Source organism: Halorubrum vacuolatum (assembly GCF_900188065.1).
Classification (GTDB): Archaea; Halobacteriota; Halobacteria; order Halobacteriales; family Haloferacaceae; genus Halorubrum; species Halorubrum vacuolatum.
Window position 1 is genome coordinate 111,828 of the sequence record NZ_FZNQ01000007.1, and the last position, 41,249, is coordinate 153,076.

Consider the following 41,249-nt stretch of genomic DNA (forward strand, 5'->3'; position numbering starts at 1 on the left):
ACTCCCGGCCCATCGCCACGATCGGCGTTCTGCTCGGATTGGCGACGAGCGTCGCGGCGATCGATCCCGGCGAGCCGATCCTGCTCGTCGGGTTCTACGGGGCGGCCGCATACGTCGCGGGAGCGGTCACCTCCCTGTCGTGGGGATCCGTCGACGATTCGACGCGTCCGTCCGTCCGGTTCGGGAGCGTTCTTCGATGGGTCGGCGCGACGCTCGCCGTCGTCGCGCTCGCCGCTCCGACGGCCTCGGGCGAGCCGCCTCGGCTTGACCCCGGGACCGGAACCGCACTGTTCGGCGTCGTCGCGGTCGCTGCGGCGTTCGTCGCTTTGGGGCTCGGCCGTCGTACCCGGCGTGTCCGCTACGGCGTGCTTCCGGGGCTCGTCGCCCCAGTCGGGCTTGCCGCGCTGTGGACCGTTGCTGCCTCACCGGTCGGACGTGTACCGACCGCGTTGTTCGGGCTCGCCTGTCTATTCGGCGTGGTCGTCGTCCTCGTCGCCGCCGCCGTCGAACTCCAGGAAACGGGACTGGTCAACGTCGCGACGCTCGGGTTCGTCTTGGGAGTGCTCGCGTTTCTGGCCGGTCCGGTCACCGATGTCGTCTCCGGGCCCCTTGCACTCGTCTTCGCCGGAGTCGTGTTGCTCGCGACGGCGCTCGCCGCCGAGCGTGGACGACGGGCGGTGCTGGCGCGGATCCGCGCCCGATGAACGTGGAAGGCGACCGTCGTCGTTGGTTTATAAGACCGCCCGATACGCCTCAAGCGTCCGTTCGACGTCCTCCTCGGTGTGTGCGTAGGAGGTGAACTGGCACTCGAACTGGTTCGCCGTGAGCAACACCCCTTCGTCTTTCATCCCCTGCCAGAAGACGCGCTCCCAGCGGTCCGTCTCGGCAGCTGCGACGTCGGCACCCGTCTTCGGACAGGCGCCGTACCGTCCACACTCCGGATCCTGTAGACAACCCGCCGGACAGCAGTCAGCGGCGCTCGTCGGCCCCTCACGAGTGAAGACCGTCTTGAACATCGAGTCGGTTCCGACCACCGTGTACTCCGGGGCCCGTTCGGCGCAGATCTCCGTGATCCCCTCACGAAGCATGCGACCGAGTCGGTTGACGTGGTCGTAGACGTCGTTTTCGGCGGCGTACTCCAAGGAGGCCTTGCCCGCGGCCATCGTGACCGGGTGACCCGAGAACGTCCCCGACTGAAAGACGTCGCCCGCAGGGGTGAACCCCTCGATGATCTCCGCCGTCCCGCCGATGGCCCCGACGGGGAAGCCGCCGCCGATGATCTTTCCGAAGGTGGTGACGTCCGGGGTGACGCCGAGCGCCGACTGGGCACAGCCGAGCCCGCCGACGCGGAACCCCGTGATCACCTCATCGAAAATGAGCAGCGAGCCGTGATCCGTACAGAGGTCACGGAGAGTCTCGTGGTAGCCGTCAACCGGCATCACGATCCCGTTGTTCGCGAGGATCGGCTCGACGAGGACGGCCGCGATGTCGTCGCCGTACTCCGCGAACACCTCCGTTGCCGCCTCCACGTCGTTGAACGGGATCGGGAGGGTGTGTTCGGCGAACGCCTCGGGAACTCCCGCGGTCGAGGGATGGGCGCTGTCGGACGTGCCCTCGACCAGCGTCGACTCCTGTGCGCCGTGGTAGCCGCCCTGCATGATGACGACCTTCTCGCGGCCGGTGTAGCCGCGGGCCAGCCGGACGGCCGAGACCGTCGCCTCGGTGCCGGAGTTGACGAACCGGATCGACTCCACGCTCGGGACGTGACGGGCGACGAACTCCGCGTGTTCGACCTCGATCTCCGTCGGCATCCCGTACATCGGACCGCCGGCGGTGTGTGATTGGATCGCCGCCTCGACCGGCTCAGGGAGGTCGTGGCCGTACAGGAGCGGCCCGTAGCCCATCACCCAGTCGATGTAGCGGTTACCGTCCGCGTCGATCACATGCCCGCCGTCGCCGCGCTCGGCGAAGATCGGGTGTGGCATCGTCGCGCGGACCGAGGAGTTGACGCCGCCGGGTGCGACCGACAACGCGCGGTCGTACAGCTGGCGTGAGCGCTCGTGGTTCATACTCGTGGTTTCGACCGGGGGATAGAAATGCGTTGCCGAGCGGGCGCGCCGGGGTCGTGCATTCGCTGGTGACATCTCCCGGGGCCGCCGTCGGTCGCTTATGTTATACCGCTTCCGGCCCGGTCGTCCCCGTCCGAACCTGTAGCGCGTCCTCCACGGGCAGGATGAACACCTTCCCGTCGCCGGGCTCGCCGGTTTCGGCGGCGCTTCGGATCGCCTCGGCGACCTCGTCGGCCGGGATGTCCGCGACGACGACGTCGACTTTTATCTTCTGGTGGAGGTCGACGACGAACTCCTCGCCGCGCCACTGGCCCTTCTTTGCGGGCTGGGAGCCGCGCCCGGAGACGTTCGTCACCGTGAGCGAGGGAGCGCCGATCTCAGCGAGGGCGGTCTTGATCGCCGACAACCTGTCGGGCCGAACGACCGCGGTGACCAGCTTGATATCGGTCCCGGCTTCCGCGCCGCCGTCGGCACGCGGTGACTCGACGCTCGTTCCCACCGCACCCCCGTCGGTCACGACGTTGGGCTTGCCGAACTCGGGGTAGGTATCGATGCCGTGTTCGGTGACATCGAGCCCGTCACGCTCGTGCTCGGGCGTGACGCGGGCCTGTCCGATCGCCTTGAACGCGCCCCAGACCGCAGCGGTCGCGAGCACCGTCCAGATCGTGATGACCGCGACGCCGACGATCTGCGGGACGAACATTCCCGCCTCGATCGAGACGATCCCGCCCGCGATCAGTCCGCCGCCGACGGCGGTGCCCTCGATGGACCACAGCGGAAAGAGGATCAGTCCGAGCATCCCCGCGCTCCCGTGGACCGGGAAGACCGCACAGACGTCGTCGATCTTCAGTCGCTTCTCGACGAACCGGAAGACGAGCGGGAGCTGTGCGCCAGCGAGGAAGCCGATGGCGATGGCGCCCATCGGCGTGATCAGGTTCGTCGGGCCGGTGACGCCGACGAGGCCGGCGAGCATGCCGTTCGCGACGTAGAGCGTGTCGACCTTGTCGTTGAGATACAGCGAGACGGCACCCGCGCCGATCGCCCCCATCCCCATGCCGAGGGCGGTGACCATGGCGACGCTGCCGACGTACGCGAAGTCGGCGAGGACGAGTCCCTCCTCGCCGTAGCCGAGTGGGTTCGCGGCCGTGCCGACGTTGAAGCCGAACCAGCCGAAACAGAGAACGAGCGTGCCGAGCACGGCGAACGTCATCGAATGGCCGGGAATGACGTTGACCGAGCCGTCGTCGGCGTACTTGTCCATCCGCGCGCCGAGGACCCACGCCGCGGTCAGTCCGGCGACGCCGCCGACGCCGTGAACGACCATCCCGCCCGCGAAGTCCTCGAAGCCGAGGCTTGCAAGAATCGGCGCGTCAGCGCCCGGGGCGTACCAGACCATGCCGGCGACGACCGGGTAGATGACCGCCGCGAGCAGGAAGGTGTAACCGACGTACGCACGGAGCTTCGCCCGTCCGGCCACCGCCCCGCTCACGATGGTCGCGGCCGTCATCGCGAAGACGGCGCTGAACAGCCAGAGCGTCCAGCCGGTGTCCGCGGTCTCGCCGAACATGGTCAACGCCGAGGCCTCCCCGCCCGCGAGCAGCGAGCCGACGTTGTTCGAGATGCCCATCCCGATCACGAAGAAGACGAAAATGCCGACGGCCCACGTCAGCATGTTCTTCGTGAGCTGGTTCGCGACGTTCTTCGAGCGTACCTGGCCCGCCTCCAACATCGCGAAGCCGGCGTGCATGAAGAAGATGAGGAAGGTGACCGTGAGCCACCAGGTCATGTTGACGCCGTCGACGAGCGTCTGGATCTCCGCGGCCGACAGCTCAAGCAGCAGCGTGCCCGTCACGCGGACTCACCTCCGCTGGACGAAATCCGTGAACGATCGTGTACCGATACTTGTGTTGTGTGTGCGATTGCGTTGTGATTCACGTCTATCCGTCCTGAAACGGGAGTATATAAACATATGAGTTGAATTTCACAAAAAGACCGATTAATGATACCCTGTGCGTCCAATTTACGGGTGAATCTATGCTATATAAGGTCGTTCTTTGGACAGTTGAGACGCAACATTTGCGTCCCCTATGCACGAATGTAGTGTAAATAAACTGTCCAATCGCCGCTCATTCGGCCATTGGTGCCTGTGAACGGGGCGCGCGCGGCCAAAACTTGTTTTAATCTGACAGGTACGGGCATCTGCTCATATCGGGATACATCACGAAGTGCAGAATTCGAACGTTTTGGGCCTTCTAATGGCTTTATTACGACAATTGGACGTTCGTCAACCGAAACTACTCCGGCTTCAGACCCTCCTCCTGGACGCGCATGACGGCCTCGCCGTCGGCGAGGTTGGGCGCGTCGACGAGGCGAACGATCCGTTTGTTCCCCTTCGATTTTCGGAGATACATCCGGAACGTCGAGGCGTGACCGAGGATGTTGCCGCCGATCGCCTGGGTCGGGTCGCCGAAGTACGAGTCGGGATTGGAGGCGACCTGATTGGTGACGAGGATGGCGGTGTTGTACAGGTCGCCGATCCGCATCAGGTCGTGGAGGTGTTTGTTCAGCTTCTGCTGGCGCTCGGCGAGCTCGCCACGGCCGACGTACTCGGCACGGAAGTGCGCGGTCAGCGAGTCCACACAGACGATCCGGATGGGCCACTCGCCCTCCTCCTGTTCGCCCGCGAGCTCCTTGGCCTTCTCGGCCAGCAGGATCTGGTGGTTGGAGTTGAACGCCTTCGCGACGTGGATCTGATCGAGGAACGCCTGGATTAACTCCTCCATCGCCTCCTCGTCGCTCGGGGTGCCCTCGATCTCACGGCGTTCCATCTCGTGGGCGAGGATCTCCTCGTCAAGTCCGCGGATCATGTCGTCGATCCGCTCGGGACGGAAGGTGTCCTCGGAGTCGACGAAGATACAGCCGCCCTCCAACCCGCCGTGCTCCTTTGCGAGCTGGACGTTGACCGCCATCTGATGGGTGACCTGTGATTTCCCGGAGCCGAACTCACCGTACACCTCGGTGATCGACTGCGTCTCGATGCCGCCACCCAGCAGGTCGTCGACCTCGTCGATCTGCCAGGAGAGCTTCCCGATCTCCTGGCGTCGTTCGAGCACGGTCGCGCCCGTCTCGAAGCCGCCGACGTCGGCCGCGTCGCGTGCGGCGTTGATGATGTCGGCCGCCGACGACTCGCCGATATCGGCCGTGTTCGACATCTCGCCGGGGCTCGCGACGGCGATCGACTGGTAGCTGTCGAATCCGTTTTCCATGAGTTTGTCCGCGGTCGCGGGGCCGACACCTGGGAGGTCCTCGAGTTCGTCTTCGGGCATGTATCACGGGGTTGTGCGGCTTGGGATATAAAGTGTCGTTAACTACAGGGTGAAAGTGAAAGCCAGCGGATCGCCGTCGCCCGTGTCCCTGATTCCTCATGGTTCATGAATCCTTACGTCGGGGCGGAAGGTATGTCGGTGAAACTCATGCATGCCGCCGGCCTCGATCGGTCGACCGTGGCCGCCGGGTGTCCGTCGCCGGCGTGGAACACCCGTTAAAATCCGACCCGCCGAACGTAGCTGAGTTCGCGTATCGCCACGAGCAGATCGCCGGGGAGATCGACGTCGGTGATCACGTAGAGTTTGGGGTCATCGGTGAACTCCGGATCGTCGCTCAACACCTGTCGGATCGGGACGTCGTGGGATGCGAGGATCCCCGTGACCTCCGCGATGATCCCCGCCTCGTCGGCGGCATCGACCTCGATGGTGAGCACCGTGAGTCCGAGGACGGGCGCGAGGTCCATCAGACTCGGTACCGAGGAGATGTTCGCGAAGATCCGACGCAGCTCCGGGTCCGCTAAGATCGCGTCCGTCGTCGAATCGACCACCCGTCGGTCCACGTCGAGTTCGCGCGCGATGCCCGTGTACGGGATCTCGATGCCGCCGGAGACGACCCGACCCTCGTCGTTGACCGAGAAGCCACGCTCCAAACAGAGCCGGATCACCGCCTGCTGGCTGGGGGACCCCTCGAACTTCTCGAGGATCTCATCGAACATGCGTTGTCCGCGTTTCACCCCCGGCGTATAAAAAGGCGGACGGCATCGGTTGTCGGCGTTGCTGTGTGGACGGCATCGACAGCCGGTGTCGTCGCGCTCAGCGTTCCTCGTCAGCGTCGAGCCGCTTCTGCCATCTCTGCACCCGACCCACGAGGTCGATCGGCGTCGTCTCTGCGAGGTCGACGTCGGCCAGTTCCGTCAAGACGGCCGCGGTCTCCTCATCGATGGCGTTCCCACCGTCGTCCGTGGTTTCGTTGTCGGCGCCCTGCCCACTATCGTCGGCGCCCTGCCCACTATCGTCGGCGCCCCGCGTAGTGCCCTCACCTGCGCGGGCGAACGATCCGCTGGACAGATCGAAGACGACCTGTTGGGTTTCGCCGCTCCCGCCGTTCCCGTCTGCGCTTCGTCCGCTCCCGCCGCGGGCCTCGATCGCCTTTTCGGCGCGAAGCCGATCGAGCACCTCGTCCGCGCGGTCGACGACCGGCTCGGGGACGCCCGCGAGGTCGGCGACGTGGACGCCGTAGGAGCGGTTCGTCGGCCCCTCACGGACGGTTCGGAGGAACGTCACGTCGCCGCCGCGCTCGTCGACGGCGACGTGGACGTTCTCGACGCGGGGGAGGTGGTCCGCGAGCGTCGTCAGCTCGTGATAGTGGGTCGCAAAGAGGGTCCGTGCCTGCACCTCGTTGTGGAGATACTCCGTCGCGGCCCACGCGATGGAGATGCCGTCGTAGGTGGCGGTCCCGCGGCCGACCTCATCGAGGATCACGAGCGAATCTTCTGTCGCCGAGTGGAGGATGTTCGACAGCTCCTGCATCTCGACCATGAACGTCGACCGGCCCTGTGCCAACTCGTCGAGCGCGCCGACGCGGGTGTAGATCCCGTCGACGAGCCCGACCCGGGCGGCGCGCGCGGGCACGAACGAGCCGACCTGTGCGAGCAGCTGGATCAACGCCGCCTGCCGCATATAGGTCGATTTCCCGCTCATGTTCGGCCCGGTGACGATCAGGAAGCCGCGCTCCGCGTCGAGCGCGAGGTCGTTGGGGACGAAATCGGTCGTCCGCTCGACGACCGGATGCCTCCCGGCGTCGATCGACAGCGAGCGTTCCTCGACAAGTTCGGGTCGCGTCCAGTCGTTGCCGGCGGCGTGGGTCGCGAGCGACGCCAACGCGTCGAGTTCGGCGATCGCCCGGCCGACGTCCTGCAGCAGGTCGCTTTCGTCGGCGACCCGGTCGCGAAGCTCGGCGAACAGCTCGGCTTCGAGCGCCCCGCGCGCCTCCTCGATCCGGAGGATCTCCCGCTCCCGCTCGGCGAGCTCGTCGGTGACGAACCGCTTCGAGTTCTTGAGCGTCTTGATCTCGCGATAGTGATCGGGCACCTCGTCGGCGACCGACTTGCCCACCTGGATGTAGTAGCCGTCGGTCCGGTTGCGGTCGACGGTGACGTGAGTCAACCCGTACTGGCGTTTCTCGCGCTCCGCGAGGGTGTCCAACCAGCGCTGCACCTCCTCGTGGCGATCGATGAGCCCGTCGAGCTCGTCGTCGTAGCCGCGGCACAACAGGCCGCCCTGCGTGGTCGTGCTCGGTGGGTCCTCCGCGAGCGCGTCGGACAGCTCCGCACACAGCTCCCGCGCCCGCCCGTGGTCCGGCCGTCCGAGTACGTCGGCGACGGGTGACTCCGCGAGCGGCGTCCCCTCGACCGCGGAGACGAGTTCGGGCCAGAGCGCGAGGGTGTCACGGACCGAGAGCAACTCGTTCGCGCCCGCGCCCCCGCTCGTCGCGCGTGCGGCGAGCCGTTCGAGGTCGTAGGCGTCCCCGAGCGTCTCGCGGAGGCGATCCCGCGCGAGCGCGCCCGCCGCGAGCGCCTCGACCGCGTCGAGCCGCGATTCGAGCGCCTCCCGATCCCGCTTCGGTCGGGTCAGCCACTCGCGAAGCAGCCGCCCGCCCGGCGCCGTGACGGTGTGATCGAGCACGCAGAAAAGCGATCCGTCGCCGTCGCCGGCCATCGTCTCCGTCAACTCCAGGTTGCGCTGGGTGGTCGCGTCGAGTTCGACGTGGTCGCCCGCGCCGTACGTCTGCAGCCGTGTGATCGATGCGAGCACTCCCGCACCCGTCTCCGCGACGTACGCGAGGACCGCGCCGGCCGCCCGGACCGCGAGTTCCGAGTCGAGCCCGACCGTCTCCGCGGTCTCCCATCCGAACTGCTCACGAACCGCGTGTCGAGCCCGGCCGGGGGCGAACGCCTCCGCATCGAACAGCGAAACCGATCCGGACAGCTCCTCGCGGACCGCCGCCAACACGGCGTCGTCGTTCCGGACGAGCGGCCCCGGCAGCACCTCCGCGGGGTCGACGCGGTACAGTTCCGCACGGAGGTCGCTTTCGTCGTCGACTTCCGTGACGATGAACCGCCCCGTGGTCACGTCCGCGAGCGCGAGGCCGTAGGGGCCGCCGGAACCGTCGGCAGGCTCCGTGTGGTCCGTACGGTCCGTCCGCGCCGTTGCGGCCCCGTTTCCGCCCGCGTGCTGCACCTCGCCGTACTCGTCGACGGCGACGTCGCCCTCGCGGACGATCGCGGCGAGGTAGCGGGCGTCCGCATCGGTCGTCTCAAGCAGCGTCCCGGGCGTGATCACGCGGGTGATCTCGCGGGCGTGGCCGTCGTCGGTCTCGTACTGGTCCGCGACGGCGACGCGGTAGCCCCGCTCGACGAGCGCCTTCGCGTAGGGCGTCAGCTCCGAGAGCGGCACGCCCGCCATCGGATACGAGGAGCCGTGTGAGGACTTCTGTGAGACCTTCAAATCGAGCTCGTCGGCGACGAACTCCGCGTCGTCCGCGAAGAACTCGTAGAAGTCCCCACATTGCATCGCGAGGACGTCGGCGTCCGTCTCCGCTTTTAACTCCAGAAACTCCCCGACGATGCCCGTTGCCATGTCCGTATTCGACACCGTCGGCGGCTAAAACCCTACGGGTCGTCGCCCCGACACACCGTGGGCGTCCGTGCCAACCGTTATCGGCTCGGCTGTTGAACGATCGGTATCGAATGGCACCACCTGGTGACGACAGCGGCTCCGCTCGCGCTGACAGTAACTCCCCGCGCGCCGATGGCGAGTCCCCACTCGCCGACCGCTCGATGCGTACGATCATCCTCACCGGCCTCGCGATCGTCGTCCCGATCCTGATCACCGCCTACGTGATCTGGTTCGCGGTCGGGATCGTGCAGGATATGCTCCAGCCGATCGTCGAGGTCCTCGAACTCGCCGGCATCGAGACGCTCGTCACGCTCTTTGCGATGTTGGTCGTGTTCGGGGTCGTCGCGCCGTCGGGTCGCTCGCACAGTATCGATACGGCGAGCGGCTCGTCGAGACGGTCGATTACCTGATCGCCTCGGTCCCGGGCGTCGGCACCATTTATAAAGGATTTCGACAGGTCGGATCGTTGGCGTTGAACGACAGCGATGAGCGGTTTAAAGGCGTGAAGCTCGTGGAAATGTTCTCCGACGGGATGTACCTGCTCGCGTTCGAGACGACCGAGGCGCCCGGTTCCGTCGCCGACGCGCTTGAGGTAGATGATGGCGTCTCGCTGTTCATCCCGTTGGCCCCGAATCCGGTCACCGGCGGCTATCTCACCTACGTCTCCGAGGACCGGGTGATCGACGTCGATATGACCGTCGAGGAGGGGATTCGAGCCATCCTCACGAGCGGGATCGCCACCGATGAGGGGGACCGATCGCCGAAGCGATTCACGATGGACGAGATACAACGGGTGGTCGACTCCGAGACGCTCGATGACCTGCTCCGATCGCGTCACCGCTGATCCATCCGTCGGGGCCTCACCGCTGATCCACCCGTCGGGGCCTCACCCGATCAACTGAAACTCGACGCCGACCGGCGGCCCATCGAGTAGCCCCCAGTAGACGAACCGGTGGGGGCCGGGGCCGAGCGCGGGACAGACGGTCAACTCGAGCCCCGAAACGGCCTCGGCGATGGCGTCCTCACGGAGCGTCAGGTTCCAGTTGTATGCCGAATTCGGCGACAACGACTCCTCTTCGGCCGGCAGCTCGACCGTCTCGCCCGACGTGGAGCCACGGATCTCCCTCCACCCCTCCTCGGTCTCACGCTGGATGGTGTAGGCGTCCTCGCCGTAGGTTCGCACGTCATCCTCGCCGGCGTTTCTGAAGGCGAGCCGCATCGAGTTGCCGTAGGTCTCGGAGGTCCCCTCCGCTGAGAGTTCGACGCTCACGCCGTCGGCCACCGCCGAGCGATCGGCGACGGCCTCCTCGATCGGCGGTTCCAGCCGGACGAACTCGTCGTCCGCACACGAGAGCGTGTCCGGGACGCCCTCGGGACCCGCTGCGCCCTCGCCCGCGGTAAAATCGAGGCAGCCGGCGAACGCCCCGGTGCAGACGATCCCCCCGGCCCCGGCGAGGAGATCCCGTCGCGACGTGTCCATGGAACCGATAGCGGGTCGACGGGTTTGAATCCCGCGAGTCGATTCGGGGGTCACCGGTCCGGCGGACGGGCCCATCCGTGGCCGTCACAAACCCCGCGTCCGGAACCGCTTTCCCGTCGGCCGGCACACAGCCGCGTATGGAACTGTTCGGATCCAGCGGCATCCGGGGGGTCGCGCTGCGCTATCTCACGCCGGAGCTGGTCCTCGACATCGCGAAGGCGGCGGGCACGGTCTGGGCGGCCGACCGCGTCGCCGTCGCGCGCGACACCCGAACGACGGGTGAGCTGTTCGTCAACGCGGCCGCGAGCGGGCTCGCGGCGGTCGGCAGCGACGTCGACCGCCTCGGCGTCGTTCCGACCCCAACGGTCGGCCACTACTGTGAGTCCAACGGGGTTCCGTGTGTCCTCATCACCGCCTCGCACAACCCGCCGGAGTTCAACGGCGTGAAGCTCGTGGGCGCCGACGGCGTGGAGCTCTCAGTCGACGTGCTCGAACGGATCGAACGGCGCGTGCTCGATGACGAGTACGACCTCGCGAATTGGCAAACGGCGGGAACCGAGACGACCGTCGAGGGGGTCGTCGACGACTACCTCACACAGCTCCTCGCTAGCGTCGATCGCGAGGCGATCGCCGACGCGGACCTCACCGTCGCGGTCGACCCCGCCCACGGGGCGGCCTCGCTTCCCTCCCCGCGGTTCTTCCGCGAACTCGGCTGTGAGGTGCACACGATCAACGCGACCCCCGACGGCTACTTCCCCGGACGCGAACCGGAACCGGTTCCGGAGAACCTAACCGACCTCTCCCGGCTCGTCGCGACGACCGACGCCGACGTCGGGATCGCCCACGACGGCGACGCCGACCGGGCGGTCTTCGTCGACGAAACCGGGCGCGTCATCGACGGCGACACCTCCTTCGCGGCGCTCGCAGATGCCGAGTTGCGGTCGGGGGATGCCGTCGTCAGCGCGGTCAACGTCTCCCAGCGGCTCGTCGACGTTTGTGAGAAAAACGACGCCGCCCTCGAACTGACGCCGATCGGCGCGACCGAGATCATCACCCGGACGCGTGAGCTTGCCGCGGAGGGCATCCGCGTCCCGATCGCCGGCGAGGGCAACGGCGGCGTCTTCTTCCCGCCGTACCGGCTCTCACGCGATGGGCCGTACATCGGCGCGAAGTTTCTCGAACTGCTCGCGAACGCCGACGGCGCGCCGGCAAGCGAGGTCGTCGCCCCGTACACCGACTACCACTTCGTCCGGGTCAACGTCGAGTACGGCGACCCCGAAGAGCGGGAGAACATGCTCGCGGCGGCCCGTGCGTACGCCGAGACGGCCGACGCCGAGCCCAACACGACCGACGGCTATCGGCTCGATTACGGCGACGCGTGGGTGTTGGTCCGACCTTCCGGGACGGAGCCGAAGATCCGCATCTACGCGGAGTCAGCCGACGCCGACCGCGCGGAGCGGCTCGCGGAGGGGATGCGCGAGGCCGTCGAGGCGGGTCGCTGATCGGCGGGAGGCGGGCCGCTGATCGGCGGGAGGCGGGCCGCTGATCGGCGGGAGGCGGGCCGCTGATCGGCGGGTGTTGAACGCCGACTAGCTCGTCTCCGTCTCCGCCAACACGTCCTCGACGATCGCGAGCGTCCGCTCCGCCTCCGCGACCCGCTCGTCTATCGCCCCGCTTTCGAGCAGCGCGAGCTCGTCGTCGTCGACGGCCGCCCGCACCTCGGCGGCGCGGCGGAGGGTCGCGTACTCCTCCTCGCGGGCGAGGTCGCGGACCGATCGGAGGGTCGCGACCAGTTTATCATCGGCGAATCGGGCGACGAGCGGCACGAGTTCGCCGATCTCGTAGGCCAACTCGTCGCCGGGGGCGGGCGGCCAGCCGAGCGTGAACGGTTCGCCGTCGAGCCGTTCGAGATAGGTTCGATGCACCGCGACCGCCGTCCGGAGCGCGCCGGGATCGTCGACGTAGTGTTGGAGCTTCGAGTTGGAGTAGTCCGCATATTCGAGGAGGTCCGTGAGCGACTCCTCGCCCGCCTCGTGCTCCTCGACGTACTCCTGCAGGTCGGCGGGCGGGACGTCGACCTCGACGAACGGCGTCGCGTCCGCGCGATCGAGGAGCGCGAAGACGCGCCGGGCGGACGCCTCCCGCTTGAACTCACGGAACGCCGACCGCACCCCCTCGTTATACGATTCGATCGGCTCTCGAATCCGGTCCACGTCGACCGTGAGGTCGGCGTCGGCCATTTCCGCGACGGTTCGGAGCCGTTCCAGCCGGTCCGCGAGCGCGTCCCGTGCGTCCATCGCCTCCTTGCGGGCCGCCCGTCGGGCCTCGTCGGCCGCGTCGCGCTCCTCGAGCAGATCGACGTACTCACGGGCGGGTTCGAGCGCCTCCCGCGCGGCCGCGAAGTCGCGCTCGGAGAGCCGCCGCTTGTTCACGGTCTCGTCGGCGGCGGCGAACGCGTCCGCGGCGAGCGCGTCGTCGCCGACGCTCGTCGCGCTCGAGAACGCCCCCTCAAACCGGACGTACGAGCCGAAATCGCCGGTTCCGACCGCGTCCTCCTCGTACTGATCGAGCACGCGGTGTGCCGTCCGAAAGGCGTCCGCGGCCGTCTCGACGCGTGACTCGCCGAGCGTGTCGATCTCCGCTTCGATCCGTTTCAGGTCGTCGTAGCGCTCGCGAAGCTCCGCGGCGGCCTCGCCGGCCGTCCGCACGACGTCCCCGTCGGTTTCATCCTCACGGCCCATCGATCAATACACCTCGTCGGGGTCGAAGACGCGTTCGGCTCCGTCGACGGTCCCGCCGTCGATGGTCCGGTAGAAACACGAGCGGTGGCCGGTGTGACAGGCTCCGACGGCCTGATCGACGAGGTACAACAGCGTGTCGGCGTCACAGTCGATGCGGATCTCCGCTACCGCCTGTGTATGTCCCGAAGAGCCGCCCTTCCGCCAGAGTTCTCCGCGCGAGCGCGAGTAGTAGTGTGCGTACCCGGTCTCGCGGGTCCGATCCAGCGCCTCCGGCGAGACGTACGCGAGCATGAGCACCTCGCCCGTCTCCACGTCCTGTGCGATGGCCGGCACGAGACCGTCCTCGCCGAAGTCGACGTCGACCTGGCTGTCCGCGGTGTCGACCGTGTCGTCCGTGGTGTCGACCGTATCGTCCGTGGTGTCGACCGTGTCGTCCGCGGTGTCGACCTGGCTGTCCGCGGTGTCGACCGGATCGTCCTCGACGGAAACGTTGGCTTCCGTGGCCGGGTCGGCATCGGTCATGGATCTACGGACGGACGATGACCGAATAGGCCTTTTGTCTGCTCAAAGGCTCCCGGCACCGATGCCGACACCGACGCCGATCGCGAACGCGACGGCGACGAGGCCCCCGGCGAGCGTGGCGAGGAAGTTCACGCCTTGATTTCCGACGCGTTCCCCCTCGATCAGCGCGCCCAGCAGGCTGTCGACGGTCATCCCGACGAATCCCGCGGCGCCCACGACACCGCCGGCGAGGGCCGGGTCGCCGAGCGGCATCGTCGTCGCGGCGAGGACGGCGACCACGGCCGTTCCGGCGATCCCAGCGAGTTCCCCCTGCCACGTGATCGCCCCGTCCGTGCCGGGTTCGACCGGGCGAAGCGTCGTGATCAGCCGCGGGCGGTCGAAGAGCCCGCCGATCTCCGAGGAGAGCGTGTCGGCGAGCGCGGTCGCGATCGCGCCGGCGAACGCGAACCCGAAAAGCACCGCGGGGATCCCGAGGTGGTCGGTCGCGGCGTAGCCGATAAGCGCGGCGAGCGCCACCGCCGAGTTCGCGAGCACGTTCCCGGTGCCACGGGCGCCCTGATTCTCCTGTGCGACGCCGCGGTCGGCCTTCTCGTCGAACCGGTACTTCGAGGCGAGCCCGCCGATCGCATAGAAGCTGATGAGCGTGAGGAACCAGCCGACGCCGCCGAGCACGACGGTCAACAGCGCGAGCAACACCCCCGTCAACATCCCGGGGACGCTCGCGGTGCCGAGCGCGTAGGCGGCGTACCCGAGCCCGACCGTCACCGCCAGCGCGATCGCGATCTCCGGCACGGTCACCGTCGGGACCAGCGCGGTGAACGCCCACGCGATCAGCGCGGCGATGATGACGGTGATGTGGGCGTCGCGGTCGTAGACGAGCGAGCGGATGAGCGCCGCCGAGAGCGACGCGGTCGCCGCGATGAAGACGGCGACGGGGACCCCCGCGAGGAGCGTCCCGGGCGCGGTCTGTGCGGCCACGACGAGCTGTCCGATCAGCGCGGCGAACCCCCCGACGAGGAGGTAGCCGACCACGTGTACGAACTCGCCGTCGCTGTGGCGGGCGAACAGGGCCCGTCCGAGCCGACCGAACCCGACGGCGAGCGCGGCCGCCGCGAACGCGACGTACGGGAGCGGCTCGCCGGGGATGGAGGCGAAGATGGCGAGCCCGGCGGTCGCCATGGCGAAGGCGACGACGCCGTAGAGTCGGCGATCCTTGCGGTCGCCGGGGAGCGCGAGCGTCTCGAAGATGGGGCCCTCACGGACGCCAAAAAAGAGGCCGCCGGCGACGAGCAGGAACGGCGCGGCCGCGGCGGGGCCGAGCGCCGGGGCGAACACGGAAAGCGCGGCGATGGCCGCGAACACGCCTGCCCGTCGAAGCCTCCGAGTCACACCACCAGATACCCCCGAGGACCACTTAACGGTCCCGACACCGCCCCGAAGCGGACCACACCGCGTCGTCCGCGGCTGTCGTCGATGCCCGGTCGGCCGCGTCGCGTTTTTATACACGAGCGCCGTCGTCCCGGGTGTGGGCCCGTACGACGCCTCCCTCGTCCTCCGCCATCGGCTTCACGACGGGGAACCGCCGGCACACGTCGCGCTCGTCATCACCGAGCGCGACCTCCTCACGGACGGCGCCTATGACACCCTCTCGGACGTCCTCTCGTGGACCTTCCGTTACGGTGCCGAGCGGCTGACGGTCTCCGTCTCCGTGCTCGATGAGTCGGTGATCGACACGCTCGTCGGGGAGTTTCGGTCGCTCGATGCACCCCGGCGGATGGTGATCCGGACGCCCGCGGACGCCGGCTCCGATGACGATTCCGCCGACTCGGCACGGACCGACGCCCCGATCCGGGTGAACGTCGGTCTCGGCGGGAAAGCCGAGTTCGCCGCGGCGGTCCGTGACCTCGCGAGCGACGTCGCCGCCGGGCGGCTGGAGCCCGAGGATATCGACGAAGATCACGTCGCCGACCGGCTCGTCTTCCCCGAGGAGCCCGACCTCGTGATCAAAACCGGCGCGGAACGGCTCTCGGATTTCGCCATCTGGCAGTCGGTCTACGCGGAGCTCTACTTCACCGACGTCAACTGGCGGGACTTCCGCCGGCGCGACTACCTCCGGGCGGTTCTCGACTTCCAGGACCGCCAGCGGCGGTTCGGCCGGTGAGCGGCTCACCACGCCCAAATGGGGACGAACCGGAACGTCAGATACGCGCCGATGGTCGCCAGGACGGGCACGAAGTTCTGAATGAGGATCACCCGGCCGGCCGTCGAGGGGTCGAACAGGTCCGATGCCCGCGGGATATCCTCGGCCTCCTCCTCGCCGATCGCCGGCGCGGTCTCGCCCTCCTTCTCGGCGGTCAGCGCCCCCACGGAGACGGCCGTCTCCTTCTCGCCGCGGACCGCGTCGGAGACCGTCGTGGTCCGGGTCGCCCGACCCCAGCCGAGCCCGATGATGCTCATCGTGGAGATGATCACGAGCTGGACGGGGATGCCGATCGCCGAGAGCAGCGTGGTGATCGTCGCGGAGATGGTCATCACCACGACCGCCGCCGTCAGCGGGAGGTTCGTGATCTCGTTGCCCATCGTTTCGAGGGTTCGCCGGGCGATGGTGAACGCGCCGATGGTGACGGCGACGCCGGCGATGATGACGCCCCACTCCATGTTCGAGAAGGTGGCGAGGACGCCGTCTTCGAACTCGAGGGCGCGGCTGCCGACCAGTGGCGCGACGGCGTTTGCCACGTTGCTCGCGCCCGAACTGAACGCCATGTAACAGCCGATCGCGACGACGATCAGCGAGCCCGTGATCTCGCGCCGGCCGGTGCCCTCGGCGGCATGGATCCGGGGGATCCGCGAGCTTCGGTCCACGACCCAGAGGTCGGTTTTCCGCCTGCTGATGGCGACCCACGCGTTGATCCGTGTATAGAAGTACCGGCCGATGACGCCGCTGAACCAGAAGGCGACCACCGGGGCGACGATCCACCACGAGACGACCTCGCCCATCGTCGCCCAGTTGAGCGTCCCCGTCGCCAAGCCGAGCCCCGCGATCGCCCCGACAGCCGTCATCGACGTCGAGGCGGGCACGCCGAAGACGTTCCCGATGAACAGCGCCAACCCGATGAAAAAGAGGATGGCGATCCCGGTTTCAAGCGTCAGGATCCCCTCCTCCTGGATGATCCCTTCGCCCAACGTCTCGACGACGGCCGGGCCGATGAGCCAGCCGCCGATAAAGAAGAAGATCGACATCAATGCGGCCGCCCCGAGTTTGGAGACGACCTTCGCGCCGACGGCCGGGCCGAACGCCACCCCGGTGGTCGCCCCGCCGATGTTGTAGCCGACGAACATCGCGACGAGCACGCCGGCCACTAAGAGGAGTTCGACTATCTACCCGTAAGACGACCACCGCACGGATTAAACTGTGTGATATCGCCGTCGGCCGAGCCGACCCCGGTTGCGTCACTCCTCTGCGTTCTCGTAGGCCTCGCCGGTCGTCTCCACGAGCCGGCCGATCGGGAGGTTGATTCCGAGGTGCTGCCGAACGAACACCGCCACCGGGAACAACGAGATCCCGACGGCGACGGCCGCCTGATGGAGCCCGAACAGGGCCGCCGTACGGATACGGTCGAACATTGGTCTTCACTCGGGGCAGGGCCAAGCACGTATATAAACTTTCTGTGCTCGGATTTTCGATGACCTCGCCGCGGTCATGCGATCTTCGGTCGTTGTTTATTGATCATGAAATGAATTCCCGGCGTGCCGGTGCGAGGCGTATTACCGCCTCGGTGGATCGGACACTTGCTCATAAGTTATGGAGATACTCGTGAGCCCGTGCGCATACGATCGGCCGGGTGGCGGGGACGGATGGCGGCGGCGCTTTCGAGCCCCCATGTCGGCCGGTTCAGTCGTGTCGGAAACAGCGGGTGCCGGTGAACACCATCGCCATGTCGTGTTCGTCGGCGGCGGCGATCACGTCCTCGTCGTTGACCGAACCGCCGGGCTGGATCACCGCCGCGACCCCCGCCTCGGCAGCCTCCTCGATCGCGTCCGGGAACGGGAAGAACGCGTCGGAGGCCATCACGGCCCCCGCGGCGGATTTGCCCTCCGCGTCCCGCTCCGCTTTCATCGTCGCGAGCGTGACGGCGTCGACCCGCGAGACCTGTCCCATGCCGATGCCGACCGTCTCCGTGCCGGCCGCCAGGCAGATCCCGTTCGATTTCACGTGCTTGAGCGTCCGCCAGGCGAAAAGCGCCGTCTCGACCTCCTCGTCGGTCGGCGTGCGCTCGGAGACCACCTCGAGGTCGTCGGCGGTCAGCACGGACCGGTCACGCTCCTGGATGAGCCGTCCCCCGACGATCGGCTTTTCCATGTACCGCTCGCGGAGCCGGGGGTTCCCGTCGTCACCGTCCGTTTCGATGTCGTCATCCTCCACGGCGCCGGCCCCGTTGCCCGCGAGCGGCCCGACGTCGAGCACGCGGGGGGTCGACCGTCCACGGAGCACATCGAGCGCGCTCTCGGTGTAGCCCGGCGCGATCACGACCTCTTTAAACGAGTCGACGATCGCCTCGGCGGTGTCGGCATCACAGGGCCGGTTGAGCGCGACGATCCCGCCGAACGCCGACTTCGCGTCCGTCCGCAGGGCGGCGTCGTAGGCGTCCGCGAGTTCGCCTGCGGTCGCACACCCGGCCGGGTTCGCGTGCTTGATCACCGCCGCGGCCGGCTCGTCGAACTCCTTGATGAGGTCGAGGGCGGCGGCCGCGTCGTTGTAGTTGTTGTACCCCATCCCTTTCGCCCCGGGGTTTCGCTGCTCCGCGGCGACGACGTTCGCCTCCTCACAGCTCTCGTTGGCATAGAGCGCGGCCGCCTGATGGGGGTTCTCGCCGTACCGCAGCGACGCCTCGAGGTCCTGCGACTGGAAACGCCGCTCGGGGAACGCCCCGCCCGTGTCGCCGTCGACCGTGATGGTTTCGGCGGCCATGTCGACGGTCACCCGGTCCTCGGCGAACCAGCGGACGGCCCGGGGATACGCCGTGAACTCCGCCGTCTGAAGCACCCGTCGTTTGAGCGACTCGGCGTCGTCGTCCCCGTAGACGGGGACTGGTTCCTGGGTAACGATCGGGCCCGAATCGACCGCCTCGGTGACGACGTGGACCGTACAGCCCGTGGTCCGGACGCCGGCGTCGAGGACCTGCTCGTGCGCGTCCGCCCCCGGAAACGACGGCAACAGCGAGGGATGGACGTTGAGCGTCGTCGGTGCGGCATCGAGGAACGTCTCCGTGAGCACCCGCATGTAGCCGTCGAGACAGACGATGTCGAAATCGTATCCGGCGAGCCGGTCGAGGATCCGGCGCTCGTGGGCGGCCCGCGACTCGCCCTCCTCGCGGACGACGACCTCCGTCGGGATCCGCCGCTCCGCGCCGGCTTCGAGCACCGGCGCGCCCTCACGGTTCGTGACGATGACCGAGAGTTCCGCGCCGCCCGGCGCGAGGTCGTCGATGTGTAACAGGTTTCGCCCCCGGTTGCTGGCTAGGCCGGCGATCTTCATATCGGAAGGCTCCGGGCGGCGAAGTATATCCATTGCGGTCCGGTCCATTCACGACCCGTTCACGATCCATGGATGCGGATACAACGGCCCCTCAAACACGCCCTTTTCCGGCCGAATATCCACATCTGTGTGCCCGCATCGATGTGCTTTTGAGGACCGCGGCGGCACTCACCGCCATGACTGACGACGCACGGGACCGCGGAGACGACGGCTCCACTGCGGCGACCGGTTCCGTCGGCACCGACGGGTTCGACCACACCGGCCCCATCGACGGCCTTGATCGCGCCGATCCGCTCGCGGCGGTTTCGCCGCTCGACGGCCGCTACGCCTCTCGCACCGCGCCGCTGTCGCCGTACGTGAGCGAGGGGGCGTTGATGCGCGCCCGGACGCGCGTGGAGGTCGAGTACCTGATCGCCCTCGCGGCCCTCGACGCGACGCCCATCACCGTCGACGACGAGCTGGCCGCGGCACTCCGGGCGCTCTATACCGACTTTTCGGCGGCCGATGCCCGGCTGATCAAGCGGCTGGAGGTCGAGGGTGCGGCCGGTTACGCCGCGACCAACCACGACGTGAAGGCGGTCGAGTACTTCCTCCGGGTTCGCTTGGAGGGGTTGGCGGAGGCGGACGTCATCGACGACGCGGCCGTCTACTTCCCGTGGATCCATTTCGGGTTGACGAGCGAGGACGTGAACAACCTCGCGCATCGGCTGCTCGTGAAGCCGGCGGTGACGACCGTGCTCGTTCCAGCGATCCGCGAGGTGCGCGACGCCCTTGTCGAGCTCGCTCACGACCACCGAGCGACCCCCATGCTCGCGCGAACCCACGGCCAGCCGGCGACGCCGACGACGTTCGGCAAGGAGATGGCGGTCTACGCCGCGCGGCTCGGGCGGGCGCTCGGCCGGGTCGACGCCGCCGTCGACGGGATCGCCGGGAAGCTCGCGGGGGCATCCGGCACGTACGCCGCCCACACGGCCGCGTATCCCGACGTGGACTGGCGGGCGTTTTCCGCCGCCTTCGTCGCGGACCTCGGCTTCGAACACACGCCGCTCGCGACGCAGGTGAACCCGTGTGACGACCTCGCGACGCTGTTCGACGCGCTGCGCGGCGTCAACGACGTGCTCCTCGATCTCGACGTCGACGCGTGGCTCTACGTCTCCGATCGCTACCTCGGCCAGCGGGCCGTCGAGGGGGAGACGGGCTCCTCGACGATGCCGCACAAGGTGAACCCGATCGACTTCGAGAACAGCGAGGGGAACCTCTCGAAGGCGAACGCGGACCTCGTCTTCCTCGCCGACTACGTCACCTCCTCGCGGCTCCAGCGCGACCTCTCCGATTCGACGGTCAAACGGAACATCGGCGCGGCGTTCGCGCACTGTCTCATCGGCTACCTGAAGGTCGCGGACGGCCTCTCGAAGGTCGTTCCGAACGAGGCGGTCATGCGCGAGGAGCTGCAGGCGACCCCCGAGGTGATCGGCGAGGCGGTCCAGACGATCCTCAGACGCGAGGGCGACGTGGAGGCCTACGAGCGGGTGAAGGCGTTGAGCCGCGGTCGCGACGTCGACCTCGATGACTTCCGCGCGCTCTTTGCGGAGCTCGACGTCGACGAATCGGTCCGCGAGGAGCTGGTCGCGCTCACGCCGGAGGGGTACGTCGGCGTCGCCGCCGATCTGGTGGACGAGTTGGACGAGTAGGGGGCTCGCACGTCGTTGGCGCCGATTTGTATATATCCGGGGATCTTCCATCGCGGGTGAACGGGATCGCTTCCGTGGACCGTGCTGTGCTTCCGTCGGTAGCGAGGGGGCCCCTTACGATGCCGGCGTGTAGGCGCGGTTTTAATATAGCCCCGCCTGAGCGCTCGATCATGTACCACGTCCTACTGCCGCTCGACGGGGATGAGGATCGGGCGCTGGCACAAGCGAAGTACGTCACCGCTCAGCCGGGGGCGGCCGAGGAGATCGAGGCGATCCTTCTATTCGTCTTTACCGGCGGGGAGGAGGACACCGTCCCGCAGGAGCTCAGCCAGTTTAAATCGGCAACTCGGGTTGGATCCGTTCGGCGGGCAACCGAGCACCTCGAGCAGGCCGGGGTCGACGTGACGGTCACCGACGGGAGCGGTGAGGCCGCCGACGACATCATCGCGACGGCCCAGAAACACGATGTCGACGAGATCGTCATGGGTGGACGGAAACGGTCGCCCGCCGGCAAGGCGATATTCGGAAGCGTCACCCAGTCGGTCATCCGCTCGACCGATCTTCCGGTGGTCGTCACCGGGAGCGGGACCCGCGCTCGCTAGCCTGGACGCGCACCGGTTTTTTTCCGACGCGGCCACACCGCCAGCCCCGGGCAGCTGTCGGCACCGGTATTTAGGGTGTCGCCGTCGAACGCCGATATATGAATGGGTCCGATCGCGCGGTCGACGAGGCGGAACGGGGCCTCCACCGGTCCACCACGGCCGCCGATTTTTATACCCGCTACGCGGCGCTCTACGATCGCCTCGCGAGCGACGCGCCGTTCGTGATGGACCTGCGCGAACGGATCGTCGACGCGCTCGATCCCGCTCGCGGCGACGTCGTCGTCGAGATGGGCTGTGGGACGGGCGCGAACTTCCCCGTGCTTCGCGATCGGGTCGGTCCCGAGGGGACCGTCGTCGGCCTCGACTTCTCGGCGGGCGTGCTCCGCCGCGCCCGCGATCGGATCGAACGCGCGGGGTGGGAGAACGTCCACGTCGCCCGCGCGGACGCCACGGCCCCGCCGGTCGCCCCCGCCGACCTCCCGCGTGCGGTCACCCCCGCCGGGGCGGTCGATGGGGTCCTCTCGACGTTCCTTTCCGGGATGCTCGATGACCCCGCGCGCGCCATCGACGGCTGGTGCCGGCTCCTCGAACCGCTCAACCGATCGGGATCGACGTCCCCCGGACATCAGTCGGGATCGACGCCCCCCGGACACCAGTCGGGATCGGCGCCTCCCGGACGGATCTGTGTCGCCGGCTTCGCCCGAAGCACCCATCCCGTTGGCCGGTGGTTGAACCCCGTCTTCGCCGGGGCGGTTCGACTGAGCACCCCGCCGGGCCGCGGTCGCCCCAAACCGCCCGTCGCGCTCCTCGATGCGCGGACGCTCGCCGCACACCGCCGCGTTCACGAACGCTGTTCGGACGTACACACCGAGCGGACGCTCGTGGGGTTCGCGCGGATCACGGCCGGGTCCGTCGATCCCGGGGCCTCGAGCGAGCGATAATTCCGTCGCCTCCCGACGGCGTTCGACCGCATCTCGACGAGCAATCCGCTTATTAGCCCCGCCGACCGAGGTTCGAGCGATTATGCGTCGTCGTGGACTGCTCGTCGGCACGGCCGTCGTCGTCGCGAGTGCGCTCGCCGGCTGTACCGACCCGATCGACGACGCCGACGACGGGACCGACGAGGAGGAGGAGGATCCGCCCGCCCGGGTCGTCGAGAGCGAACTCGTCCGCGAGGACGAGAGCACGGACGAGGAGACCGTCAGGGTCGAGGGCGTTATCGAGCGTACCCGCGAGGAGGAACTCACCTACCTCGAGGTTCGTGCGGAGTTCTACGACGAGGCGGGCGACGTGCGGGATACGACGGTCGAACAGGTCGACGCCGTCGAGGAGAACGATCGCTGGGAATTCACGGTCGAATTTCCGGGAATCGGCGAAGCCGCCGCGGCGATCGTCGACCACGACGTCGAGGTCGCGGACTACCGCTGAGATGCCTTTCACGCCTGAGATGTCTTTCACGCTGTACTCCCCCGCGTGTCCGCGCATTCGTCCCCCGGCGTCCGGGGTGACACCGTGAGCGACCCGCCCGCGGGCGAGGACCGTACGGGCGGAAACGACGGGGACGGGCCGGATGAGCGCGACACGGTACGTGCGGACGGGCCGAGCGACGGCACCCCGGCCCGGGACGACCCCGCCGCGGCCGATGGCGGCGGGAATCCGGAACTCGATCATCCATCGATGACGGAACCCGAGTCCGCCCTTCCCGACGACGTCCCGACGACGGGGGACCTCGGCGCGGAGGGACGGACCGAGTCGCTCGACCCGAGCGCCGAGGAGACGATGGCCTCCCAGAGCGGGATCACCTTCGGCGGCTCGCTCATCAGCAAGGCGTTCGGCTTCCTCATCGTCGCGCTCATCACCCGACTCGTGAGTCCCGGCGTCTACGGCCTCTTCGTGCTCGCGACGGCGGTGTTACACCTCATGCAGATCTTCGCCAGCGCCGGCTTACACCGCGCGATCGACTACTTCGTGCCACAGTACCTCGATGCCGACGAGCCGGGGAAGGCACGGGCGGTCACCCTGCAGGTGTTCGGGCTGCTGCTCGTCACCTCCGGCACCACGGCACTTGCCCTCTACCTCTCGGCCGACCGCCTCGCGCTCTTCTTCGGCGAGCCCGGGCTGGCGACGGCGCTCCGGTACCTCGCGCTCGCGTTACCGCTGCTCGCCATGTTCAACGGGCTCATGGCGTCATACAGCGGGCTCAAGCGGCTCAAATACCGCGTCTACGTCCGCGATGTGACCCGACCGACCGTTCGGCTGTTCGCCACGGCCGGGCTCCTCGTCGCCACGGGGCTCGGGCTGCTCGGCGTCATCGGGGGCTACCTCGTCGGGTTGGTGATCGCCATCTCGCTCGGCGGGGTCATCCTCCTGCGACAGGAGGCGCTTCGCGGCGGACAGCTCTCGTTGACGCCGTTCCGCGAGATCCTCTGGTACGGGCTGCCGCTCGCGCTCGCGGGCGTCATCTTCGTCGTCATGGGGCAGGTCGACAACCTGATCGTCGGCTTCTTCCTCGAATCGGACGACGTCGGGATCTATCGAGTCGGCTACATGCTTGCGGGCAACCTGCTCATCTTCTTCTCGTCGCTCGCGCCGATCTTCAAGCCGCTCATCGCCGAGGAGCGCAAGAACGGCGATGCCGTCGCCCAGCGCTATCGGACGGCGACCCGGTGGGTCCTCGGGCTCTCGCTCCCGGTGGCGGCCATCCTCGTGCTCGGCGCGGAGGTCTACCTCTCCATCGTCTTCACCCCGCAGTACACGGTCGCAAGCGGGGTCGTGCTCGCCCTCGTCGTCGGCTACATCGCGAGTATCCTCGGTGGCGGGCCCGATGGGGCGCTGTTACAGGGGCTCGGCTACTCCCGCCTCGTGTTCCTCAACTCGGCGATCCTGCTCGCCGGAAACGTCTTTTTCACGGCGCTTTTGGTGCCGCAGTACGGCATCCTCGGGGCCGGCCTCGGGACGATGGCCGCGCTCACGCTTTCGGGTGCGGCGGCGCTGATGGAGGTGTACTACTACCGACGGATCCATCCCTTCTCGTGGGCGCTCGGCCGCGTCGTTCTCGCGTGGCTGCCGGCGCTTGCCGCGGGCTGGCTCGTCGTGGCGATCGTTCCCGACCAGCTCCTCATCGCGGTCGTCCTCCCGGTCGTCGTGCTCGGGGTGTACGTCGCCGCCGGCCGCGCGGTCGGGGCCGTCACGCCCGAGGACGTCCGGATCGCCGAGGCGGTCGCCCCCGACGGCATCGCCGACCGGATCCGTCGGGCGGCCGACGAAGAGTGATGGGTGGTTCGGTTGACGAATCGAAACCGCAGGTGGTATGTTGCTCAACGCGCTCAGTCAGGGCACGATGACTCGGGTGAGCGTTATCGGCTGCGGGAACATGGGCGGTGCCCTCATACGGGGGCTTCGATCGGTCGATGGATATCACGTGACGGCGATCGACCTCGATCCGGCCGCCCTCGTCGCCGTGGAGTCGTTCGCTGAGGAGACGACGGACGACGCCTCCGCGGCTCGCGAGGCGGACATCGTCGTGATCGCGGTCAAACCGTCGATCGTGGAGTCCGTCCTCGCCGACCTCGACCTCCGGGCCGATCAGACGCTCGTCACGTTCGCGGCAGGGGTCTCACGGGGGTTCGTCGCCGCGCGAACCGACGCCAGCGTCGTCAGGGTGATGCCCAACCTCGCGGCCGAGACTGGCAACATGGCCGCGGCGGTGACCGAGGAGGGCCTCACCGACGAGGTCCGCGACCTCCTCGGGGCAGTTGGCGAGTACGCCGAGGTCGACGAGTCGCTGATGGACATCGCCACGGCGGTCAACGGAAGCGGGCCGGCGTTCGCGTTCTACCTCATCGACGCGATGAAGACCGCCGGGATCGACGGCGGCCTGGAGCCCGAGCAGGCCGAGCGGCTCGCCGCCCAGACGTTCAAGGGGGCAGCCGAGACGGTGCTCCGTGACGACCGAACCGTCGACGAGCTGATCGACGCGGTCTGCTCGCCGAAGGGGACGACGATCGAGGGGATGAAGGCGCTTCGCGAGAGCGACGCCGACGACGGCGTGGTCGAGGCGGTCGTCGCGGCCGAGCGCCGGTCACGGGAGCTGGCGGAGGCGTTCACGGATGAGTGACGTGGACGCCCTCATCGGGGGCGTCGACCCCGAGATCGCCAAGTCGGTCCGCGAGCGTGCGGCCGCCGCCGAACGCGTGCTCGTCAAGGCGGGGACGAACTCGCTGACCGACGAGGACTCCCGGCTCGACCGGGTGAAACTGGACAAACTCGTCGCCGACGTGATGGACCTCCGCGAGCGTGGGAAGGAGGTCGTGCTCGTCTCTTCGGGTGCGGTCGGTGCCGGGATCGGCCGGCTCGACCGGATGAACGGGGTGAAAGCCGGCACGCGTGAGGAGGTTATCGGGGCCGACGGTGCGGCGGACTCCGACTCGCACCGGCGCGACACCGACGCCGAGCCGATCGCACAGAGCCAGGCGCTCTCGACGGTCGGACAGAGCCACCTGATGCGTCATTACACCCAGAGCTTCGAGCGGTTCGATCAGACGGTCGCACAGATCCTGCTCACCGGACAGGACCTCGATACGCCCGAGCGGTTTCGGAACTTCCAGAACACGATCGAGACGCTGCTCGCGTGGGACGTCGTGCCGATCATCAACGAGAACGACGCGGTCGCCGTCGATGAGCTCCAGATCGGCGACAACGACATGCTGTCGGCGTCGATCGCGACGGGGATCGGCGTCGACCTGCTGGTGACGTTGACGGACGTCGACGGCGTCTACACGGGGAACCCGAAATACGACCCGGACGCGACGCTCATCGAGGCGGTCGGGGACAACTACGATGCGGTCCAGCGGCTCATCGACGAGAGCGCGACGGACGCCTTCGGCGGGATCCGCACCAAGGTCGAAGGGGCACACGACGTCAGCGTCCACGGCATTCCGGCGGTCATTGCGGGCTCCGGGACGTCAAATGTGCTCGAACGGATCGCAACGGCCAAGCCGACGGGGACGCTTTTCGTCCCAACGAGCGAGGAGACCGATGACTGAATCCGATGCACCCACCGACGGCGTCGCGATCGCACGCGACACGGACGAACAGGTCTCGACCGCGGCGGACGCTGCGCTCCGGCTCGCCAACGTCGACGAGACGACGCGCAACGAGGCGCTGTATGCCATCGCGGAGACGCTTCGCGAGCACGAGGCTGACATCCTTGAGGCCAACGCGAAGGACGTCGCCGAGGCGGAGGCGATGCTCGAACGCGGCGAGTACAGCGAGGCGCTCGTCGATCGATTGAAACTCGACGCCACGAAAGTCGAGTCGATCGCGGAGATGGTCGAGTCCGTCGCCGAACTCGACGATCCGCTCGGCGCGACTCAGGAGGCGCGCGAGCTGGACGAGGGGTTGGAACTCTACCGCGTCGCCGTCCCCATCGGCGTCGTCGCGACCGTGTTCGAGTCGCGGCCGGACGCGCTCGTCCAGATCGCGGCGCTCGCGCTCAAATCGGGCAACGCGGTCGTATTAAAGGGCGGCAGCGAAGCGCAGGAATCGAACCGCCTGCTTTACGACCTCATCCGCGAGGCGACCGCCGACTTTTCAACCCCGGACGGCTGGGCACAGCTGATCGAGGCACACGAGGCGGTCGACCGGCTGTTGGAACGCGACGACGAGGTCGACCTCGTGATGCCGCGGGGCTCCTCGGAGTTCGTCTCGTACATTCAGGACAACACCCAGATCCCGGTGTTGGGCCACACCGAGGGGGTCTGTCACGTCTACGTCGACGAGGACGCCGATCTCGACGAGGCCGTCGACGTCGCCTACGACGCGAAGGTGCAGTACCCTGCGGTGTGTAACGCGGTCGAGACGCTGCTCGTCCACGAGGCGGTCGCCGACTCGTTCCTCCCGCCGATGGTCGAGCAATATGAGGACGCGGGCGTCGAACTCCGTGGCGACGAGCGGGTTCGCGAGGTCGTCGATATCGACCCCGCGACCGAGGACGACTGGACGACGGAGTACGGCGACCTCGAACTCTCCATCGCCGTGGTTGACGACGTATTCGCCGCGATCGACCACATCAACACGAACAGCTCGAAACACACGGACTCGATCCTCACTGAGGATCGCGAGACAGCGGAGACGTTCATGACGGGCGTCGACTCCGCGAGCGTCTTCCACAACGCCTCGACGCGCTTTGCGGACGGCTACCGCTACGGACTCGGCGCGGAGGTCGGCATCTCGACCGGCAAGATCCACGCCCGCGGGCCCGTCGGGCTCGCCGGGCTCACGACCTATAAATACTATCTGGAGGGCGACGGCCACCTCGTCGCGACCTACGCGGGCGAGGACGCGAAGCCGTACACCCATCGGGCGTTGGACGCGTCGTGGTCGCCGGGTCGGCGGTCGATCGACTGAGCGGGCGGTCTCTTTATTACTCTCTAGTGGATCAATTCCACGCCCAGGTGTTTCTGCGTCAACCGGGGTTGCTTCGCGTTGCCCCGCGTTTCATATCGGATGATTCCGTGCTCGGCGAGCAGCGCGAGGTCCCGGCTCACCTGCGCTTTGTCGCGTTCGAGTTCCCTACTGAGCGCCCTGACGGACGGTACGTCAGTTCGACCGAGCAATTCGATTATTTCTCGCCGCTTCGGGGTTACCACCTCATCCGCGGTCTCCCAGGTGATGATCTGCACCCCCTCCATCCCTCCACGCGCCAACGCTCGCGCCATCTCGGCCCGCCGTGTCGCTCGGTCATGCTCGGCATCGTGCTTGGAAGCGACAGGAGATTCCACGTCGGTGTCGGACATTGATATTCACTCACGTTGTGTTACAAGCACAACGATATAAGTGTTGTTCGGTCGTGTCCGCGGTGAATCGTCTCCAGGTTTATGACTCAAAAGGGGTCAAACATCGCCTGAAGATGTCGGAACGTGCGCGCAGACAGCAGGGTGCCGCCGTTTATATATGTCTACACGTATGAGCAGGGACGTCACGTTCACGTATCTCTATGCCGTCGGCTCTGACCCCGATCACTCCGCCAGCGTGTATGCTGTCCGCCATTCCGCCGCACGAGCCGTCGCCGTCTCGCGATCCGGATATCGTTCGCGCTCGTAGACGCGGCCGTCGACGGCCTGTTCCATCACGTCGAGTCGGACGACGTACGCACCGTCACCGCGTTCGCGAACCCTGACGGTCGCGTAGCCGTCCGATCGCTGCCACTCCGTGATGGTGTCGTCCTCGCGCGACACCGTCCACTCCGTCTCCATACACACGTCCCGACGTGACGCGGGGATAAAACGCGCGGTCGCTCGTCGGCTCGCTGGCTTGTCGCCGTCGCGATCGACTACCCGTCTTCCGGCCCGCCGCTGTACGCGCAAGCCGGACAGACCACGTAGCCGAGGGGGTCGTATGGAACCGCCGTCGAGGGCGCTTTCATATCACAGCTCGGACAGTCGAACGTGGAGGATTCCTGGATCGCCATACCTCACCATTCGGTGGATCCGACTTAGTAACGAGCCGCTTGATGGCCGGTTGAGCGACCCTACCTTATATACTCGGTCGGGACCGACTCCGTACATGGCCGAAGATATGTATTCTGAACGACGTATTCGGGCCGCCGATCGGCTCCACGCGATCGGTGCCGATGGGCTCATCTGTTTCCCGAGCCGGAACCTCCAGTATCTCACCGGGTTTTACGAGGAGCCCGGCGAGCGCCACCTCTTCCTCGTGCTCCCGGCCGATGGCGACCCCGCGCTGTTGGTCCCGGCGTTGTATGGGACGCAGATCCGCGAGGGGACGACCGTTGCCGAGATCAGGACGTGGGACGACGGCGAGGACCCCGTCGAGGCCGTCCGGGCCTTGCTGGCCGACCGCGACCTCCGCGATGGCCACCTGCTCGTCGACGACCGGATGTGGGCCCGGTTCACGCAGGACCTCCGGTCGGCCGCGCCGGCGGCGACGTGGGGGCTCGCGAGCGAGGCGCTCGTCGACCTCCGGATCCGCAAGGACGAGGCGGAGCTGGCGGCGCTACGGGAGGCGGCCGCCGTCGCCGACGCGGTCGTCGCCGACCTCCGAGAGGGTGCCCACGAACACGTCGGGAGCACCGAGCGCGGGCTCGCGACGTGGATCGGCGACCGGCTGGCGGCCCACGGCGGCTCCGGGGTCTCCTTCGAGACGGTCGTCGGCTCCGGCCCGAACGGCGCGAAGCCACACCATCGAAGCGGGGATCGCGAGATACGCGAGGGCGACCCGGTCGTTCTCGATTTCGGCACCCGTGTCGACGGCTACCCCTCCGATCAGACCCGAACGCTCGTGCTCGCGGGCGACCCGCCCGAGGAATACCGGACGGTCCACGAGGTCGTCCGCGAGGCGCAGGCGGCCGCCGTCGACGCGATCGAGCCGGGGATCGAGGCCGGGGCGGTCGACCGGGTCGCCCGCGAGATCATTGAGGAGGCGGGCTACGGCGACGCGTTCGTCCACCGGACGGGTCACGGGGTCGGCCTCGACGTCCACGAGGAGCCCTACCTCGTCGCGGGCAACGACCGACCCCTGGAGCCGGGGATGGTCTGTTCGGTGGAGCCGGGGATCTACCTTCCCGGGCGATTCGGCTGTCGGATCGAGGACCTCGTCGTCGTCACCGAAGACGGTGCCGAGCGGCTGAATCGGACGGATCGCGGCTGGCGCTGACGACGGTGCGGGTGGTGGGTGTGCAACCCACTCGACTCACTCGTCCCCCGCCATCTCTGCAGCCGCCCGCTCGTGAAAGGTACGGACGTACGATTCGAGGTCGAACCGATCCGCCTCCACGTCGCGGAGGATCTCCATCGCCGAGGGACGCACGTTCGGCCGCAACAACAGGTACGCGCTCCCGGTGGCGCTCCGCCGGAGCAGCCGCTCGGTGCTCGCCTCGATGATCCCGAGTCGTGCGTCCGTACGCACCACGGCGATCCGCCACGCCTTCTCGCGTGCGTGCCGGAGCCCCGTTCCGGCCCACCGTTCGTCGAGCCCCCGCATCCCGGTACCGATCCGTGAGAGGCCGGGCGCATATTGCTCGGCGAGCAGCTCCCGCTGGACGCCCACCAGCCGTTCGAGGATCCCGTCGATCCGTCGATGGTCAGTGTACTTCCTCGCCCGGTTCGGGTCGATCCCGACGTCCGTGAGGGTCAACGCGAGGTCATAGAGGATGTGTGCGTTGATCCCGAGGAAGGCGTCCTGCACGACGAGGGTGTCCCCGCGCACCGCCGCGCCGAAGGCGACGATCCACGGGTCCGGAACCGCCTCGAACGCCCCTCGCTGGAACGAGACGAACGCCCGCCGGTAGTATTCGGCGAAGCGGATCAGGTACCGGCGCATCCACTCGGCGTCGTGAAACGTCCCGGCCTCGATGGCGCGGATCGTTCGATCGGTCATCTCGGTGTAGACGGTGAGAAACACCGAGCGCCGGTCACCATTGTCGACGAGACGCGCTTCGAGCCGGCCGAGTCGATCCCGAACGTCCTCGACGGACGTGAACGGTTCCTCGACGGGTTCGAGCAGTTCCGGGTCGTCCTCGACGCTGAGCGCGAACGTCGAGGAACTCGCCCGCACGCTTTCGATCAGCGCCCGGAGGGTTTCGTGATCCGCCAGCACCCTCGTGAGCGATCCGCCGTTCATCCGGGGAGGTCACGGTGAGCCCTCTTGAATGTCACCCCCGGCCTCGGATATCCAGCGTTGCGTTCGGCCCGTGGCGCACCGAGTGCCTTCCTCCGTTTGCGGGTCGCCGGGAGGGAAACCCCTACGTTGCCGGGGTTGGATGGGCGCGCATGGACTTCACCATGGAGCTTCGCGGGGCCACCCCGCCGCTCGTGACACCCTTTGCGGGATCCACCCCTACCTCGGTCGACCACGAGGCGCTCGCCGACGTGGTCACCCACGCCGTCGAGGGCGGCGTCGCCGGGCTCTTTCCGAACGGGACGACGGGCGAGTGTGCCAGCCTGACGGCGGCCGAGCGCGCCGCGGTCGTCGAGACGACGGTCGCGAACGCGGACGGCCGACCCGTCCTCGCGGGCGTCTCCGATACGGCGCTCGGGGACGTCCTCGATCACGCGGAACGGGCGGCCGACGCCGACGCGGATGCCGTCGTCGTCACCCCGCCATACTATCACGCCGAATCCGCCGAAGGCGGCAACCGTGCCTTCCTCGAACGTGTCGCCGATACCGCTCCGCTGCCGGTCTTCCTCTATGACATCCCCTCGTGTACGGGGAATCCGCTCTCGTCCGAGACGACCGTCGCGCTCGCGGCCCATCCGAACGTCGTCGGGTTCAAGGACTCGAGCGGGGACTTCACCGGCTTCCTGCGGCTGTTGCGCGAAACACCGGCGGATTTCGCCACGCTCCAGGGGTTCGACTCGCTGTTTCTCCCCTCGCTGCTCGCGGGGGCGACCGGGGGCGTGCACGCGCTCTCGAACGTGATCCCCGAGGCGTTCGCGGAGCTTTCGCGGGTCGTCGACGACGAACCGGAGGCCGCGATGGTCGGCGCTGCACCGACCGATGCCGCCGGCGGCGCCCCCGACGCCCGGGCCACCGAATTGCACGAGGCGATCGGCTCGCTGTTCGATGCGTGTGCGACCCACGGCTTCGCGCCGGCGACGAAGGCGGCGCTCTCGGTTCGCGGCGTCCTCGATTCCACGACGGTCCGCCCGCCGCTCGCCGAGTGCGACCCGGACGTGCTCCGCGCAGCCATGACGGACGCGATGTCGCTGTTGGAGCACTAACGGGGGCGAAAGCGCGCGAGGGGACCGAACGCGCTTTGATAAGTAAGACTGCCGACCTGGCGATGCAGGATAAAAACGGGTGTCCGGTCGAACGGGATGGTCCGTCCGATCGACGGGATGCTGGCGCACACGTCGGGGGACGTCGTGTGCGCCCTGAAACGGGTCGTCGTGTGCCTCCTCCCCACCGACAACGTGAGAGCCTATTGAAATAAAAACAACACCGAATATTTTCGGTGTTCACTCGATCCGTCGGCAGAGCGGCAGTGAACTACCCCTCCCTACTCCCTCGGCGCATACGCGCCTCGCTCCTTGAGGCCGGGGGCTCCGCCTCGAAATTGCTGAACCGCCCCGTATGGGATGGTGTCGACTCCGTTCGGATGGATGCGTTGACGTCCTTAACCCCTCGCTGACGCCGCTCATATGCACGCGTCGACGCCCAGTATATGAGCGCGTCGACGCCGCTTACACGAGCGCGTCGACGTCGACGTGTGCGGCCAGCAGTTCGGCCATCGTGTCGACCGTCCGTTCGTCGCGGGTGCGCCCGCCGCTGACGATCGACTCGATCCGATCGATGGCGGTGACGGTGTCGGTGGTGAGCCCGAGCACCGGCGTGCCCGCGTCGGCGGCCTTCCCGAGCACCGCACCCGAGGGCCGGTGGCCGCCGGTCAACACGAGACAGACGACGCCGGAGGCGTCGAGGGCGGCCGCCTGCACGTCGGCGCGGTCGCCGCCGGTGATGACCGCGGCGTCGCGTGCGCGCCGGAAGTGACGGAGCGCCTCGTCGCCGCTCATCGCCCCGACGAGGAACCGCTCGATGAACCCGTCGGTCGGGGCGTCGGTGAGCAGCTCCGCGCCGAGCTCGTCGGCGAGGTCGGCGACGGTGACGCCCGCAAGCTCCTTCTTTCGTGGGATGGCCCCGAGCACGGTGATCCCCTTCGACTCGAGGAAGGGGATACCGTCGCGGTCGAGCGAGTCGAACGCCGAATCGGAGACCTTGTTGAAGATCACGCCGGCGAACCGGTCGCCGAAGGCGTCCGCCGCCGCGAGCACCTCGTCGAGATCGCCGGGCGTCTCGTAGTCGGCGACGAGCACGACGCGGGCATCGAGCAGTTCGGCCACGTCCACGTCGGTGAGGTCGACGACGCCGCCGGTCGTCCAGTCGCCGCCGCCCTCCACGAACATCCGATCGCGGTCGGCGGCGAGCTCATCGAACGCCTCGCGGACGCGCTCGTGGAGCGCCTCGACGTTCTCGGTGCCGCGGATGGCCCCCTCGATGAACGTCGGCGAGTAGACGACGGGCTCCATCTGATGCATCTCGGCGTCGAGCCCGAGCACCTCGCGGGCGAGCATGGGGTCCTCATCGAGCGTCTTGCCGACGTTCGAGCGGAGGCGGGTTCCCTTCGGTTTCATGTAGCCGACCGACCCGTCGCGGTCGGCGGCCAGTCGCGCGAGCGCGAGGGTGATGGCGGTCTTTCCGGTGTGTTCTCCGGTGGCGGTGACGAGCGTGGTGGTGGTGTCAGTCATTGGTCTGGGTGGGTTCGGGTGAGTCGGTGAGGTGGGTGGGGTCGTTCGGGAGCGTCTCGGGGTCGACGGTGAGCCGCACGTCGACGGCGGCGGCGTTCGATCCGTCGTCGTCGGGCAGCGCGACGAGCGGGTTGATGTCGAGTTCGAGGATGGCCGGGAAGTCGGTGACGAGCTGTGAGAGCCGCCCGATCGTCTCGATCACGGCGTCGATGTCGACGGGGTCGCGGCCGCGGGCCCCGCGCAGCAAGGGTGCCGATCGGATCTCCTCGGTCATCTCGCGCGCTTCGGGTTCGGAGACGGGCGCGACGCGGAAGGTGGTGTCCTCCATCACCTCCACGAAGATGCCGCCGAGCCCGAACATGAGCAGCGGCCCGAACTGCGGGTCGCGGTTCATGCCGACGATCGTCTCGACGCCGTCGTCGAGGTCGACCATCTCCTGAACCTGTACGCCGAGCAGCGTCGCGTCCGGCTGGTAGTTTCGCGCACGCGTGATCAGGTCCTCGTAGGTGTCCGCGGCGTCCGCATCGGACACGCCGACGGCGACGCCGCCGATGTCGGATTTATGCAGGATATCCGGCGAGACGATCTTCATGACCACGTCGCCGTCGATCCCCTCGGCGACTTCGGCCGCCCGCTCCGGGGAGTCGACGATCGCCCCCTCGGGGGTCGGGATGCCGTAGGCGTCGAGCAGTTCCATCGCCTCCACGCCGAGGCGGTTGTCGTCGCGGTCGTGGACCGACGCGAGTATCTCGAACGCACGCTCGCGGTCAACGTCGAAGGCCATCGGCTCGGCGTACTCGCGCTCGCGGATCTCCCGGTACTTCGCGAGCGTTGCGAGGCTTTCGATCCCGCGGGCCGGGTCGAAATAACACGGGATCCCGCGCTCCTGCAGGAGCCGTTTCGGCTCCCGTGTCCGATCGCCGCCCATCAGACAGGCCGCGATCGGTGCCTCCGTCACCTCGTTCACCTCGCAGGTCGCCTCCGCGAGGTCACCGAAGTCGATCACGGCCGTCGGCGCCGACAACACGAGCACCGCGCCGACGTTGTCGTCGTCGGCGACGATCTCCAACGCCTCACGGAACCGATCGATATCGGCGTCGCCGATGACGTCGACCGGGTTGTGGACGTTCGCCTCCTCGGGCATCGCGTCCCGGAGCGCCTCCGTGGTCTCCGCCGTGAACGACGCCATCTCGAGGACCGAGTCGCCGACGGCGTCGGTCGCCATCACGCCGGGGCCGCCGGCGTTCGTGACGATGGCGACGCCGTCGGTCTCGGGCACCGGCTGGTTGCCGAGGATCCCCGCGGCGTCGAAGAGTTCGTCGACGGACTCCGCACGGATGACGCCGGCCTGATCGAGGCCGGCCTCGTAGGCCTTCTCGGAGCCGGCGAGCGTGCCGGTGTGTGAGGAGGCCGCCTGCGCGCCGGCGCTGGTACGGCCGGATTTCACGGCGACGATCGGGGTCTCCTGGGTGGTCTCGCGGGCGGCCTCGATGAACGCCCGGCCGTTCTCGATCCCTTCGAGGTAGCCGATGATGACGTCGGTCCCCTCGTCTTTCCCCCAGTACTCGATGAAGTCGGTCTCATCGAGGACGGCCTTGTTGCCGAGCGAGACGACGTCCTTGAAGCCGACGCCGTGGTCGTTCGCCCAGTCGAGCACGGCGGTGATGAACGCGCCCGACTGGCTCATAAACGAGAGCCCGCCGGGGAGCGCGTTCTCCGGGCCGAACGTCGCGTTCATCCCCGAGGGCGTCGACATGATCCCGAGGCTGTTCGGGCCGACGAGGTTCAACTCGTACTCGTCGGCCATTTCGGCGAGCCGCCGCTCGCGGTTCGCGCCCTCCTCGCCGGTCTCGCCGAACCCGGCCGTGATGACGACGACGTTCCGCGTTCCGGCGGCGCCACACGCCTCGATCGCGTCCAGCACGATCGACGGCGGGACGACGACGACGGCGACGTCGGCGTCGGCGTCCCCGATGTCGCCGACACACGTCGTGTCAAGCACCTCGTCGTAGTTCGGGTTGACCGGTACCGTCTCGCCGTCGAAATCCTCGAGCAAGTTCGAGGTGACCGCGCGGCCGATCGACCCCTCGCGAGGTGTCGCGCCGACGACGGCGACCCGATCCGGGTCGAACATCTCGTTGAGCATACTCATCGGGCGTGGGATACGCCCGGTGGGTGATTAAATACCTGTGGGACGGGCTTCGGTAGCCGAGTCAATCACGATCGTTTCTTCGCCGATGCTGTCCGCCGATCCGCCTCCTCCATGACGCCTCGCGGCTGGCCGGTATGCATAAGCGACGCCGTCACGAGTTTTCCCCCATGCAGTATCACGAGGCGGTTCGCTTCCTGTTCGACCTCCGCCGCTTCTCTATGCGTCCCGGCACCGAGGGCGTCGAGGCGCTCCTCGAACACCTCGATCATCCCGAACACGGGGTTCCGTTCGTGCAGATCGCGGGCTCGAACGGCAAGGGAAGCACCGCGCGGCTGGTCGAATCGATACTCCGCGAGGCGGGCCTCTCCGTCGGCTTGTACACCTCCCCACACCTCGAATCGCTCACCGAACGGGTTCACGTCGACGGGCTGCCGATCACGCGGTCGGCGATCGCCGACTTCATCGGGCGGGTGCGGCCGTGGCTCATCGACCGCGCGGCGGCGGGCGAGCCGCTCACGCTCTTCGAGGTCGTCACGGCCATGGCGATCGACGAGTTCGCCCGTCGAAACGTCGATGTCGCGGTCCTCGAGGTCGGGCTGGGCGGCGAGTACGACGCCACGAGCGCGGTCGATCCGGTCGCGACCGCGGTGACGAACGTCTCGCTCGAACACACGTCCGTCCTCGGCGACTCGGTCGCGGAGATCGCCCGGACGAAATCACGCATCGCCACCGACGGCACGCCGCTCGTGACGGCGTGTGACGGGGAGGCCCTTCGGGTGCTTCGGGAGGTCGCCGCGGACGCCGGCGCGCCCGTCTCGACGGTGGTCGGCCCGGGTGTCGACGGGGAGGGGACCGACTCGCCGGCCCTTCGGGCCACCTACGAGGGCCGGGTGAGCCCGACCGACGCCGCGGTGACGCTCTCGGGCGAGGTGACGGGGACCTACCGCATCCCGCTCGTCGGGACACATCAGGCCACCAACGCGGCGGTCGCGGTCGCACTCGCCCGACGGACCGTCGACGCCCTCGGGGGGAATGCTGCGGACTCCGACGGGCGGGTCGACGAGCGCGCGGTCGCAGACGGGCTCGCGCGGGCGACGTGGCCGGGTCGGTTCGAGGTGATCTCGACGGATCCGCTCGTCATCCTCGACGGCGCACACAACCCGGCCGCCTGCGAAACGGTCGCCGGAACGCTCGCCGAGTACGATTACGACGCGCTTCACCTCGTCTACGCCGCGATGCACGACAAGGATCATGCGGGGACGATCGGTGCGCTCCCGACGGCGGCGTCCGTCGTTACCTGTCGGACGAACACCGACCGCGCCGAGGACCCGGCGGTGTTGGCGGCGGCCGCGCGCCGTGCCGGGTTCCCGGACGTGACCGCCGGTGAGGGGGTCGCGGACGCGCTCGACCGCGCACTCGACCGCGCCGACGCCGACGACTGCGTGCTGTTGTTCGGTTCGCTCTATGCCGTCGCCGAGGCCCGTGCGGCGAAAACACGAACGGTGACGCCCCTGACGGTTCGGGACGCGACCGACGCCGCGGGCGTCCTGGAGCGGGCGGCCGCCCCGATCGACGGCCGATCGGGGGACGGCGAGACGCCCTCCGCGGCCGCCGAGGCGATCGATACCCGGGTCCTGACGTGTCAGCTCCGCGGGGAGCAGGCGCGGTACATCCGTGGCGAACTGCGGGCGCTCGGCGGGACGGCCGTCATCGGCGGGGCGGGCGCGGCCGGCGGCGAGCTCGTCCCGGTCGTGCTCTCGGCCACCCGCGCGACGTTCCGGGCGCTCTGTGACCGGCTCGAACGCGCCGGCCGAAACGCCACCCCGCCGGTCGACGGACTTCCCGGGATCGCCGCGGACCTTCGTGACCGGCTCCTCACCCATTCGATCGATGACGACGACGGCAACGCCGCCGGCTCGATCGACCCGTATCCCTGGACGGACGGGACCGCGGTGATGGGCGTCCTCAACGTGACGCCCGACTCCTTTTATGACGGGGGCGTTCACGAGGCGCTCGATGATGCGGTCGCCGGCGCGAAACGGATGGTCGAGGCGGGCGTGGACGTGATCGACGTCGGCGGCGAGTCGACCCGGCCCGGCGCCGATCCGGTCCCGGCCGACGCGGAGATCGACCGGGTCGTCCCCGTGTTGGAGGCGCTCCACGACGTGGCGGCGGTCGCCGACGGCGACGTCCTCCTCTCGATCGACACGCGAAAGCCGACGGTCGCGGAGGCCGCGCTCGCGGCGGGTGCCGACATCATCAACGACGTCACAGGCTTGGAGGACCCCCGGATGCGCGAGGTCGTCGCCGACGCCGGCTGCCCGGTGGTGCTCATGCACAGCACGGATGCCCCGGTCGACCCGACCGCCGATCCGGAGTACGACGACGTCGTGACCGACGTGATCGCGATCCTCGAGGAACGGCTTCGGCTGGCGGAGATCGCCGGGATCGACCGCGAGCGGGTGATCGTCGATCCGGGTATCGGCTTCGGAAAGACCGCCGCGGAGAGCTTCGCGCTGCTCGGTCGACTCCCCGAGTTCGCCGCGCTCGACTGTCCGGTGCTCGTCGGGCACTCCCACAAGTCGCTCTTCGGGGCGATCGGCCGTGACCCGGACGACCGCGAACACGCGACCGTCGCGGCGACCGCGCTTGCCGCCGCCCGCGGTGCCGACCTCGTTCGGGTCCACGATGTCGCCGAGAACCGCGCGGCCGTCGACGTCGCCCGCGCCGTTGGGGACCCGAACGCGGTCGACCCGGAGTGATCCGCCGGCCGGCAGCGTTTTTTGTCGTCGCCCCACACCCACGTCCATGCTTCGGCGTCTCCTGCTCGGCTGCAGCTCGGTCGGATATGCGCTCGTCGAGCGCGTCCGTGAGGCGCCCGGCGAGCTCTATGCGGTGACCGACGACACCGGGTGGACGTCCACGCTTCGGGACGAGAACGTCGTCACCGCGGAGGCGGACCCGACCGATCCGAGCGTGTATCCGGACGCCGCCGACGTCGTGCTGATCGCCGACGCCGACCCGGCCCGGAACGTCGCGGCCGCGGCGGCCGCCCGCCGACGCTACCCGAACGCGATGATCGTCGCGCACGTCGGGACGGCTCCACGCCCCGAGCACCGTGACGCGTTGCGAGCCACGGCGGATCGGCTGCTCGACCCGGCCGAGGCGCTCGAAGCGCGCGTGCTTCACGCCGTCGACGACGATTCGGGAAATCGGCCGGTTCGGCTCCTCGAGACGCTGCGTGACCTCTCTGGGCCGCTTTTGATCGTCGCACACGACAACCCCGACCCGGACGCCATCGCGAGCGCGTTCGGCCTCGCCCGGATCGCCGAGGCCGTCGGCGTCCCCGCGGACCGGGTCCACGGCGGCGAGATCGCTCATCAGGAGAACCGGGCGCTCGTCAACCTGCTCGATCTGGACCTCCGGACCTTCGATGACGTCGTTGTCGACGAGTACGACGGGATCGCGCTCGTCGACCACTCACGCGCCGGGATCAACGACGGGCTTCCGGAGGGGACCCCGGTCGACATCGTGATCGACCACCATCCGCCCCGTGGACCGGTCGCGGGCCGATTCATCGACGTCCGACCGGCGCTCGGCTCGACGAGCACGTTGATTCAGGAGTACCTTTCACGGCTCGCGATCGAGCCGGACGAGCGGCTCGCGACGGCGCTGCTGTACGGCATTCGGATCGACACGAAGGATCTCACCCGCGAGACCACCCCGCAGGACATCGAGGCGGCCGCCGAACTCGTGCCGTTCGCCGACGAGTCGGTCCTTCGACGCGTCGAAAGCCCCAGCGTGACCCCCGAGACGCTCCGGGTGTTGGCGCGGGCGATCGAGCGCCGGGACGTTCGCGGCTCGATCGTCGCCTCCTGTGTCGGCGAGATCGGCGACCGCGACGCGCTCGCGCAGGCGGCCGAACGGCTGCTCGACATCGAGGACGTCACCGTCACCTTCGTCTACGGCTACATGGACGGGACGATCTTCGGGTCGGCGCGGTCCCGCGGGGCCGACGTCGACGTCGGCGAACTGCTTCGGGAGGCGTTAGATCCCATCGGCTCGGCCGGCGGGCACGCGAACATGGCCGGCGCGCAGGTGCCGCTCGGGATCCTCTCGGACGTGGCGGCCGACGAGTCGCTCCCGGAGGTCGTCGCCGAGGCCATCTCCGAGCGGTTCTTCGAGGCGGTCCGCGATCCGCCTGCGGCGCCGACCGGGGCGGATTCGCCGTTTTCGACGGAGTAGCCGACGCCGTTTTCGACGGAGTAGCCGACGCCGTTTTTCGGTTACCGCTCCTCACAGATCGCGACGAAGTTCTCGAAGACCTCCTCGCCGCGTTCGGTGTGGGCCACCTCGGGGTGCCACTGGACGCCGTAGAGGCCCGCCTCCACGTTCGACATCGCCTCGATCCCACAGACGTCGCTCGTCGCGGTGTGGGTGAACCCCTCAGGGAGTTCCTTCACCTCGTCGGCGTGGGAGGCCCACACCCGGGTCTCGGGCGCGAGCGAGCCGATGAGCGGGTCGTCCTCGTCGACGATCTCCACGTCGACGTCGGCGTAGCCGCCGTAATCGCCGGGGCCGACCTCGCCGCCCGACTCTACCGCGACGAGTTGCATCCCGAGACAGATCCCGAGGACGGGCGCGTCGCCCGCGAGGTAGTCGGGGGCGTTGCCGACGCGGTCCATGTCGGGGCCGCCCGAGAGGACGACGCCGTCGGCGTCGACCTCCTCGGCGGGGGTGTCGGCGTCGATGATCTCCGTGTCGACGCCCATGTCACGGAGTGCGCGGTGCTCGAGGTGGGTGAACTGGCCGTGGAGGTCGACCACGACGATCCGGGTCATGCCGGCGGTTGGACGGTGCGACACAAAAAGCGCTCGGAAGGACACCGCAGGGATATGGTCGGTTGTGGTTCCCTCATGCCTATTTGATCCACATATGTGGATCGAAACGGGGTGCTGGCCGCGGTTTATATACTCCCGTTTCGGTCCGCATACCGCGTCTATGGGCCCGGTCTGGATCCGTTGGAATCCGCTCCTTCAGACATCCTCCCGCCTGGCTCCGTTGAAACATCCGCAGATCTGACACGAGCGGCGTGCTGACTCGATGGAAACGCTGCTACTCCATGAGAGCGTGACACAAGACATGGGGCGCAAGAGACCGACCTGTATTCCGTGCCACAGAGCACG

General features: G+C 68.2%; 35 protein-coding genes and 1 pseudogene (1 of these 36 only partly in view). 17 read left to right on the forward strand and 19 right to left on the reverse strand.

The window, feature by feature from the left end; all coding sequences use genetic code 11:
- Window positions 1-704: the 3' portion of a DUF2157 domain-containing protein gene (locus CHB65_RS08590; RefSeq protein WP_089384648.1), read on the forward strand. The gene continues 523 nt to the left of window position 1, outside the view; the window shows 704 of its 1,227 coding nt (coding positions 524-1,227); its start codon lies off the left edge, out of view; its stop codon occupies window positions 702-704.
- A gap of 27 nt (window positions 705-731) precedes the next feature.
- On the opposite strand, the gene hemL is transcribed toward CHB65_RS08590, so the two are convergent.
- The 5 genes from hemL to mutS form a co-directional block, all read right to left on the reverse strand.
- Window positions 732-2,069 (reverse strand): glutamate-1-semialdehyde 2,1-aminomutase, encoded by a 1,338-nt coding sequence (hemL, locus tag CHB65_RS08595; protein ID WP_089384649.1) that lies wholly within the window; start codon window positions 2,067-2,069, stop codon window positions 732-734.
- A gap of 103 nt (window positions 2,070-2,172) precedes the next feature.
- On the reverse strand, window positions 2,173-3,909 hold the full coding sequence (locus tag CHB65_RS08600; RefSeq protein ID WP_394335415.1) for an ammonium transporter: 1,737 nt from the start codon (window positions 3,907-3,909) through the stop codon (window positions 2,173-2,175).
- Between the two features lie 454 nt (window positions 3,910-4,363).
- Window positions 4,364-5,395: a DNA repair and recombination protein RadA gene (gene radA / locus CHB65_RS08605; protein WP_089384651.1), complete on the reverse strand. Its 1,032-nt coding sequence runs from the start codon at window positions 5,393-5,395 to the stop codon at window positions 4,364-4,366.
- 215 nt (window positions 5,396-5,610) lie between these two features.
- Window positions 5,611-6,111 carry an amino acid-binding protein gene (locus tag CHB65_RS08610; RefSeq protein ID WP_089384652.1) on the reverse strand — a complete coding sequence of 167 codons (501 nt, stop codon included), beginning with the start codon at window positions 6,109-6,111 and terminating at the stop codon, window positions 5,611-5,613.
- A gap of 97 nt (window positions 6,112-6,208) precedes the next feature.
- Window positions 6,209-9,034 (reverse strand): DNA mismatch repair protein MutS, encoded by a 2,826-nt coding sequence (gene mutS / locus CHB65_RS08615; RefSeq protein ID WP_089384653.1) that lies wholly within the window; start codon window positions 9,032-9,034, stop codon window positions 6,209-6,211.
- Window positions 9,035-9,144: 110 nt separating this feature from the next.
- On the opposite strand from mutS, the gene CHB65_RS17750 reads away from it, so the two are divergent.
- Both CHB65_RS17750 and CHB65_RS08620 read left to right on the forward strand, forming a co-directional pair.
- A complete protein-coding gene (locus tag CHB65_RS17750) occupies window positions 9,145-9,483 on the forward strand; it encodes a DUF502 domain-containing protein (protein WP_245809934.1) in 339 nt (112 codons plus the stop codon).
- Window positions 9,480-9,917, forward strand: a complete 438-nt coding sequence (locus CHB65_RS08620; RefSeq protein ID WP_245809940.1) for a DUF502 domain-containing protein — start codon at window positions 9,480-9,482, stop codon at window positions 9,915-9,917. The genes CHB65_RS17750 and CHB65_RS08620 overlap by 4 nt, the downstream gene beginning before the upstream one ends.
- A 42-nt stretch (window positions 9,918-9,959) precedes the next feature.
- Here CHB65_RS08620 and CHB65_RS08625 read toward each other — a convergent pair whose 3' ends face one another.
- Window positions 9,960-10,553, reverse strand: coding sequence for a hypothetical protein (locus CHB65_RS08625; RefSeq protein ID WP_089384655.1), 594 nt, complete (start codon window positions 10,551-10,553; stop codon window positions 9,960-9,962).
- A gap of 137 nt (window positions 10,554-10,690) precedes the next feature.
- Here CHB65_RS08625 and glmM point away from each other — a divergent pair, with 137 nt between their 5' ends.
- Window positions 10,691-12,055, forward strand: coding sequence for a phosphoglucosamine mutase (gene glmM / locus CHB65_RS08630; RefSeq protein ID WP_089384656.1), 1,365 nt, complete (start codon window positions 10,691-10,693; stop codon window positions 12,053-12,055).
- A gap of 87 nt (window positions 12,056-12,142) precedes the next feature.
- On the opposite strand, the gene CHB65_RS08635 is transcribed toward glmM, so the two are convergent.
- From CHB65_RS08635 to CHB65_RS08645, 3 genes and pseudogenes are all read right to left on the reverse strand, one after another.
- A complete protein-coding gene (locus tag CHB65_RS08635) occupies window positions 12,143-13,294 on the reverse strand; it encodes a DUF7118 family protein (RefSeq protein WP_089384657.1) in 1,152 nt (383 codons plus the stop codon).
- Window positions 13,295-13,297: 3 nt separating this feature from the next.
- A pseudogene (gene hisI, locus CHB65_RS17755) lies at window positions 13,298-13,657 on the reverse strand (phosphoribosyl-AMP cyclohydrolase); the annotation flags it as partial.
- A 201-nt stretch (window positions 13,658-13,858) separates the two neighbouring features.
- Window positions 13,859-15,205 carry a DUF92 domain-containing protein gene (locus CHB65_RS08645; protein ID WP_179213622.1) on the reverse strand — a complete coding sequence of 449 codons (1,347 nt, stop codon included), beginning with the start codon at window positions 15,203-15,205 and terminating at the stop codon, window positions 13,859-13,861.
- Window positions 15,206-15,341: 136 nt separating this feature from the next.
- On the opposite strand from CHB65_RS08645, the gene CHB65_RS08650 reads away from it, so the two are divergent.
- Window positions 15,342-15,977: an undecaprenyl diphosphate synthase family protein gene (locus tag CHB65_RS08650; RefSeq protein ID WP_089384659.1), complete on the forward strand. Its 636-nt coding sequence runs from the start codon at window positions 15,342-15,344 to the stop codon at window positions 15,975-15,977.
- A 5-nt stretch (window positions 15,978-15,982) separates the two neighbouring features.
- Here CHB65_RS08650 and CHB65_RS08655 read toward each other — a convergent pair whose 3' ends face one another.
- From CHB65_RS08655 to purN, 3 genes are all read right to left on the reverse strand, one after another.
- A complete protein-coding gene (locus CHB65_RS08655) occupies window positions 15,983-17,194 on the reverse strand; it encodes an inorganic phosphate transporter (protein WP_089384660.1) in 1,212 nt (403 codons plus the stop codon).
- Between the two features lie 72 nt (window positions 17,195-17,266).
- The gene (locus CHB65_RS17410; RefSeq protein ID WP_179213623.1) at window positions 17,267-17,440 is read right to left on the reverse strand and encodes a hypothetical protein; all 174 of its coding nucleotides are present in this window, start codon (window positions 17,438-17,440) and stop codon (window positions 17,267-17,269) included.
- A 268-nt stretch (window positions 17,441-17,708) separates the two neighbouring features.
- A complete protein-coding gene (purN, locus tag CHB65_RS08660) occupies window positions 17,709-19,352 on the reverse strand; it encodes a phosphoribosylglycinamide formyltransferase (RefSeq protein ID WP_089384661.1) in 1,644 nt (547 codons plus the stop codon).
- 176 nt (window positions 19,353-19,528) lie between these two features.
- On the opposite strand from purN, the gene purB reads away from it, so the two are divergent.
- The 8 genes from purB to CHB65_RS08700 all read left to right on the forward strand — a co-directional run bounded on the left by purB (window position 19,529) and on the right by CHB65_RS08700 (window position 28,053).
- On the forward strand, window positions 19,529-21,043 hold the full coding sequence (gene purB, locus CHB65_RS08665) for an adenylosuccinate lyase (RefSeq protein ID WP_089384662.1): 1,515 nt from the start codon (window positions 19,529-19,531) through the stop codon (window positions 21,041-21,043).
- Window positions 21,044-21,213: 170 nt separating this feature from the next.
- Window positions 21,214-21,645 carry a universal stress protein gene (locus CHB65_RS08670; protein WP_089384663.1) on the forward strand — a complete coding sequence of 144 codons (432 nt, stop codon included), beginning with the start codon at window positions 21,214-21,216 and terminating at the stop codon, window positions 21,643-21,645.
- 98 nt (window positions 21,646-21,743) lie between these two features.
- Window positions 21,744-22,586 (forward strand): class I SAM-dependent methyltransferase, encoded by an 843-nt coding sequence (locus CHB65_RS08675; protein ID WP_089384664.1) that lies wholly within the window; start codon window positions 21,744-21,746, stop codon window positions 22,584-22,586.
- Window positions 22,587-22,668: 82 nt separating this feature from the next.
- A complete protein-coding gene (locus CHB65_RS08680; protein ID WP_089384665.1) occupies window positions 22,669-23,073 on the forward strand; it encodes an FxLYD domain-containing protein in 405 nt (134 codons plus the stop codon).
- Between the two features lie 84 nt (window positions 23,074-23,157).
- Window positions 23,158-24,918: a flippase gene (locus CHB65_RS08685; protein WP_245809935.1), complete on the forward strand. Its 1,761-nt coding sequence runs from the start codon at window positions 23,158-23,160 to the stop codon at window positions 24,916-24,918.
- Between the two features lie 67 nt (window positions 24,919-24,985).
- Window positions 24,986-25,762 carry a pyrroline-5-carboxylate reductase gene (gene proC, locus CHB65_RS08690; RefSeq protein WP_089384689.1) on the forward strand — a complete coding sequence of 259 codons (777 nt, stop codon included), beginning with the start codon at window positions 24,986-24,988 and terminating at the stop codon, window positions 25,760-25,762.
- The gene (proB, locus tag CHB65_RS08695) at window positions 25,755-26,690 is read left to right on the forward strand and encodes a glutamate 5-kinase (protein ID WP_089384666.1); all 936 of its coding nucleotides are present in this window, start codon (window positions 25,755-25,757) and stop codon (window positions 26,688-26,690) included. Before proC ends, proB begins: the two co-directional genes overlap by 8 nt.
- Entirely contained in the window at window positions 26,683-28,053 is a 1,371-nt protein-coding gene (locus CHB65_RS08700; protein WP_089384667.1) for a glutamate-5-semialdehyde dehydrogenase, read from the forward strand. The genes proB and CHB65_RS08700 overlap by 8 nt, the downstream gene beginning before the upstream one ends.
- Before the next feature lie 23 nt (window positions 28,054-28,076).
- On the opposite strand, the gene CHB65_RS08705 is transcribed toward CHB65_RS08700, so the two are convergent.
- The 3 genes from CHB65_RS08705 to CHB65_RS17415 form a co-directional block, all read right to left on the reverse strand.
- Window positions 28,077-28,442, reverse strand: a complete 366-nt coding sequence (locus CHB65_RS08705) for an HVO_A0114 family putative DNA-binding protein (protein ID WP_245809936.1) — start codon at window positions 28,440-28,442, stop codon at window positions 28,077-28,079.
- Between the two features lie 222 nt (window positions 28,443-28,664).
- Window positions 28,665-28,901 carry a DUF7543 family protein gene (locus CHB65_RS08710; RefSeq protein WP_089384668.1) on the reverse strand — a complete coding sequence of 79 codons (237 nt, stop codon included), beginning with the start codon at window positions 28,899-28,901 and terminating at the stop codon, window positions 28,665-28,667.
- 77 nt (window positions 28,902-28,978) lie between these two features.
- Complete coding sequence (locus CHB65_RS17415) at window positions 28,979-29,116, reverse strand: hypothetical protein (protein ID WP_179213624.1); 138 nt, start codon at window positions 29,114-29,116, stop codon at window positions 28,979-28,981.
- A gap of 95 nt (window positions 29,117-29,211) precedes the next feature.
- On the opposite strand from CHB65_RS17415, the gene CHB65_RS08715 reads away from it, so the two are divergent.
- Window positions 29,212-30,321, forward strand: coding sequence for an aminopeptidase P family protein (locus CHB65_RS08715; protein ID WP_089384669.1), 1,110 nt, complete (start codon window positions 29,212-29,214; stop codon window positions 30,319-30,321).
- 36 nt (window positions 30,322-30,357) lie between these two features.
- Here CHB65_RS08715 and CHB65_RS08720 read toward each other — a convergent pair whose 3' ends face one another.
- The gene (locus tag CHB65_RS08720) at window positions 30,358-31,287 is read right to left on the reverse strand and encodes a DUF5995 family protein (RefSeq protein WP_089384670.1); all 930 of its coding nucleotides are present in this window, start codon (window positions 31,285-31,287) and stop codon (window positions 30,358-30,360) included.
- Between the two features lie 149 nt (window positions 31,288-31,436).
- Between CHB65_RS08720 and CHB65_RS08725 the strand changes: the two genes are divergently transcribed.
- Entirely contained in the window at window positions 31,437-32,387 is a 951-nt protein-coding gene (locus CHB65_RS08725; RefSeq protein WP_089384671.1) for a dihydrodipicolinate synthase family protein, read from the forward strand.
- A gap of 462 nt (window positions 32,388-32,849) precedes the next feature.
- Here CHB65_RS08725 and CHB65_RS08730 read toward each other — a convergent pair whose 3' ends face one another.
- A complete protein-coding gene (locus CHB65_RS08730) occupies window positions 32,850-33,911 on the reverse strand; it encodes a phosphotransacetylase family protein (RefSeq protein ID WP_089384672.1) in 1,062 nt (353 codons plus the stop codon).
- Entirely contained in the window at window positions 33,904-36,063 is a 2,160-nt protein-coding gene (locus CHB65_RS08735; protein ID WP_089384673.1) for an acetate--CoA ligase family protein, read from the reverse strand. The genes CHB65_RS08730 and CHB65_RS08735 overlap by 8 nt, the downstream gene beginning before the upstream one ends.
- Window positions 36,064-36,230: 167 nt before the next feature.
- Here CHB65_RS08735 and folP point away from each other — a divergent pair, with 167 nt between their 5' ends.
- Window positions 36,231-38,825, forward strand: a complete 2,595-nt coding sequence (gene folP, locus CHB65_RS08740; RefSeq protein ID WP_089384674.1) for a dihydropteroate synthase — start codon at window positions 36,231-36,233, stop codon at window positions 38,823-38,825.
- 46 nt (window positions 38,826-38,871) lie between these two features.
- A complete protein-coding gene (locus CHB65_RS08745; protein WP_089384675.1) occupies window positions 38,872-40,308 on the forward strand; it encodes a DHH family phosphoesterase in 1,437 nt (478 codons plus the stop codon).
- 41 nt (window positions 40,309-40,349) lie between these two features.
- Here the strand turns inward: CHB65_RS08745 and CHB65_RS08750 are convergent, their stop codons facing one another.
- Window positions 40,350-40,904 (reverse strand): GMP synthase subunit A, encoded by a 555-nt coding sequence (locus CHB65_RS08750; protein ID WP_089384676.1) that lies wholly within the window; start codon window positions 40,902-40,904, stop codon window positions 40,350-40,352.
- Window positions 40,905-41,249 lie beyond the last annotated feature (345 nt).

What these genes read in the sequence shown, in the direction of transcription:
- hemL (WP_089384649.1), bottom strand. Translation starts at nt 2,069, where the DNA reads ATGAACCACGAGCGCTCACGCCAGCTGTACGACCGCGCGTTGTCGGTC.
- radA (WP_089384651.1), bottom strand. Translation starts at nt 5,395, where the DNA reads ATGCCCGAAGACGAACTCGAGGACCTCCCAGGTGTCGGCCCCGCGACC.
- CHB65_RS08610 (WP_089384652.1), bottom strand. Translation starts at nt 6,111, where the DNA reads ATGTTCGATGAGATCCTCGAGAAGTTCGAGGGGTCCCCCAGCCAGCAG.
- mutS (WP_089384653.1), bottom strand. Translation starts at nt 9,034, where the DNA reads ATGGCAACGGGCATCGTCGGGGAGTTTCTGGAGTTAAAAGCGGAGACG.
- CHB65_RS17750 (WP_245809934.1), top strand. Translation starts at nt 9,145, where the DNA reads ATGGCACCACCTGGTGACGACAGCGGCTCCGCTCGCGCTGACAGTAAC.
- CHB65_RS08625 (WP_089384655.1), bottom strand. Translation starts at nt 10,553, where the DNA reads ATGGACACGTCGCGACGGGATCTCCTCGCCGGGGCCGGGGGGATCGTC.
- glmM (WP_089384656.1), top strand. Translation starts at nt 10,691, where the DNA reads ATGGAACTGTTCGGATCCAGCGGCATCCGGGGGGTCGCGCTGCGCTAT.
- CHB65_RS08635 (WP_089384657.1), bottom strand. Translation starts at nt 13,294, where the DNA reads ATGGGCCGTGAGGATGAAACCGACGGGGACGTCGTGCGGACGGCCGGC.
- CHB65_RS17410 (WP_179213623.1), bottom strand. Translation starts at nt 17,440, where the DNA reads ATGTTCGACCGTATCCGTACGGCGGCCCTGTTCGGGCTCCATCAGGCG.
- purN (WP_089384661.1), bottom strand. Translation starts at nt 19,352, where the DNA reads ATGAAGATCGCCGGCCTAGCCAGCAACCGGGGGCGAAACCTGTTACAC.
- purB (WP_089384662.1), top strand. Translation starts at nt 19,529, where the DNA reads ATGACTGACGACGCACGGGACCGCGGAGACGACGGCTCCACTGCGGCG.
- CHB65_RS08670 (WP_089384663.1), top strand. Translation starts at nt 21,214, where the DNA reads ATGTACCACGTCCTACTGCCGCTCGACGGGGATGAGGATCGGGCGCTG.
- CHB65_RS08675 (WP_089384664.1), top strand. Translation starts at nt 21,744, where the DNA reads ATGAATGGGTCCGATCGCGCGGTCGACGAGGCGGAACGGGGCCTCCAC.
- CHB65_RS08680 (WP_089384665.1), top strand. Translation starts at nt 22,669, where the DNA reads ATGCGTCGTCGTGGACTGCTCGTCGGCACGGCCGTCGTCGTCGCGAGT.
- proC (WP_089384689.1), top strand. Translation starts at nt 24,986, where the DNA reads ATGACTCGGGTGAGCGTTATCGGCTGCGGGAACATGGGCGGTGCCCTC.
- proB (WP_089384666.1), top strand. Translation starts at nt 25,755, where the DNA reads ATGAGTGACGTGGACGCCCTCATCGGGGGCGTCGACCCCGAGATCGCC.
- CHB65_RS08700 (WP_089384667.1), top strand. Translation starts at nt 26,683, where the DNA reads ATGACTGAATCCGATGCACCCACCGACGGCGTCGCGATCGCACGCGAC.
- CHB65_RS08705 (WP_245809936.1), bottom strand. Translation starts at nt 28,442, where the DNA reads ATGTCCGACACCGACGTGGAATCTCCTGTCGCTTCCAAGCACGATGCC.
- CHB65_RS08710 (WP_089384668.1), bottom strand. Translation starts at nt 28,901, where the DNA reads ATGGAGACGGAGTGGACGGTGTCGCGCGAGGACGACACCATCACGGAG.
- CHB65_RS17415 (WP_179213624.1), bottom strand. Translation starts at nt 29,116, where the DNA reads ATGGCGATCCAGGAATCCTCCACGTTCGACTGTCCGAGCTGTGATATG.
- CHB65_RS08715 (WP_089384669.1), top strand. Translation starts at nt 29,212, where the DNA reads ATGGCCGAAGATATGTATTCTGAACGACGTATTCGGGCCGCCGATCGG.
- CHB65_RS08720 (WP_089384670.1), bottom strand. Translation starts at nt 31,287, where the DNA reads ATGAACGGCGGATCGCTCACGAGGGTGCTGGCGGATCACGAAACCCTC.
- CHB65_RS08725 (WP_089384671.1), top strand. Translation starts at nt 31,437, where the DNA reads ATGGACTTCACCATGGAGCTTCGCGGGGCCACCCCGCCGCTCGTGACA.
- CHB65_RS08730 (WP_089384672.1), bottom strand. Translation starts at nt 33,911, where the DNA reads ATGACTGACACCACCACCACGCTCGTCACCGCCACCGGAGAACACACC.
- CHB65_RS08735 (WP_089384673.1), bottom strand. Translation starts at nt 36,063, where the DNA reads ATGAGTATGCTCAACGAGATGTTCGACCCGGATCGGGTCGCCGTCGTC.
- folP (WP_089384674.1), top strand. Translation starts at nt 36,231, where the DNA reads ATGCAGTATCACGAGGCGGTTCGCTTCCTGTTCGACCTCCGCCGCTTC.
- CHB65_RS08745 (WP_089384675.1), top strand. Translation starts at nt 38,872, where the DNA reads ATGCTTCGGCGTCTCCTGCTCGGCTGCAGCTCGGTCGGATATGCGCTC.
- CHB65_RS08750 (WP_089384676.1), bottom strand. Translation starts at nt 40,904, where the DNA reads ATGACCCGGATCGTCGTGGTCGACCTCCACGGCCAGTTCACCCACCTC.